Raw genomic sequence first — 56,013 nt, 5'->3', positions numbered from 1 at the left:
CTTGGCCGCGATGCGGGATTTCTCCCAGCCGAGCAGGGTCGGCACGGTGGCGATGTTCTCCGCGACGGTGCGGTGCGGGAAAAGGCCGTGGCCCTGGATGGCATAGCCGATGCGGCGGCGCAGCTCGTAGCCGGGGATGGAGCGATTGTCGGCGCCGTCGATCAGGATCGTTCCGGAGGTCGGTTCGACCAGACGGTTGATCATGCGCATCAGCGTCGTCTTGCCGGAACCGGACGTGCCGACGATGACGGTGATCGTGTGCGGCGCGATCGTCATCGAGACGCTGTCCACGACCGCCGTCTCGCCATAGCGCTTGGTGATGCTGTCGATCTCGATCATGCGGCCCTGCCGGGTTTGCGGTTGGAAAGTTCGGTTGCGGCATCGAGCACGATCGCCGCGGCGAAGGCGAGGGCCACGGTCGGCACCGCGCCGAGCAGCACGAGGTCCATCGCCGTCTGGCCGATGCCCTGGAAGACGAAGACGCCGAAACCACCCCCGCCGATCAGCGCCGCGATGGTCGCAAGGCCGATATTCTGCACCAGCACGATACGGATGCCGGTAAGGATGACGGGGAAGGCAAGCGGCAGCTCGACGCGGAAGAGGCGCTGGCCATCCGTCATGCCGATGCCGCGGGCGGCATCATTCGCATCGCGCGGCACGCCGGCAAGGCCGACCACCGTGTTGGCGACGACCGGCAGCAGCGAATAAAGGAAGAGCGCGATGAAGGCCGGCGCCGCGCCGATGCCGCGAATACCGAGCGCCGCGGCCCCCGGCACATGGACGGCGATCCAGCCGAGCGGGGCGATCAGCAGGCCGAAGAGCGCGATCGAGGGGATCGTCTGGATGATGTTCAGCACGTTGAGCACGCCGGCGCGCAGCGCCTCCACCCGGTGGCAGAGGATGCCGAGCGGCAGGCCGACGAGCGTGGCGGCGACAAGCGAGCCGAGCGCCAGGACGACATGGCGGCCCGCTTCCAGCCAGAAGCTGTCGGCCCGGCTGCCATATTCCTTGAGGATCGACAGCCCGTCCCAGGCGCCGGACACCAGAAGCCCGGCGGCAGCCGCGGCGACGGCGGCAAGCAGCGCGACCCGGGCGAGCGGAGAAAGCCGGAGACGCGCCAGCGCATCGGCCGTCAGCAGCGCGAAGGCAAAGCTCAGCAGCCAGAAGCCGGAGGCCGGCGAGACGCGAGCATAGGTGTTTTCCGGCGGCGTGAGGTGACCGGCGGAAAGGCCGACGAGGATGGCGAGCGCCAGCAAGGCGGCAAGCCCCAGCAGCAGCCGGAAGACCGTCGGCGTCTTCAATACGACGACAACGATGGCGATGACGGCAAAGCCGAGCAGCGCCGCACCGAGCCCGGCGGGAAGCGCCTCCAGGATGCCCCGCGCCTCGCCGGGCACGATGCGGTTGGCCCGAAAATTGGCGAAAGGCGCCAGAAAGGCGCCATAGGCCAGCAATGCGGCGATCACCACGCCGAGCTTGTCGATCCGGAACGTCATGAACGCCTTTCGAGGAGAGGTCCTCCGCCCGCAGGGGCGGAGGACAACCGCACCTTACTTGATGAAGCCGTTCTTCTTCAGGAAGTCCTCGGCAACGGCCTTGGCCGGCTCGCCGCCGACCTGGACGCGACCGTTGAGATCCTGCAGCGTCACGAGATCGAGTTTTTCGAAAACTGGCTTCAGAATCTCCTCGATCTGCGGATTAGCCTTCAGCACCGCCTCGCGGATGATCGGCGCCGGCTGGTAGACCGGCTGCACGCCCTTGTCATCTTCCAGAACCACGAGGCCCGACGGCGCAATGCCGCCATCCGTGCCATAGACCATGGCGGCATTCGCACCGTTCGTCTGGTTGGCGGCCGCCGCGATCGTCGCGGCCGTATCGCCGCCGGAAAGCGTGATGAGCTGTTCCGGCTTCAAGGTGAAGTTGTAGGTCGTCTGGAAGGCCGGCAGCGCCGCGGCCGAGTTCACGAATTCGGAGGAAGCGGCAAGCACCACCTGGCCGCCATCAGCGACATATTTGCCGAAATCGCTCAGGGTCACCAGCTTGTTCGGCTCGGCGACGTCCTTGCGCAGCGCGATCGCCCAGGTGTTGTTGGCAGGGGACGGCGTCAGCCAGACGAGCTTGTTGGCGTCGAAATCGAGCGTCTTGGCCAGTTCATAGGCCTTGGCCGCGTCCTTCCAGGCGGGGTCCTCGGCCTTTTCGAAGAAGAAGGCGGCATTGCCGGTGTATTCCGGATAGATGTCGATCTCGCCGGCGATGATCGCCTGGCGCACGACCGGCGTCGCGCCGAGCTGCACGCGGTCCGTCGTCTCGATGCCGTTGGCATTCAGCACCGAGAGGATGATGTTGCCGAGCACGCCGCCCTCGGTATCGATCTTAGAGGAGACCACGACCTGGGCCTGGGCAGCACCGGCCGCAAGCCCGAGGGCCAGAGCTGCTCCGAGGAATTTGACAACTGGACGCATGAGATAACCCTTTCGTTCTGTGCGGGAAGCCATGGCGGCATTTTCACCACGTTTGGGAAAGCCAGTCCCGGCAAAGCATTTCATATATGGCAGTCAATCGCAAAAAATAGACTGCGCCGCACCGACAGGGCATGCCGTTTGTTGCAGCGCTCAAAGCGCTTTCAAGATTGCGCGAAGCGGCAGCCTTTTGCAACAGAAACGCGTTGCAATTGCCGGTCGCATCCGACACTCTCGCCTTGGCCCGCCTCATTTTCCGATACCGCATTTCATCCTTGCCGGGAAACCATCCCGGGCCGATGTCCGGCGCAGATCTGTGAGGGACAATGAGCATTTACATTCTCGCAGTGCTGATCGGCATCGTGGCGGGGCTGCGCGCGATGACGGCACCGGCCGCCGTCAGCATCGGGGCGGCGCTCGGCTGGCTCCCCGTCTCCGGCACCTGGGCCGCCTTCCTGGCCTATCGCTTCACGCCCTATGTCTTCGGCGCCCTCGCCCTCGTCGAGTTCGTCACCGACCAGCTGCCGGGCACGCCGAGCCGCAAGGTGCCGCAGCAGTTCGGCGCGCGCATCGTCAGCGGCGGGTTCTGCGGCGCAGTTCTCGGCACCGTCGGAGGGTCGATGATCGGCGGGCTCGTCGCCGGCGTCATCGGCGCGGTCATCGGCACGCTCGGCGGCTATGAAGCCCGCAAACGCCTCGTCGCGGCCATCGGCGGCAAGGATCTGCCCATTGCGCTGCTGGAAGACGCCGTCGCCGTGCTGCTCGGCCTCTTCGTCGTCTCGTCGGTCGTGCCATGAAGCGGTTCGACGCCATCATCATCGGCGCAGGCCAGGCCGGCCCGTCGCTTGCCGGCCGGCTGACCGCCGCGGGAAAGACGGTCGCGCTCATCGAGCGCAAGCATGTGGGGGGCACCTGCGTCAACACGGGCTGCATGCCGACCAAGGCCATGGTCGCCAGCGCCTATGCCGCTCATCTCGCCCGCCGCGGCGCCGATTACGGCGTGGTGACGGGCGATGTCTCCATCGATTTCGCCAAGGTGATGGCCCGCAAGGACAAGGTGCGCTTCGATGCACGCGAGGGTAACGAGGACTGGCTGGCGGGCATGAATGGCCTCACCTTCATCCGCGGCCATGCGCGCTTCGAAAGCCCGACGGAAATCCGCGTCGGCGAGGAACGGCTGTCGGCCGGGCAGATCTTCCTCAATGTCGGTAGCCGGGCTGTCGTGCCCGATTTCCCGGGCGTCGGGGACGTGCCGCATCTCGACAATGTCTCGATGATGGAGCTGACCGAGGTGCCGAAGCACCTTATCATCGTCGGCGGCAGCTATATCGGGTTGGAATTCGCCCAGATGTTCCGCCGATTCGGCGCCGAGGTGACGGTCGTCGAGAAGGGGCCGCGGCTGATCGCCCGCGAGGACGAGGACGTCAGCGCCGCCGTGCGCGACATCCTCGAACGCGAGGGCATTACCATCCGCACGGGGGCGGAGTGCATCCGCTTCTTCAAGACCGGAGACGGCGTCGGGGTGGGCGTCGACTGCACGGCGGGCGCGCCCGAAATCCCGGGCTCCCATATCCTCCTCGCCACCGGCAGGCGGCCGAACACCGACGACCTCGGCCTCGACAAGGCGGGCGTGGCGACGGACAGGCGCGGCTACATCACCGTCGACGAGCGGCTGGAAACCAGCGTGCCCGGCATCTTCGCCATGGGCGACTGCAACGGCCGCGGCGCCTTCACCCACACGGCCTACAACGATTTCGAGATCGTCGCCGCGAACCTCCTCGACAATGAACCGCGCAAGGTGAGCGACCGCATCCAGACCTATGCGCTCTACATCGACCCGCCGCTCGGCCGCGCCGGCGTGAGCGAGACGGAAGCGCGCAAGACCGGCCGCAAGCTGCTGGTCGGCACAAGACCGATGAGCCGCGTCGGCCGCGCCAAGGAAAAGGGCGAGACCCTCGGCTTCATGAAGGTGATCGCCGATGCGCAGACGAAGAAAATCCTCGGCGCCTCCATTCTCGGCACCGGCGGCGACGAGGCGGTGCAGGGCATTCTCGATGTGATGTATGCGGGCAAGCCCTATACGACCATCACGCATGCGGTGCACATCCACCCGACCGTCTCGGAGTTGATCCCGACGGTTTTCGGGGACATGCAGCCGGCGGAGTGAACGCGGCCGGAGGGCGCCAGACGCAGCCCCTCATCCCGCTGCCGCGACCTTCTCCCCGCAAGCGGGGAGAAAGGGCAAGAAGCAAAGTTTTCCTCCCTCAATAACGCCGCTATCCTGGGAAACCGGCGCAACACCCCCTTCGCCCCGCTTGCGGGGAGAAGGTGCCGGCAGGCGGATGAGGGGCATCGCCTGCCGGCACCGGTCCTTACTTCTTGCGCAAAGTCAGCGCCGGGTTATGGGCGAAGAAGTTGTGCGGCATGATGTGCACGGTCTTCCACTCGGTCGACATGACCGGCCAGTCCTCCATGCGCGGAATGTGGTGGAAGCCGGCGGAGAACCAGGTGACGATGTCCTTGCCCATCAGGTTCTGGTCCTTCTTGACCCATTCGGCGAGCGTATCCGAGCCGTCGCTCTGCATGGCGAACTTGCCGCCGGCATAGCGCTGTTCCGGATCGTAGACCGTGTTCCAGACCGAATATTCGATATAGGCGTTGCGCTTCATCGGCGGGTCGTTCGCATAATCGTAGGGACCGTAGGCGACGCTGCCGTGATGGATCATCCAGCCGGGCTCGTGGCCGAGATAGCCTTCGCGCGACGGGTTGGAAATGTGGAAATAGCGCGGCTGCATGGCCGAGAGCTTGTAGCGCGCCTCCATTTCGGTCTTCGGCATGTTGTGCTCGACCGTCCACATCGACTTGCGCGGGCTCGACGCATCGAGCTTGGCCGGCACGATGTCCATGGTCGAGAAATGGTTCGCCGGCTGGTCGACGTCGAAATCGATGCGGAAGTTGAAATAGTGGTCGTGGTTGGCGGCGACGAGGTTCGGCGCGATCAGCGTACCGTAGGCCGTGTCCGCCTTCGCCGTCGCATCCTTCATCGAGGCCGAGGCGACGCCCTTCACCGCATCGAGGCCGGTCGCGCCGACATAGATGTTGATCTGGCCGTTCTGCTGCAGGCGATAGTCGATGAGATAGTCATAGTTGCCGACCTCGGAGGCCGTGCGCACCACGAGTTCCGTCGCCGGGCGGCCTTCCGCCGGCACCGGGGTTTCCGGCGTCTGGGCGAAGACCTCGAAATGACGCCAGGCCGGATCGCCGATATTGCGCTCGAAGACGCAGATCGCATCCGGGATGACGAGCGGGGCGCCCTTGTCGTCGGCGATCGTCGCCGGCAGGAAGGTGGCGTGCGACGGGCAGTCGATGCCGGCGCGCAGCGGGCTCAGGAAAAGGCCGAAGCCATATTCCCCGCTGTCCATGTAGGTGCGCCAGTACCAGCCCTCCGTCGGGTCCATATAGGGCACGAAGACCTCGGAAAGATGCGCCTGGTAGATGACCGAGCGCCAGGTACCGTCATCGTTGACATCGAGATTGGAGACGACGAGGCCCGGGCGCTTGTCGACGCGGAAGTTGAAGCGCCAGATGTCCCATTCGACATGGCTGCCGTCGATCCTGTAGTTCGGTCCGCCGTCCTGAACGAGCGTGACGGGCTTCATTTCCGGACGCAGCGGCAGACGCGCGGCGACCTCCTCCTCCGTATAGCCCCAGCTATCCTTCGGCGCCTGCTCCACGACACCGGTATCGATGACGCGCTGCACCTCCTTCTTGCCGATATCGTAGATGGCGAAGAGGCCCTCGATCGGCTTGGCATAGAAGTTGGACCCCTCCGGCACCTGGTAGCACGGCACCTTCATCAGGCGGGAGTTCCGGTATTCCTCCGTGAAGAAGTTGCCGCCCGTCAGCGGCAGGCAGAAGGCCTGTTCCGGCTTGAGCCCGCGCTTTTCAAGCCCCGCGATCATGTCCGAGTGGCCAAGCGCGCCTTCCAGCGCGTTCATGAATTCGGTGAACAGCACCATCGGCTGGCCGGCCGTCTTGCCGTTGCTCTCGACCGTACCCCTGGAGATGTTGACGACCGCCTCGTTGAAGCCGTCGGCACTGGTGAAATAGACCGTCGCCTTGCGGTCGAGGCTGTCGCCCTCCTTCCAGGCGAGCACCTCGGCCTTGGCCGGCTCCTTCAGCTCGATCAGCGGATAGAGCGTGTCGTCGTCCGCCACCTTCTGCTCGCGCAGGATCTGGTTGATCTTCTGGTATTCCTCGGCCGTCAGCCCATCGAGCGGATGGGCGGCGGCCGCGCCGGCAGCAAGGCCGAGCGCAAGTGCCGTCGTGGCCAGATGTTTCGTCAGTCTCATGATCGTTCCCTCTTTTCGTTTGCTTGTGTCAGGCAAAGACCACCTGGATGTCGGTGTATTCGGCGAGCCCCTCTTCGGCGAACTCGACGCCGATGCCCGAGGCCTTCACGCCGCCGAAGGGCACGTTCGGCTGGATGGCGCCGTGCTTGTTGATCCAGACGGAGCCGCAGGCGAGACGACCGGCCACCGCCTTCGCGGCCGCGATGTCTGACGACCAGACCGAGCCGCCGAGTCCGTTCGGGCTGTCATTGGCCAGCCGGATCGCCTCTTCGACGTCGGAGTAGCGGATGATCGGCAAAGCCGGCCCGAACTGCTCCTCGTCGACCAGCGCATCGCCGTTGCGAAGGCCGGCGATGATGGTCGGCGGGAAGAACAGGCCCTCGCCCGGTTCTCCGCCGAGCAGCACCTTGCCCCGCCCCTTCGCATCCGTCACGAGCTGCGAGACCTTGTCGAACTGCATGCGGTTCTGGATGGGGCCGAGGATGCTCGCCTCCTCCATGCCGTCGCCGACCTCGATGCCCCGCGCATAGGCGACCAGCGCCGCGCAGACCGCGTCGTGGATGCTATCGTGCACATAGAGCCGCTTCATCGCCGCGCAGGTCTGGCCGTTGTTGATGAAGGCACCCCAGAAGAGGCCTTCGGCGATCGCCGCCGGATCCGCGTCGGGCAGGACGATGCCGGCGTCGTTGCCGCCGAGTTCCAGCGTCAGGCGCTTCATCGTGTCGGCGGCGGACCGCATGACCCTCTGGCCGGTGGCGCAGGAGCCGGTGAAGACGATCTTGCTTATATCCGGATGCGCCGACATGGCGGCGCCGAGATTGAAGGCCCTGTCGTCGCCGGTCACCACATTGACGACGCCCGGCGGCAGCACCTCGTTCATGATCTCGACCAGCCGCAGGGTGGAAAGCGGCGTATGGGGCGAGGGCTTGACGACGACCGTGTTGCCTGTGCGCAACGCCGGCAGGATATGCCAGACGGCGATCATGACCGGGAAATTCCACGGGGTGATGGAGCCGACGACGCCGAGCGGCTTGCGGGTGAGCTCCACCCGGCCCTGCTCGTTGTCCTGCAGCACCCGCGCCGGCAGCGAAAGCCCGGTCGTATAGCCCGCCCAGGCGACGGCGCCGCCGACCTCCCAGCGCGAGCCGAGGCCGTTCAGTGGCTTGCCCTGTTCGAGCGTGATGATCTCGGCAAGCTCGCCGGCATGTTCCTCGATCTTGGCCGTCACCGCAGCGCAGGCCGCCTGCAGGGCAGCATCCTCCTGCGCCGACCAGGAGGCGAACGCCGCCTTGGCGACCGAGACCGCCGCATCCAGCTCCGCCCCGCCCATGTTCGGCGCGCGGCCGACCTCCTTGCCCGTCGCCGGGTTGAGAACGGCGAAGTCCGCGCCGACGTGCGCCGGTTTGCCACCGATGGTAGCCTTGAATTCCGTCATGTCCGCCTCCTCCATGAACGTCCCGCCTCCTCCGGCGGGGACATATGGTGGCAGAGATTAGAGGGACATGGCGCGCCGGACTTGGACGGCACCGTCCCGTCTTTTGGATAAAAGCGTCAATGGCAGCGGGCGACCGCGCCCGGCGTCATGCCGTATTTCTTGCGGAACTCGCGATAGAAGTAGGAAAGGTCGTTGAAGCCGCAATCGAAGGCGACGGCCGTGACGCCTTCCGCCGCCTGCTCCCCCTTGCGGGCGGAAAGCCGTGCATGGGCAAGCTCCAGCCGGCGGTTGAGCAACCGATGACCGGGCGTCTCGCCAAGCGGCCGGAAATGCCGCTGCAGCATGCGCTCCGAGACGTTGAGGCGGACAGCCAGTTCGCGCGGCCCGAAGCCCGGGTCCGCGCGGTGGCGATCGATCATCGCGAGCGCCCGCGACAGCAGCGTCTCGGCGGGCGCGGCAACGCCCGTCACGCGGGTCGAGTGCAGGTAGGCGCCGAGAAGGCAGAGGAAGGCTTCGCCGAGCTGCGCCTGCGCGCCCTCCTCCAGCAGCATTTTCGCGATGACCGCGCGCATGGCGAGCAAGAGAGGGTCGTCGCGCGAGATCGAAAGCCCGCCCGTGCACGGCGTGCCGAAGCGGTGGAGCATCTCGTCGCGTGGGATGTGCAGCGACACCTGGTTCGAACGCTCGCCGCGATAGAGGAAGGTGGAGGGCCTGACGGAATCGACGAGGAACATGTCGCCGGGCGAAAGCTCCGCGACCTGCTCGCCCTGCTCGACGCGACAGTGGCCGGCATCCTGCACCAGCAGGAAGAAATATTCGCCGGGATCCTGTCGGATGGAGCGGGTGTTGCGCGCGACCTCCGAGGCATCGAGCGCGACGATGGCCGTATCGAAGGGACCGACGCGCCGCGTCGTGACATCGCCATTGACGACGCCTGTCCGCCCCGTCGGCTCCAGGTCGAAGGAGCCGCAGACCCTCCTGATCTCCGCCTCGAGAATTTCTACCGGCACCGGCTTGTGTCCCGGCGTCATCAGCGACTGCATCGTGCCCTCCCCGGCTCTAGCAGAAAGCCTGTTCTCCCAAAACTATCTCACCACAGTCCGCAACGCTTGCCTATCGCCGGAAGCCTTTCCCATCTGCGAAACACGCAATCTTTTCGCCCTTCCGCAAGGTAGTCCTGCCCGAATTGCCTTACCCGGCAAGCACCGAAAAGCCGCCGGCTTCCGCCGCCCGGCGCAGGCCGTCGCTCGGCGGCTCGGCAAGGCCTTCCCCGGCCAGGCGATCCAGCACCGCCACCACTTCGGAAAGGCCGCGCGCTTCGGCATGGTGCATCGGCCCGCCGCGCCAGCGCGGGAAGCCGTAGCCATGGATCTTCACGAGATCGATATCGGCGGCGCGGAGCGCCACGCGCTCTTCGAGGATGCGCGTCGCCTCGTTGACCATGGGCAGGAGGATGGCGTCGACGATGCCTGCCTCGTCCCATGTCCGCTGCGCCCGGCCCTCCGCCGCCTCGGCGATGATCGCGGCCACGGTTTCGGAGGGTTTCGGCGCACGGTCGCCCGGCTGATAGTCGTACCAGCCGCCGCCGGTCTTCTGGCCGTAGCGCTCAAGGGCGCAGAGCCGGTCGGCAACGGGCGCGAAAGGCGTCTCGCCCCGCTCGCGCGCCGCCTTGCGCTGAAAGGCAGCGATGTCGAGGCCGCCGAGATCCTGTGCCTCGAAAGGCCCCATCGGCAGGCCGAAGGCACGCATGGCGGCATCGACCGCTGCGGGCGTCGCGCCCGACAGCAAAAGCCGCTCGGCCTGCGCCCGCGTCACCTTCAGGATGCGGTTGCCGATGAAGCCGTCGCAGATGCCGGCGCGCACCGGGATCTTGCCGAGCAGGCGGGCGAGCGCGAAACCGGTCGCCAGCACCTCCGGCGCGGTCGCCTCCGTCGGCACGATCTCCAGGAGCTTCATGATCTGCGCCGGGCTGAAGAAATGCAGGCCGAGGAAACGTTCCGGATGACTGACGCCTTCGCTCATCGCGTCGGGATCGAGATAGGACGTGTTGGTGGCCAGAACCGCATCCGGCCGGCAGACCGCCGAGAGCCTTTCGAAGACGGCGCGCTTGACAGCAAGATCCTCGAAGACCGCCTCGATGACGAGGTCCGTATCGGCCAGCAGGCCGTAATCGTCGCCGCCGATGACGCCGGCCACGCGCTCGTCCGCCACGGCCTGCGGGATGCGGCCGCGCTTCACCGAGCCTTCATAGATGCCCCGCACATTGGCAAGCCCGCGCTCGACGGCCGCCGCGTCGCGCTCGATGAGGACGACCGGCAGGCCGGCATCGCGCAGTGCCGCGGCAATGCCCGCGCCCATCGTGCCGCCGCCGATGACGGCGGCCGAGCGGATGGCGCGCGGCGTGATGCCGGCAAGCTCCGGCGGGCGCGGCGCGGCGCGCTCGGCAAAGAAGACATGGCGCAGCGCCGCCGCCTGCTCCGAGCCGCGCAGTTCGAGGAAGGTTTCCCGCTCGAAGGCCATGGCGCTGGCGAAATCCGTCTCGCTCGCCTTCCGCACCGAGGCAAGCGCCCGGAGCGGTGCGGCTTCCCGCTTCGCCCTGGCCGCCACGGCCTTTTCGGCACCTTCCCAGAAACCCGTCTCGACGGGGGCCACGGCGCGGCTGGAGATCGGCTGCGGCCGGGCCTTGCCGGCAATGTCGTTCGCAAAGGCAATCGCGCCGGCCCGCAGGTTGCCGTCGATAATGGCATCGATCAGGCCGAGCCCTTCCGCCTTCTTCGCACCGACCGGGCTGCCGCTCGTCACGAGGTCGACGGCAGCGGCCGCGCCGATCAGCCGCGGCAGGCGAACCGTGCCGCCCGCGCCGGGGATGATACCGAGCTTGACTTCCGGCAGGCCGAGGCTGGCGCTGGGAACCGCCACGCGCCAGGCGCAGCCGAGCACCACTTCGAGCCCGCCGCCGAGCGCGCTGCCATGGATCGCCGCGACCCACGGCTTCTTCGCACCTTCGATGGCCGCCACCACGTCCGGCAGATGCGGCGGCTGCGGCGGCTTGCCGAATTCGCTGACATCCGCCCCAGCGATGAAGGTGCGGCCGGCGCAGATCAGGACCACGGCCTTCACCGCCGCGTCCGCATCGAGCGTGGCGACGGCCTCGACGAGGGCCTGGCGCAGCGCCTGCGATAGCGCGTTGACGGGCGGGTTGTCGACGGTGACGACGGCGATGGCGTTTTCGCGGGCGATGGTGACGGTCATGGTCTCATATTCCCAGATAAGCGGCGCGGATGCGTTCGTCGGCGATGAGTTCGGCAGCGGGCCCGGACATGGTGATGCGGCCCGTCTCCATGACATAACCGCGATCGGCGACCGAGAGCGCGCCGAACGCGTTCTGCTCGACGAGCAGCACGGTGACGCCGAGTGCCTTCAGGCTCTTCACCACGTCGAAGATCTGCGCCACGAGGATGGGGGCAAGGCCCATGCTCGGCTCGTCGAGCAGCAGGCAGGAAGGGCGGCCCATCAGCGCGCGGGCGATCGCCAGCATCTGCTGCTGGCCGCCGGAAAGGCCGCCGGCCGCAAGGTTGCGCTTCTCCTTGAGGATCGGGAACATGGCAAAGGCGTCGTCCCGGTCCCGTTCCACCTTGTCGTCGGAAAAGAGATAGGCGCCGAGGCGCAGGTTCTCCTCCACCGTCAGGTTGGTGAAGATCTGTCGCCCCTCAGGCGACTGGGCGAGCCCGCGCCGCACGCGGGCATGCGCCGGCACCGTGGTCAGCGCCTCGCCGCGAAAGACGATGGACCCGGCCGAGACCGGCTGGATGCCGGAAAGGCATTTGAGCAGCGTGGTCTTGCCCGCGCCGTTCGCGCCGACCACCGTGACGATCTCGCCGGAGGCGACGTCGAGGTCGATGCCGTGCAGCACCTCGATGCGGCCGTAGCGCGAACGCAGTCCTTCAACCGTCAGCATTTTGCGCCTCCGCCGCCTGGGCACCCAGATAGGCCTCGATAACGCGCGGATCGCGCGCGATCGAAGCCGGCTCGCCCTCGGCGATCTTCTCGCCATGGTCGAGCACCACGATATGGTTGGAAATGCGCATGACCATCTTCATGTCGTGCTCCACCAGCAGGATCGACACACCTTCGGCCGCGACCTTGGCGATCAGGTGGTCGATCTCCTCCGTCTCGACGGCATTGCAGCCGGCGGCCGGCTCGTCGAGCAGCAGCACGCGCGGTTTCAGCGCCAATGCGCGGGCGATCTCCAGCCGCTTCAAGGCACCATAGGAGAGCGAGCCCGCCTCCTGCTCGGCGGCCCTGCCGAGGCCGACGCGGTCGAGCAACGCACGCGCGCTCTCTTCGGACGCCCTGCTGCGGCGGCGCGCGGCGGGCAGCGAAAAGAGATCGGCGAACACCGAGCCACGCTCATGCAGGTGATGACCGGCGACGGCGTTTTCCAGCACGCTCATCGACTGGAAGATCTGCAGGTTCTGGAAGGTCCGCGACAGGCCGCGCCGGGCGAGCTGATGCGGCGGCATGCGCGTGACGTCCTCTCCATCGAGTGCGACACGCCCGCGCGCAGGGGCGTAGACGCCCGAGATCATGTTGAACAGCGTCGTCTTGCCGGCGCCGTTCGGGCCGATGACGGAGACAATCTCGCCGGGTTTCAAGGAGAAGCCGACATCGTTGACGGCACGGACACCGCCGAAATCGATCCCCAAGCCTTCGATCTGAAGCAGGCTCATTCTGCCCTCCCCCGGATGCGGCGCGCGATGGAGGGCAGGAGGCCCTCGCGCATGAAGATCATGACCAGCATCATGACGAGACCGAGCATGAGCTGTTCGTATTCCTGGAAGACCGTCAGCACCTGCGGCAGCGTGGTGAGGATCGCCGCGCCGAGGATGGCGCCGAGCATCGACCCCGCCCCGCCGAGCACCGCCATGGTGACCATCTCGATCGAATGCATGAAGCCCGCGACATCAGGCGTGATGAACTTGTTCTGCAGCGCCAGCAGCGAACCCGACACCGAGGCATAGACCGCCGACAGGACGAAGGCGACGAGCTTGTAATGGGCCACATCGACGCCGACCGTGCGGGCGGCGACCTCTGACCCGTGCAGCGCCCTGAGCGCCCGGCCGGTCGGGCTGTGGTAGAGGTTGAGCGCCAGCCAAGCGCCGATGACCAAGACGAGACCGGAGAAGGCGTACCAGAATTCGGTGTTGGAAAGATCGATGCCGATAGCCTTCAGGACGGCGCGAAGACCAAGTTCCGGCACCGCCATGCCGTCCGGCCCGCCGGTGAGCTGCGCCTCGTTGGAGAGCACCATCGAGACGAGAATGCCGAAGCCGAGGCTGGCGACGGCGAGGTAGTAGCCCTTGAGCCGCAGGATCGGCCGGCCGACGAGAAAGGCGATGGCCGCGGAAAGCGCCGCGCCCAGCACCGCCGCGAGCGCGGGATGCAGGCCGAGATGGACCGGCGCCAGCGCACAGGCATAGGCGCCGATGCCGGCAAAGCCCGCATGGCCGAGGCTGATCTGGCCGGCATAGCCGATGAGGATGACGAGACCCGTCACCGCAAGCCCGTTGACGAAGATCAGCGAGCCGACGCGAAAATAGTAGGAGGACGGGAAGAAGACCGGCGCGATCGCGATGACCGCGGCGAGGATGAGGAGCGTGGTTGCCTTGCTGGAGAGCCGCATGATCACACCCGATCCGTGGACTTGCGGCCGAAAAGGCCCTGCGGCATGGCGAAGAGCACCGCGAGGATGACGACGAAGGCGGCCGCGTCCTTGTATTGCGAGCTGATATAGCCGGCCGTCATCGCCTCCAGGATGCCGAGCAACAGGCCGCCGACGAGCGCGCCCTTGGGATTGCCCATGCCGCCGAGCATGGCGGCGGCGAAACCCTTCAGCGCCAGCGCCAGCCCGACATCGTAGCTCGTCAGCGTGATCGGCGTCACCAGCACACCGGCAAGCGCGCCGATGGCGGCGGACATGGCGAAGGACAGCGTCATCACATAGTTGGTGTTGATCCCGACGAGCTGGGCCGCGATGCGGTTGTTCGCCGTCGCCAGCACGGCGCGGCCGATCAGCGTGCGCGTGAAGAACAGCCAGAGACAGAAGAAGATCGCGAGCGCACCGGCAATCACCCAGAGGCTCTGCGGCAGGATGGTCGCGCCGCCGATGAGGATCGGCTGGTCACCCGAAAAGGCCGGGAAACGGTGGATCTGCTTGTCGAAGACGAGCTGCGTCGCGCCGCGGATGAAGATCGAGGCGCCGATGGTGATGATGATCAGCGAGACGACGGGCGCGCCTCGCGCCGGCTCGATCGCCAGCTTGTTGAGCGCGACGCCGATACCCGCTGTCGCGATGATGGCGATGAGCGCGGCAAGCGGCAGCGGCAGGCCCGCGGCATGCGCGAAGAAGGTGATCATGCCGCCGAGCATGACGAACTCGCCCTGGGCGAAGTTCACGACGTCGGAAGCGTTGTAGATGATCGTGAAGCCGAGCGCGACCAGCGCATAGACCGCGCCGACCGTGATCCCGGAGAGTAGGAATTGCAGGAGTTCGGGCATGAATGCCTCCGCTTCGCGCGCGACGGTTTCCGCCGACCCGCCGCCTCATGGCGCGGGCCGGCGGGCTCGATTACTCGACGATCTTCCAGCCGCCCTTTTCGATCTGAAGCATGCGGAAGGCCGACAGGTCGAGGCCGAGATGGTCCTCCGCCGTCATGGTCACCGTGCCGGTCGTGCCGACCAGGCCGGACGTGCCTTCGATCGCGTCGCGGATCGCCGACGGCTCGGTGCTGCCCGCCCGCGTGATCGCGTCGACGAGGATGCGCAGCGCGTCATGGGCGTAGCCGCCGAAGGTCGAGACCGGCTTGCCGGTCGCCTTCTCGTAGGCGTCCTTGTAGGCGACGACGACGGCGCGCTGCGGATCGCTTTCCGGCAGGAGGCCCGCGACGAGCAGTGCCGTGCCCGGCAGGCGCACGCCTTCGGCGGCTTCCGCGCCGGCAAGCTCGATGAAGCCATCCGAGGCGACACCATGCGACTGGTAGAGCGGCAGGCCGACGGTGAGCTGGGCATAGTTGCGCGTGACGATCGCCGGACCCTGGCCGAAACCGGGGTTCAGCACGGCCTGCACGCCGTCCTTGCCCTTGATGTTGGTCAGCTGCGGCGTCATGTCGGCATCGGTCGGGCCATAGGTCTCGTCGGCCAGCACCTCGATGCCGTATTCGCCGATGATCTCCAGGCACTGCTTGCGCATGGAGGCGCCGAAACCGTCTGAACCGGAGATCAGGCCGATCTTGCTGATGCCGGCCTTCTTCATGTCCTCGAAGATCTTCGCGCAGGCCATGCGGTCCGTGTGCGGGGTCTTGAAGGTGAAGGGGCGGACGGGATCGATGATCTCGATGGCGCCGGCAAGCGAGATGAACGGGATTTCCGCATCCTCGAAGACCGGGATGATGGCCATGGAGGTGCCCGTCGTCGTGCCGCCGATCACGGCGACGACCTCGTCGTCCTCCACCAGGCGGGTGGCGAAGGTGCGCGCCTTGTTCGGGTCGCCGCCATCGTCATAGACGATCAGGTCGATCTTCTCGCCATTGACGCCGCCGGCCGCATTGATCTCCTCGACCAGCATCTTCAGCGTCTTGGCTTCCGGATCGCCGAGGAAGGAGGCGGGGCCGGTTTCCGAAAGGGTCGCGCCGATCTTGATATCGGCAAGGGCCGGCGCGGCAAAGCCGAGGACGAGCGCCAGCGTGCCGGCAAGCGCGGTGGTGGTGAGCGAAAATTTCATGTCGGTTTCTCCTCCCAACAAAGACAAAAGATTGAAGCGTAGACTCCTCACGCCGCCGCGGGGCGGCGCCACATCACCACGCGGAACCGGTTCGCGACGAAGGCCGCATCCGTCAGGCTGGCATTGCCCGCCGGGTTGGCACCGGTGACGTGGAAATCGCTGAAGGCGGCGCTCTGGTTCACATAGATGCCGCCAGTCAGGTTGACAGAAAGATTGACGCCCGCCACGGCGAAACGATCGGCGGCCGCAAGGATCTGCGCCTCGTCCGTCGCGTAGAGGGCAGCCGTGATGGCACCCTTGCGCTCGGCGAGCGCCGCAGCACGGTCGACGCCGTCCGCTGCGTCATCGACCGCGACGACGAGGGCGATGGGACCGAAGCGTTCCTCCGCATAGGCATCCGTATCCGCCGCACCGACGGCGAGGATCAGCGGCGTCGCGGTGCGGGCACCGTCGAGACCTTCGACGGGCGCGGAATCGCGCACGATGCGCCCGAGCGGCCGCGATGTGGCAATGCGGGCGAGCGTCGCCGGATTGGCGATGGCCCCGCAGATGCCGGCCGCACGCACCGGATCGGCAAGCAGGCTATCGACGGCAGCGGCGATGCCGGCCGCGACCGCGTCGAAGGACTTGTGGCCCTCATTCGTCTCAATGCCGCCACGCGGCACGAAAATATCCTGCGGCGCCGTGCACATCTGGCCGGAATAGAGCGAGAGCGAGAAGGCGATGTTGCCGCACATGCCGGCAAAATCATCCGTCGCGCCGATGACGATCGAGTTGACGCCGGCCTCTTCGGTGTAGACATCGGCGTTGCCGGCGTTTTCACGCACCCAGGCGCCGAAGGTGTTGGAGCCGGTATAGTCGACGATGGCGACGGCGGGGTGCTGCACGAGATCCCTCGTGATCTCGGCGCCGGGCGCATCGGCGGCGAGCAGCACGATATCGGCCGCAAACCCTTGCTCCACCAGCACCTGGCGCGCGATTTCGACGGTGATGGCAAGCGGCAGGATCGCCGCCGGATGCGGCTTGACGATGACGGTGTTGCCGGTCGCGAGGCTGGCGAAGAGGCCGGGATAGCTGTTCCAGGTCGGGAAGGTGTTGCAGCCGATGACGAGGGAAACGCCGCGCGGCACGATGCGCCAGTGCTTTTCCATGACGATCGGCTCGCCCTTGCCCTGCGGCTTGGTCCAGGTCGCCTGCGCCGGTATGCGGGTCATCTCGGCATAGGCATAGGCGACGGCCTCGAGGCCGCGATCCTGCGCATGCGGGCCACCGGCCTGGAAGGCCATGGCGAAGGCCTGGCCCGTCGTGTGCATGACGGCGTTCGCCATCTCGAAGCTGCGGGCATTGAGGCGGGCGAGGATTTCGAGACAGATGCCGGCGTGCGTCTCCGGCGAGGCGGCGGCCCACTGCGGGGCGGCCGCGCGCGAGGCCATGACCAGCATGTCCGCGGAGGCGGCAGGATAGGTGATGCCGAGGGCCGGTCCGTAAGGCGAGACTTCCGCACCGACGCGCCCCTCGGCCGGATGATCGGCAAGATCGAATTCGGCATCGAGCCGTGCCCTGTAGGCGGCAAGGCCATCGTCCTTCGCCGTCTCGCCGTATATCTTGCCGCTCGGCACTTCGGGATAGACGGTCCAGAAATCGCGCTTGGCGGCCGCTTCGATCGCGGCGGTCAGCGTCGGGCGATGGCGCTCGAAAAGTCCGGTCATCTCTGGCTCCTCCCAGTCAGTGCTTTTATAATTGACTGACCGGTCGGTTTATGCAAGAGTTTTTTTTACGGTCGCCGCTGGGAAGGGCGACAGGGAGGAACCATGACCACTTCCGACACCATTCTGTCGGCGCTTGCCGATGGCGTTCTGAGCCTCACGCTGAACCGCCCGGACAAGCTCAACGCCTTCAACGACGAGATGCACCTTGCGCTGCGCGCCGGCTTCGAGCGCGCCCATGCGGACGAGGCGGTGCGCGCCGTGCTGCTGACCGGCGCCGGCCGCGGTTTCTGCGCCGGCCAGGATCTCGGCGACCGCGACCCGAAGAAGGGCGTGCCGGACCTCGGCCATACGATCGAGACCTACTACAACCCCCTGCTGCGCCTCATCCGCAGCCTGGAAAAACCCGTCATCTGTGCCGTCAACGGCGTCGCCGCCGGCGCGGGCGCCAACATCGCCTTTGCCTGCGACATCACGCTCGCCGCCCGCTCCGCCCGCTTCATCCAGGCCTTCGCCAGGATCGGCCTCGTGCCGGATTCCGGCGGCACCTGGAGCCTGCCGCGCCTGATCGGCGAAGCCCGCGCCAAGGCGCTGGCGCTCACCGCAGAGCCGCTCGGCGCGGAAACCGCCGCCGACTGGGGCCTCATCTGGCGCGCCGTCGACGACGACACGCTGATGGAAGAGGCGACCGCGCTCGCCGTGCGCCTCGCCGCCGGCCCGACCAGGGGTCTCGGCATGACGAAACGCGCCATCCAGGCCGCCGCCACCAATTCGCTCGACGAGCAGCTCGACCTCGAACGCGACCTGCAGCGCGAGGCCGGCCGCAGCGCCGATTACGCCGAGGGCGTTTCCGCCTTCCTTGAAAAGCGCAAGCCGGAGTTTTCGGGCAAATGAGCGCCGCCGGGCTCTCTCCACAAGCGCTCGCCGAAGCCTGCGCCAAGGCGATGTGGGACGACGACAACGCCACCCGCCATCTCGGCATGGAGCTCGTCTCCATCGCCCCCGGCGAGGCGGTCATCGCCATGACCATCGCCGAGATCATGACCAACGGCCACGGCACCTGCCACGGCGGCTACATCTTCACGCTGGCGGATTCGGCCTTCGCCTTCGCCTGCAACACCTACAACCAGCGCACCGTCGCCCAGCACTGTTCGGTGACCTTCATCGCACCGGCCTTCCGGGGCGACCGGCTGACCGCGACGGCGCAGGAGGTGTCGCGCCGCGGCCGCGGCGGCATCTACGACATCCGCATCACCAACCAGGAGGGCGAGCATGTCGCGGAGTTCCGCGGCCACTCGCGAACAGTCAAGGGCACCCATCTGCCGGAGTGAGGCAGAGGGCACATCATCCCGCATTCTCGGAGGAGATTTTCATGGAAGACCTGTCCCCCCGCCCCGGAGATCTCGAAGCGATCGAGACGGCCTCCCGCGACGAGATTTCCTCGCTGCAGCTCGATCGCATGAAATGGTCGCTGACCCACGCCTACGAGAATTCGCCCTTCTACCGCCAGCGCTTCGACGAGGCCGGCGTGCACCCTTCCGACCTCAAGACGCTCTCCGATCTCGCAAAATTCCCCTTCACCACCAAGAAGGACCTGCGCGACACCTATCCCTTCGGCATGTTCGCCGTGCCGCGTGAAAAGCTCACGCGCATCCACGCCTCTTCGGGCACGACCGGCAAGCCCACCGTGGTCGGCTATACCCAGAAGGACATCGACACCTGGGCGACCGTCGTCGCCCGCTCGATCCGCGCCGCGGGCGGCCGGGCCGGCGACATCGTGCATGTCGCCTATGGCTACGGCCTCTTCACCGGCGGCCTCGGCGCCCATTATGGCGCCGAAAAGCTCGGCTGCACCGTCGTGCCGATCTCCGGCGGCATGACGGAGCGCCAGGTGACCCTGATGCAGGATTTCAAGCCGCGCATCATCATGGTCACGCCCTCCTACATGCTCTCCATCCTCGACGAGTTCCGCCGCCAGGGCGTCGACCCGCGGGAAAGCTCGCTCGCCGTCGGCATCTTCGGCGCCGAGCCCTGGACGAACGCCATGCGCGAGGAGATCGAGCAGTCCTTCGACATGCACGCCGTCGACATCTACGGCCTGTCGGAGGTGATGGGCCCGGGCGTCGCCAATGAATGCGTCGAGACCAAGGACGGCCTGCACATCTGGGAGGACCATTTCTACCCGGAGATCATCGATCCGGTCACCGGTGCGGTGCTGCCGGACGGCGAGATCGGCGAACTGGTCTTCACGACGCTCACCAAGGAAGGCCTGCCGATCATCCGCTACCGCACGCGCGACCTGACGCGGCTCCTGCCCGGCACCGCCCGCTCCATGCGCCGCATGGAGAAGATCACCGGCCGCTCCGACGACATGATGATCCTGCGCGGCGTCAACGTCTTCCCGACGCAGATCGAGGAACAGATCCTGAAATGTCGCGGCCTCGCGCCGCATTTCCAGATCGAGCTGACCCGCTCGGGCCGCATGGACAACATGACCGTGCATGTCGAATGCACGCTGGAGGCGGCCGACGAGGGGGCCCGCGCGGGATCGGCAAAGGAGCTCGCCCACCACATCAAGAGCGTGGTCGGCGTCTCCACGAAGATCACCGTGCACGAGCCGGGCGGCGTTGCCCGCTCGGAAGGCAAGGCGAAACGGGTGGTCGACAACCGCCCGAAGGAATGAAGCCCCGGACAGGACAGTTCCAGCAGGAGTGCGGGAAACGGTTTTGCGTCCGGAGTTGTGTAGAAACAAAGAGATAGGATATCTTCCCCGTTAGAAGACGGATGAAGAGGCCCTATTCCGGCACCGGGTTGACTGTGTATAGGGAGGGCGGCCACCCTCCCGGAAGCAGCCGGGCAAAGCAAAGCAGGATAAGATGGCACGCACGCGCGCAGTTGATTTCGAGGAAAAACAGCGCGGCATTCTCTCGAGTGCCGCCGCGGTCTTTGCCGAGATGGGCATGGAGAAGGCCTCCATGTCGATGATCGCCTCGCACAGCAATGTCTCCAAGGCGCTGCTCTATCACTACTATCCGAGCAAGGACGCGCTGATCTTCGATATCGTGCGCACCCACCTCACCGAACTCGAAAGCGCGATAGAGGCCGCCGACCGCCCTGACCTTGCCCCGCAGGAGCGGCTGCGCCTCCTGGTCAAAGCCGTCCTGGCGAACTACGAGGGCCGGGACAACGAGCACAAGGTGCAGCTCAATGGCACCAGCGCGCTCTCGCAGGAACAGCTTTCCGAATTGCAGGCGATCGAGCGGCAGATCGTCAAGCGCTTCTCCGGCGTCATCCGCGACATCAATCCGGACCTCAACAAGGACCGCCCGCTGCTGATGCCCGTCACCATGTCGCTCTTCGGCATGATGAACTGGGTCTATATGTGGTTCCGCCCGAACGGGCCGGTGACGCGCGACGAATATGCGGACATCGCGACGACGCTGATCCTCGAAGGCGTCAAGGCTGTCACCTGAGGCTTACGCATCACACCTCCCCAAAACCTCCTACCTCTCTTTCGTCATCCTCGGGTCAAGCTTGAGGATGACGTGGTAGGGAGGCAGCGCGCCACAAGAGCAACGCCACCCGCGCTATCCCCCATCCCTCTCCACATCCTTGCCCGTCGCTGCGACCGATTCCAGCCGCTCGGCAAATTCCCGCCGCAGCGTCCGGCGGAGCTCGGCCGCCTTGTAGCGCCGGATGTCGACCGCATCCCTCGGCTCCAGTTCCGGCACGCGCACCGGCCGGCCGGCATCATCGACGGCGACCATCGTGAAGTAGCAGGAATTGGTATGCCGCCGGTGGCCGGAGCGGATGTTCTCCGCCTCGACGCGGATGCCGACCTCCATGGAAGTGCGGCCCGTATGGTTGATCGAGGCGCGGAAGGTGACGAGTTCGCCGACATGAATCGGCTCCTTGAACATCACCTGGTCGACCGAGAGCGTCACCGCATATTGCTGCGAATAGCGCGAGGCGCAGGAGAAGGCCACTCGATCGAGCAGGTTGAGCAGTGCGCCCCCATGAACCTTCCCGGAAAAATTCGCCATATCCGGCGTCATCAGAACGGTCATTTCCAGGCGACACGGGTCCTGCGCGATCGGCATGCTGCGGTCACTCCCTCGTTTTGGCCACCATCGTCAGGACATCGTACTGCGCGACTGCGGCACCCAGCTGGTTCGTCACCTGGCAATCCCAGCGTACCTCGCCGTGCTCGGCATTGGCGCGCGGATTGATCTCCTTGCAGGTGAGCTGCACCTGTAGCGTATCACCCGGATTGACCGGTGTCAGGAAGCGCAGGTTGTCGACGCCGTAATTGGCAAGAACCGGACCCGGCGCCGGATCGACGAAAAGGCCGGCGGCGAAGGAGACGATGAGATAGCCATGCGCCACGCGCCCGTCGAAGAACGGGTTCGCCTTGGCCGCCTCCTCGTCCATATGAGCGTAGAAGGTATCACCGGTGAAATGGGCGAAATGCTCGATATCGTCGAGCGTCACCGTGCGCGTTGCCGTGATGAGCTGGTCGCCGATCTTCAGTTCCGCCAGCGACTTGCGGAACGGGTGCTCGCCGGCCGCCCGCGCCTCCGCGCCCGGCAGCCAACGGCCGGTGACGGCGGAGAGCATGGTCGGCGCGCCCTGGATGGCGGTGCGCTGCATGTAATGTTTTACACCGCGCATGCCGCCCAGTTCCTCGCCGCCGCCAGCGCGGCCGGGGCCGCCATGCACGAGGCCCGGCAGCGGCGAACCGTGGCCGGTGGAGGATTTGGCGCTGACGCGGTTACCGATCATCACGCGGCCATGGAAGGGTGCAAGGCCGAGCACGACCTCTTCGGCGAAGGCCGGATCGTTGGTGAAGACCGAGGCGACGAGGCTGCCCTTGCCGCGCCGGGCGAGATCGACCGCCTCTTCCGCCGTGTCATAGGGCATGACGGTACTGACCGGGCCGAAGGCCTCGACATCGTGCACGGCGCGGGCCGAGCCCGGCCTGTCGCAATAGAGCAGCACCGGATTGAGGAAGGCGCCGGCCACGGCATCGCCGGACTGAACGCTCGGATTGTCCGGATTACCGGCGACGATTTCGGCATCGGCGGAGAGATCGCGGATGCGCGCGCGCACCTCCTCGCGCTGGTCGAGGCTGGCGAGCGGGCCCATGCGCACGGCTTCGTTTGCGGGGTTGCCGATCGCCGTCTTGCCGAGGCGCGCGCCGAGGCTTTCGATCAGCGCCTCGCTATAGGCGCGCGGCGCGATGACGCGGCGGATCGCCGTGCATTTCTGGCCGGCCTTCACCGTCATCTCGCGGGCGACTTCCTTGACGAAGAGGTCGAACTCCTCCGTGCCTGGCGCCGCGTCGAGGCCGAGCACGGCGGCGTTGAGGCTGTCGGCCTCCATGGTGAAGCGCACCGAGTTTTCGATGATCGCCTTGTGCGTCTTGAGGCGCCGGCCGGTGGCGGCCGAACCGGTGAAGGTCACGGCGTCCTGCCCTTCGACGTGATCGAGCAGGTCGCCGACAGAGCCGCAGACGAGCTGCAACGCACCCTCCGGCAGAATACCGGTCTCGATGATGCGGCGGACCATCAGCTCGGTGAGATAGGCCGTCTGGCTCGCTGGCTTCACGATGGCCGGAACACCGGCCAGCAATGTTGGCGCGAGCTTTTCCAGCATGCCCCAGCAGGGGAAGTTGAAGGCGTTGATATGCACCGCAACGCCCTGCAACGGGCTCAGGATATGCTGCGCGGCAAAGGTATTGTCCTTGGAGAGCGGTTCCACGTCGCCATCCAGCAGGACGCGGGTGTTCGGCAATTCGCGCCGGCCCTTGGAAGCATAGGAGAGCAGCGTGCCGATGCCGCCCTCGATATCGACCCAGCTATCGGCGCGGGTCGCGCCGGTGGCGGTGGAAAGCGCGTAGAACTCTTCCTTCCGTTCCATCAGCGCCTGGCCGAGCGCCTTCAGCATGGCGGCGCGTTCGTGGAAGGACATGCGGCGCAGGGCCGGGCCGCCCTTTTCGCGGCCGTGGGCGAGGATCGCCTTGAAATCGATGCCGGAGGAATCGATGAAGGCGACCGGTTCGCCCGTCGAGGCGTCGAGCAGGGGCACGCCCTCCTTCGCGCCGGCGACCCACGCGCCGCCGACATAGCTTTCAAGCCGGCGCGGCCGGTTTGCCATGACGTTCATCTTATTGTCCTTCCTGTATTTTTACGCAATTCCGGACGGAAGCCTAGTTCAATCCAAGCGCGGAAAGCTGCGCATCGACCTCCGCCTGCCAATCGGCAAGCAGGGTCTCGTTGGGCGTATGCCTGAGGCCGAAACGCGACAGCGTCTCGAAGCGGGCCGAGCCGGAATGGCCGAAGCTGGCGGCGACACGCGGATACCAGTAGGCGACGGAAGCCTTCGCTTTCGCGCGCCCCTCTTCGTCGGCGGCGATGCGGGCGAGGCCGGCGAGGCCGAGTTCGGCATGGCGCGTCTCGCGCGGCAGGATGGCGCGGAAAACCTCGGCGAGCGGCTGGTAGGAGACACGCGACAATTCCTTGAGCTGCACGACGCTCGCCCGGCCCATCAGCACGTTCATGACGACGGCATCCACCCAGCCTTGCAGCGGGTAATGGAAGACGGAAAGGCGCATGTCGCCGCCCTGCCGCGCCGCGCCGATATCGGCCTCGCGGGAAAGCCGCTCGGCCCAGGGATGGTGCACGGCGTAGCGTCCGCCATCCGCGCCGAAGGTCTCCATGACCCGCAGGACCTTGCCGGCATGGTCGGCCTTTTCCAGCACGATGCGGGCGGCGGAGATGCGCTCCTGGATGCCCGGCGCATCGTTGATCGTATCGGCGAAACCGGCGGAGCCGGCCAGCTCGCTGTCGACGAAACTCGCCATCAGGCGCAGGAGCTCGCCGCGATAGCGCGGCGGCACATTGGCGGGCGAGGAGAGCACGCCGCCTTGTGCCAGATAATCCTCGATCGGCATCGTATCGGACATGAAAATTCCCCTTACTGGTCGTAGCTGACGACGATGCGGTCGGTGAGCGGGTAGCACTGGCAGGTCAGCACATAGCCCTGGCGCACCTCGTAATCCTCGAGCGCGTGGTTGACCTCCATCTCGGCCTCGCCCTCCAGGATTTTCGCGCGGCAGGTGGAACAGACGCCGGCCTTGCAGGCATAGGGTGCGTCCATGGCGTTTTCGAGCGCGGCGTCGAGCAGGCTCTGGCCCTGCTTCGGGAACTTGAAGCTGCGCGTCGCGCCGTCGAGCGTGACGGTCGCCTCGCACATCGCGCCCTGATCCGCGCCGGCGACGGCCTCCACCTTGCGCCGGGCCCGGCCGGGCTGCGAGGAGGCGAACAGCTCGAACTTGATCTGGTCGTCGCGAAGGCCGTGTTCGCGGAGCGCTGCGGCAATGGCCAGCATCATCGGCTCCGGACCGCAGATGAAGGCGGTGGCGATGGATTTGATGTCGATCCAGCTCTTGAACAGCGCCGCGCACTTCTCGCCGTCGATGCGGCCGGTGAAGAGGTCGATGTCCTGTGCCTCGCTTTCGAGGACATGCAGAACGGAGAACCGGCCGAGATAGAGGTTCTTCAGGTCCTCCAGCTCCTCGCGGAACATGATCGAGCTGATCTGCCGGTTGGCGTAGACCAGCGTGAAGCGGGCGCGGGGCTCGCGCGACAAGACCGTCTTGATGATCGAGAGCACCGGCGTGATGCCGCTGCCGCCGGCAAAACCGAGATAATGCTTTGCGACCTCCGGCTCCAGCGCGGTGAAGAACGCGCCCATCGGGGGCATCGCCTCCAGCGTGTCGCCGGGCTTCAGGTTCTCGTTGACCCAGGTGGAGAAGCAGCCGCCGTCGACGCGCTTGATGCCGACCTTCAGGACCCCCTCGTCCTTGCCGGCGCAGATCGAATAGGAACGGCGCAACTCCTCGTCCTCGAACTTGCGGCGGAAGGTCAGGTACTGGCCCTGTGTAAAGTCGAAGACGGCGCGGTCCTCGTCGGAGGGCGCAAGCGTCACCACGACCGCATCGCGCGTCTCGCGGCGAATGTCGGTCACGGTCAGGGGATGAAAACGTGCCATGTGGGCCCTCTCCCTATGGGTCAGATGCACTTGAAATAGTCGAACGGTTCCAGACAGTCGGTGCAGCGGTAGCTCGCCTTGCAGGGCGTCGAGCCGAACTGGCTGATCTTTTCCGTGTTCGCCGAGCCGCAGCGCGGACAGGCGATCGTCAGGTTCGAACGGCCGGAGAGCCGGTCGATGCGTTTCATCAGCACGCCATCGGCGGCCGTGCCGTCGATCGGTGGAGCGATGCCGTAGTCGCGCAGCTTTTCCCGGCCTTCGGCACTGATCCAGTCCGTCGTCCAGGCGGGCGAGAGCCGGCATTCGAGCTTCACCTTGTCGAGGCCCTTTCCGGCGAGCGCAGCCTCGATATCGAGGTTGATCACCGTGGTGGCGGGACAGCCGGAATAGGTCGGCGTGACAGTCACCACCAGCGTGTCGTCCCGCCACTCGACATCGCGGATGATGCCGAGGTCAGTCAGCGAAATGACCGGGATTTCCGGGTCCGGCACTTCGGACAGCCAGTGCCAGACCTCATCGACCGAGGGACGAAGCGCCGGGTCCATCGCCGCCTCCTACCAGGTCGCGCCCGGATAGGCGCGCTGCAGGAACTGCATCTCCGACAGGATGAAGCCGAGATGCTCGGTGTGCACGCCGCGCCGGCCGCCCTTGTGCATGTAGCCATCGGCTGGTTTCTTCAGCGTGCCTTCGGCCAGCGTCTCCGCGACGATCTCGTCCCAGCCCGCCTTGAGGCTTTCGGGCGCCGGGACGATGCCGGCCTCGACCAGTTCGGCGTCGAGCGCATCGCTCATGAACATCTCGCCGGTGAAGGGCCAGAGTTCGCCCAGCGCTTCCTGCATGCGGCGATGGCTTTCGGCCGTGCCGTCGCCGAGGCGGATGACGAGGTCGCGGCTGCGGTCGAGGTGGTAGGAGACTTCCTTGAAGGCCTTTTCCGCGATCTCGGCAATGCGCGTGTCGGAAGACCCCTTCAGGGCCTTCAAGAGCAGATAGTGCCAGGCGTCGAACAGGAATTGCCGCATCAGCGTCTTGCCGAAATCGCCGTTCGGGCGCTCGACGAGCAGGATGTTGCGGAATTCGTAGCCGTCGCGCAGATAGGCGAGATCATCGGCGGAGCGGCCCTTGCCTTCCACCTCGCCGGCAAGGCCGAGCCAGAGCTGGGTCTGGCCGATCAGGTCGAGCGCGGTGTTGGCGAGCGCGATATCCTCTTCCAGCGCGGGCGAGTGCCCGCACCATTCGGAGACGCGATGGCCGAGGATCAGCGTGTTGTCGCCGACGCGCAGCAGGAATTCGAGAAGCGCGGCCTGACGGGCCGCCGGGTCGAGCGCCGCGGTCGCCATCACATATGCCCCACTTCATCCGGAATATCGAAGAAGGTCGGGTGCCGGTAGACCTTGGAGTTCGACGGATCGAACAGCGGGCCTTTTTCCGAGGGTGCGCTGGCGGTGATCTCGGAGGATTTCACCACCCAGATGCTGACGCCCTCGTTGCGGCGCGTATAGACGTCGCGGGCATTGTTGATCGCCATTTCGGCGTCGGGCGCATGCAGGCTGCCGACATGGCGATGGTTGAGGCCGTGCTGGCCCCGGATGAAAACTTCCCAAAGCGGCCATTCGCTGGACATCATGCTCTCTCCCTTACTCGGCGGCGATCTTGGCGCTAGCGCGACGGTCGGCGACCTTTTCGGCATGCGCCGTCAGGCCGTCGCGGAACCAGGCGCCGTCATCCCAGGCTTTTTTGCGGGCGTTGAGGCGTTCCGCATTGCAGGGGCCGTTGCCGGCGATCACGTTGAAGAATTCTTCCCAATCCGGTTCGCCGAAATCGTAGCCGCCCTTCTCCTCGTTCCACTTGAGATCCGGATCCGGCACGGTGAGGCCGAGATACTTTGCCTGCGGCACCGTCTGGTCGACGAATTTCTGGCGCAGCTCGTCGTTGGAGTTCTGCTTGATCTTCCAGGCCATCGACTGGGCCGAATGCACGGAAGCGTCGTCCGAGGGACCGAACATCATCAGCGACGGCCACCACCAGCGGTTCAGCGCATCCTGCACCATGGCCTTCTGGGCCGGCGTGCCCTTCACCATCTTCATCAGCACGTCGTAACCCTGACGCTGGTGAAAGCTCTCTTCCTTGCAGATGCGCACCATGGCCCGCGCATAGGGACCGTAGGAACAGCGCTGCAGCGGCACCTGGTTCATGATCGCCGCACCATCGACCAACCAGCCGATCGCGCCGATGTCCGCCCAGGTCAGCGTCGGATAGTTGAAGATCGAGGAATATTTCGCCTTGCCGGAATGGAGCTGCGCATACATCTCGTCACGGCTGATGCCGAGCGTTTCGGCGGCACAGTAGAGGTAGAGGCCGTGGCCGGCCTCGTCCTGCACCTTGGCAAGCAGGATCGCCTTGCGCTCCAGGGTCGGGGCGCGGGTGATCCAGTTGCCTTCGGGCAGCTGGCCGACGATTTCCGAATGGGCGTGCTGGCTGATCTGGCGCACCAGCGTCTTGCGATAGCCTTCCGGCATCCATTCCTTCGGCTCGATCTTCTGGCCGGCGTCGATGCGCTCCTGGAAGGCGCGCTCCACGGGGTCCATCTCGTCGAGGGAGCGGACGCGGGCGGCATCGGTCTTCACCATCTGGGCATACATGGTCTTTCCTCCTGCTTTACGCGTCAGACGCGTTCGAGAATGATGGCGATGCCCTGGCCGACGCCGATGCACATGGTACAGAGTGCATAACGTCCGCCCTGGCGGTGGAGCTGGTAGGTCGCGGTGGTGACGAGCCGCGCGCCGCTCATGCCGAGCGGATGGCCGAGCGCGATGGCGCCGCCGTTCGGGTTCACATGCGGGGCGTCGTCCGGCAGGCCGAGATCGCGCAGAACCGCGAGCGCCTGCGAGGCGAAGGCCTCGTTGAGCTCGATGACATCCATTTGGCCGAGCGAAAGACCGGCGCGCTCCAGCACCCGGCGCGTGGCCGGCGCAGGGCCGAAGCCCATGATGCGCGGCTCAAGGCCCGCCGCCGCCATGGCGACGACGCGCGCTTTCGGAGTCAATCCTTGCGCCTTGATGGTGGCTTCATTGGCGATAAGCAAGGCGGCCGCGCCGTCATTGACGCCGGAGGCATTGCCGGCGGTGACCGAGAGGTCCGGGCTGTTGACGCCCTTCAGCTTGGCAAGTTGCTCGGCCGTCGTGCCGGGACGCGGATGCTCGTCGGTATCGACGACCAGCGGATCGCCCTTCTTCTGCGGCACATGGACGGGCACGATCTCGTCGGCGAAGATGCCGGCCTCGTGCGCGGCGGCCCAGCGGGCCTGGCTGCGCGCCGCGAAAGCGTCCTGATCCGCGCGGCTGACGGTGAAATCGGCGGCAACGTTGTCGGCTGTCTGCGGCATGGAATCGACGCCGAAGGCCTTCTTCATCTTCGGGTTGACGAAGCGCCAGCCGATCGTCGTGTCATAGACCGCATTCGACCGGGAGAAGGCGCTTTCGGCCTTGGGCATGACGAAGGGCGCGCGGCTCATGCTCTCGACGCCGCCGGCGATGACGAAATCGCAGTCACCGGCGCGGATGGCGCGCGCCGCCATGCCGACGGCGTCCATGCCGGAACCACAGAGGCGGTTGACGGTGGTGGCGGGAACGGAAACGGGAAGGCCGGACAACAGCACGGCCATGCGGCCGACATTGCGGTTGTCCTCGCCGGCCTGGTTGGCGCAGCCGTAGATGAGATCGTCCACCTTCGACCAGTCGACATCGGGATTGCGCGCCATCAGCCCGGAGAGCGGCACCGCCGCCAGATCATCGGCACGAACCGACGACAACAACCCGCCATAACGGCCGATCGGCGTACGGACGGCATCGCAGATAAAGGCTTCGGACACGCGGTTTCCTCCCTGATATCCAAGGGTCGATCCGTTCCTCCAGAAACATTGACCGACCGATCGGTTATCTATTTAGCACTCGATACGTCACAAATCAATGCTGATTTCTCCAAATTATGTGATGTTTCGTTCCAGCAACTGGTATCATAGCACAAACCACGCATTTCCCTATGAAAAGTCGCGCCGGATCGACTCGCGCAGCAGCGAAAGACGGCGGAGCGTCGCCTCGCTCGCTTCAGGCAAGGCGCCGGCCGCCGTGACGAAATGGCGGGCGACATGCAGGTCCGCCTCGGGCGAGAGGCGGAGATAGAGGTCGGCAAAGAGCATCCGGGCCGCCTCCCCCGGCCAGTCCGCCGGCAGGGCCGCCTGCGGCAGGCGCGGATCACGCAGCACGACGAGGCGGAACTGGTGCACGAGCACCAGCCGGGCAACGAGGCTTTCCGCCGCACCGAGCCGCATCCCGCCCGCAAGCAGGTCGGCAAGGCGCCCGAAGCGCCTGAGGAAGCCATGATAGGCTTCGGCATGCAGCGCGAGGTTCCAATGGTCGGACGCAAAGGCGCCGAGGTCCCGCTCGCCGCTCACCACCTCGCCGCGGAAGACGACGGCCGGCTGCTTGAGATGCGGCAAAGGCCGCGCGCCGACGGCAAGGCGCGGGCCGAGCCGGGCATGACCCGCCCGCTCGAGAACCTGCATCGCCTCGTCCGGTGCCGTCCCCGTCAGCTGCACGAAATGCCAGTCCGCGGCCTCCGGCGGGCCGAACAGCAAGCGGGCGGCGGCCGCAAATTCGCTCCGGGCGGGCGCGGCGAGGCGATAGAAGCTGCGCCGCCCCTCCCGCTCGCCGGACAATTGCCCGGCGGCGACGAGGCGCGAGACGGCGGTGCGCACCAGCGTCTCGCTGATGCCGACGGCGGCGCAGGTCTCGATCAGGTTGCCGGTCCACACGACGCCGCCCCGCGGCTCCACGACGTCGCCGTAGATGGTGACGATGAAACCGGCCGCCTTCAGCGGGCTGTCCTCGACGATGGCCCGCAGCAGCGCGCCGAACACGCTTTCCGTCCTGTCCTTGTCCGCCGGCAACCCCGCCCCCTGACCTGTTCCGCTCCAGCCGTGCCGAGGACTAGCCCAGAATCGGCCATGACGGAAAGCCCTACCCGGCCCCACAGAGAAAGGCACGGCCTCGTCAGCAAATATTAAGTTGCATCTGCCATGGTTCGCCGATCGCCGGATGCCGGGCAGAACCTCACCCGGTGAAACCAGGATGCGCGGAGACACACGGAACGCGATGAACGACCGGAATGCGCAGCTCTCCCTTCAGGGGCTAGGATATTATATCCCCGCCATCGTGGTCGCGCTTGCCGTGCTCATCGCCATTTTTCTCGCCGATGCCCAGAAACAGCGGCTGGAGGAGGAATACCTGCGTTCCTTCACGACGGAGCAGCTCGGCCTGCTGCGCTCGCGCCTCGAAGGCAACATCCATGGCGACATCAACCTCGTGCAGGGCCTCGTCGCGGCGCTTTCGACCGAACCCGACATGCCGCCGAGCCGCTTTGCCGATCTTGCGGGCCGCATTTTCCGCAAGGACACGCGGCTGCGCAATCTCGCCATCGCGCCGGATTTCATCGTCTCGCTCATCTATCCGGTCAAGGGAAACGAGCGCAGCATCGGCCTCGACTATCGCAAGAACGAGCCCCAGCGCGCCGCCGCCATGCAGGTGAAGGCGCTCGACCGGCTGATCGTCACCGGCCCGGTCGATCTCGTGCAGGGCGGCCGCGGCGTGATTGCGCGCTACCCGATCCACGCCGGGCGGAACAATGCCTTCATCGGCATCGCCTCCGCCGTGATCGACCTCGACAAGCTCCTGGAGAGCAGCGGCTTCGGTGAAGAGCTCAAGGTCGCCGTCTCGCTTTCCAGCCGGCCGCATGTCGGCGGCGAAGCGAGGACCTTCTTCACGACGGCCGCGGCCGTCGATGCCGATCCGGTGGTGATGACCATCGATATCGGCCATGAGGTCTGGACCATGTCGGCCGCACCGCTGGAAGGCTGGCGCCAGCCCTCTGCCGATCTCGCCTTCTTTCGCGCCGGGCTTGCGCTCCTCGCCGTCATCATCATCGCACCCATGTTCTGGGTCGGCTACCTCATGAAGGATCGCCACCGGCATATTCTTGCGCTGCAGGACCGGGAGGACCAGCTCGAAACCGTCTCGCAGCGCCTGCAGCTCGCACTCGACGCCTCGCGCGTGGGCGTTTGGGAATATGATCCCGAAACGTCGACCCTCACCTGGGATGCCCGTATGCGCGCGCTCTACAACGTGCCGCCAGGCCAGCCGATTTGCCGCTACGAGGACTGGCGCGCCGCGCTCCACCCCGACGACCTGAAGGAGGCCGAGCGCGTCTTCACCAACGCCATCGAAACTGAAAAGCCCTATCTCACCGGGTTTCGCGTGCTGACCGCCGACGGTGATATCCGCCACATCCGCGCCCACGGCATGACCTACCGCGCGTCCTCCGGCGCAAAGCGCATCGTCGGCGCCAATTGGGACGTGACGGAGGACAATCGCCTGCAGGCCGAACTGCTCGAGGCCAAGCTGACGGCCGAGGCACAGAACAGGGCGCTGGAGGATGCCCATCTCGTGCTGGAGCACAATTCGCTGCACGACGCCCTCACCCGCCTTCCCAACCGGCGCTTCCTCGACCAGCAGCTCGCGCTGGCCGGCATGGGCGAGGATGCGCGCCCCCTCACCCTGCTGCATATCGATCTCGACCGTTTCAAGGACATCAACGACACACTCGGCCATGCCGCGGGCGACGAGGTGCTGAAACAGGCCGCGGGCGTGCTGCGCGCCCATATTCCGGCGGAGGACTTCATCGCCCGCATCGGCGGCGACGAATTCGTGCTGCTGTCACGCCGCGACCCGGCAAAGGCCGATTTCAGCGCCCTTTCGGCCCGCCTCATCGAGGCTATCAGCGAGCCGATGGCGATCGAGGGCCACGACTGTCGCATCGGCGCGAGCATCGGCATCGCGACGCGCAACGATGCGGAAGAATCCGCCGAACAGCTGCTCGTCAATGCCGACATCGCGCTCTACGAGGCCAAGCGCCGCGGCCGCAACCGCGTGGAAGCCTTCAACGACGAGCTGCGCCTGCGCACCGTGGAGGTCAAGCGGCTCGGCGACGACATCCTGCGCGGTCTCGAACGCGGCGAATTCCACCCGTTCTTCCAGCCTCAGTTCGATGCCGAGACGCTGGAGATCGTTGGCGTCGAGGCGTTGGCGCGCTGGCAGCACCCGACGCGCGGCATCATTACGCCGGACGTCTTCCTGCCGGTTGCCGAAAGCCTCAACGTCGTCGCCCAGATCGACGAGGCCATCCTCGACCAGGCGCTGTTCCAGTCCATGCGCTGGGAGGGACAGGGGCTCGGCATTGCCCGCGTCTCCGTCAATGTCTCCTGCCAGCGCCTGCGCGACGACGACCTCCTCGGAAAGCTGCGCGCCATGAACATCCGTCCCGGCTCGCTGACCTTCGAACTCCTGGAATCGATTTCCTTCGACACGGCCGACGACGGGTTGAAACAGGCGATCGACGATATCAAGACCCTCGGCATCGATATCGAGATCGACGATTTCGGCACCGGCCATGCGTCCATCGTCAGCCTCCTGGAACTGTCGCCCAAGCGGCTGAAGATCGATCGCCGGCTGGTGCTGCCCCTGCTCGAATCCACCGCGCAGCAGAGCCTCGTCCGCTCGATCATCGACATCGGCAAGGTGCGCGGCATCGAAACGGTCGCGGAAGGCGTCGAGACGCTGGCGCATGCCGAGCTGCTGCGCAGCCTCGGCTGCCATGTCCTGCAGGGCTATGCCTTCGCCCGGCCGATGGCAGCGGACGATTTCCTCGCCTTCGCCAAGGCGCGGGGCTGGATGCCGGCGGTAAAGACCGGGCTCACGACGGCAAGAGCGAGTTGAGCGCATCCGCGACGGCCCGGCCATCATGCTGGCCGCGCTGCCAGGGGTCCTCGAAGTCGCCGATCACCCGCTCGATGCCGAGCCGCGCACCCACATCTTCCAGCGCGCCGTTGCCGAGATAAGCGAAAGGGCCGACGGTCTTTTCGAAGGGCAGCAGCTGGTGGTTCGCCAGGACATGGGTGAAGGGTCGCGCATCCGCCCCCTCCTGCCCCCGCCAGAGCGCCGCGGCGATCTCCAGCATGCGCGCCACGTCCAGCCCGCGGGTCTCCCGGCATTGCAGCATGTTGCCGATGAAGATGCGGCGGGCATGCACATTGCGCGCAATGGCCGGCACGATGCCATCAACGAGAAGATGCGGCAGGACGCTGGTGAAGAAGCTGCCCGGGCCGAAGACAATGGCATCGGCGCTTTTCAGACTTTCGAGCACCGCCTCATTGGCCTGCACGGGCGCGCCGTTCCGGCCGGAAAGGGCGATGTCGCGGATGCCGATGCCGCTGGCCGTATCATCGAGCGCCGTCATCCTGTGCTGCCCTTCGATCCGGGTTCCGTCGTTCAGCACGGCGGAAAGTTCGACGCCGTCGGCCGCCGTTGACGGCCAGACATGGCCGGTGATGTCGCAGAGCTTGCGGAAAACGAAGATGGCGGTGTTGATGTCGCTGTTGTGGGCGAGATGCGCACCCGTCAGGATGAAATTGCCGATGCTGCCGTTGCGGAAATCGAAATCCGCGCCGATCGCCGCGCGAAAGGTGCGCAGGTAGTTGAGAATCGCACCGCGCAGACCCGGCTCCATGCGCTCCAAGAGCGGATGGCGGCCTTCGGCATAGAGGGCGAATTCCGCGCGGGCGTCATCCTCCGTCCCGCTGGTCATGCGCGCATTGCAGACCTTGACGACATCGCCCACCTGGCCTTCGCCATGGGCCATGGTCATCAGCGCCTGGCGGATATCGCCGACGGCGAGCACGCCGAGGCTTTCGCGGATGGTCTTGGAGCTGCCCCCGCTGTCCCAGGCCGGCACGATGCGCGTCAGCCGCGCCGGCCTGGAGAGCAGCGCCAGATTGGTCGTGCGGCACGCGGTGCCGCCCGAAAAGAGCACGATGTGCGGCAAGCGGCCTTCGGCCATCCGGTCTCCTCTTGTCTGCGCTTCGGATTACGGCCCGATATTATAGGCCGCGCCGATGAGGGTCTTGGTATAATCCTCCCGCGGCGCGCTGAAAATGGCGTCCGTGGGTCCCTCCTCGACAATCTTGCCGTCCTTCATCACCACCACATAGTCGCTCATGGCGCGCACCACCGAAAGATCATGGCTGATGAAGACATAGGACAGGCCGTAGCGGGACTGGAGATCGCGCAGGAGCTCGATCACCTGGCCCTGCACGGAACGGTCGAGTGCCGAGGTCGGCTCGTCGAGAATGACGGCCTGGGGTTTGAGGATCATCGCCCGCGCAATCGCGATGCGCTGCCGCTGGCCACCGGAAAACTCGTGCGGATAGCGGTTGCGCGCCGCCGGATCGAGCCCGACCTCCTTCAGCGCCGCGATCGCCCGCTTGTCGCGATCGGCCCGCGATAGTTGCGGCTCGTGCACGTAGAGACCCTCGGTGATGATCTCGCCGACCGTCTGGCGCGGCGAGAGCGATCCGTAGGGATCCTGGAAGACGAGCTGCATGCTGCGCCGCAGCGGCCGCATGCCGGTGCGGTCGAGGCCGGAGATATCCGTCCTGCCGAAACGATAGGCGCCCTTGCTGGCGATCAGCCTGAGCAGCGCCCGCCCGAGCGTCGACTTGCCCGAGCCGGATTCGCCCACCACGCCGATCGTCTGGCCTTCGCGCAGGCTGATGCTGACATTGTCGACGGCGCGGAACGTGCTGGCGCGCTGCTTCAGGAAGCCGCCGTCGATCTTGTAGTCGACGACGACATTGCGGCCCTCCAGGATGATCGGCGCGTCATCCGGCGGCGCGGCCTTGCGGCCATGCGGCTCGGCCTCGATCAGCATGCGGGTGTAGTCAGCTTGGGGGTTCTCGAAGATGCCGGCCGTCCCGCCCTGCTCGACGATCTCGCCGCGCCGCATGACGACGACCCGCTCGGCGAAATGCCGGACGATGCCGAGATCGTGCGTGATGAGCACGATCGCCATGTCGAAGCGTTTCTGCAGGTCGCGCAGGAGCTTGAGGATCTGCGCCTGGATCGTCACGTCGAGCGCCGTCGTCGGTTCGTCGGCGATCAGGATGTCCGGCTCGTTGGCGAGCGCCATGGCGATCATCACGCGCTGGCGCTGGCCGCCGGACATCTCGTGCGGATAGCTGTCGATACGGCGCTCAGGCTCCGGAATGCCGACGAGTTTCAGGAGCTCCAGCACACGCGGCCGGGCCTCCTTCCGCGTGCCGCCGCGGTGGTGCACGATCACCTCGGCGATCTGCTTGCCGACGGGATAGAGCGGATCGAGCGAGGTCATCGGCTCCTGGAAGATCATGGTGATCTTCGCGCCGCGAATCTCGTTGAGCGCCTTCGGCGGAAGGCCGACCATCTCCTGCCCGCGATATTTCGCGGAGCCCGAAACCCGTCCGTTCGCGGCCAGCAGGCCCATGATGCCCATCATGGTCTGGCTCTTGCCGGAGCCGGATTCGCCGACCACCGCCAGGGTCTCGCCGGGGCGGACATCGAGGCTGATGCCCTTGACGGCATCGACATCGCCGTCCGGCGTCGTGAAGGAGACCTTCAGGTCGCGCACGGCGAGGATCGGCTCCATGGTCTTCTGTGTCTCTGCCATGTCAGCGATCCTTCGGGTCGAATGCGTCACGCAGGCCATCACCGACGAAGTTCAGCGAGAAGAGCGTGACGACGAAGAAGATGGCGGGGAAGACGAGCAGCCAGGGCGCCGACTGGATGTTGTTCGCGCCTTCGGCGATCAGCGAGCCCCAGCTCGTCAGCGGCGCCTGCACGCCGAGGCCGAGGAAGGAAAGGAAGCTTTCGAGCAGGATCACCTTGGGCACGATCACCGTGACGAAGATGACGACCGGGCCGATCGTGTTGGGGATGACGTGCCGGCGGATGATCTGCCAGTCGGTCAGCCCCAGAGCCTCCGCCGCGCCGATGAACTCCCGGCGTTTCAAGGAAAGCGTCTGGCCGCGCACGATGCGGGCCATGTCGAGCCATTCCACCGCGCCGATGACGATGAAGATCAGCACGAAGCTGCGCCCGAAGAAGACGACGAGCACGACGACGAGGAAGACGAAGGGCAGCGAATAGAGGATCTCGACGAAACGCATCATCACATTGTCGACGCGCCCGCCCATGTAACCCGAAATCGCGCCGTAGACGACGCCGATGCCGAGCGAGACGAGGCTGGCGAGGAGACCGACGGCGATGGATATCTGCCCGCCGAGCATGACGCGCGCCATGAGGTCGCGCCCGTTGGTATCGGTGCCGAACAGGAAATATTCCCGGTCGACGACGCCCGAAAGCGTCAGCTTGCGGCCCTCGTCCTCGGTCGAGAGGACTTCCGTCTTGTCGAACTCGTTGGCGCGGTCGAAATAGCGCGTCGTGCGCGGATCGATCGGATTCTCGGCGGTGACGACCGCGGTGAAGGTCTCGCCCTCGACGGAGAAGGACTGAAGCTCGACGCGGGCGCGTGCCGCGACACCCTTCATCGCTTCCTCCAGCGTGTCCTCGCCCGGCCGCGGCTCGAGGCTCGGCGGGATGGTGACATAGGAAGAGAAGACCTGATCGTAGCTGTGGCTGATGAAGAAGGGACCGAAGAACGAGAAGCAGGCGATCAGCACCAGCATCACGGAGCCGGCCATGGCCGGGCGATTGCGACGGAAGCGCATGACGGCGAGCTGGAAGAGGCTGCGCCCCTTCACCTCGCTCTCGGGCACGGGGGAAACGACGGCGTCAGTCATGGCGAACCCTCGGATCGAGCAGGCCATAGAGAATGTCGACCAGCAGATTGAAGACGATGACGAAGATGGCGATCAGGACGACCGTGCCCATGACGAGCGTATAGTCACGGTTGATCGCCCCGAGCACGAAGTAGCGCCCGACGCCGGGAATGGTGAAGATGGTCTCGACAACCGCCGAGCCGGTCAGGAGAGCGGCCGCGCAGGGCGCGAGATAGGAGACGATCGGCAGCATGGCGCCGCGCATGGCATGCACCACGACCACCGATTTCGCCGGCAGGCCATAGGCCCGCGCGGTGCGGATATGGTCGGTGCGCAGGGCCTCGATCATCGAGCCGCGGGTGAGCCGCGCGAAGACCGCGAGCTGCGGCAAAGCGAGCGCGATCATCGGCAGGATGAGGAAGCGCAGCGACCCGTCGCCCCAGCCGCCGGCCGGCAACCAGGCGAGCATGATGGCGAAGATCAGCGTCAGCACCGGCCCGACGACGAAGTTCGGCACCGTGACGCCGATCGTCGCCACCGACATGACGGCGAAATCGAGCGCGCTGTTCTGGCGCAACGCCGCGATCGTGCCGACGATGACGCCGCCGACGAGCGCGAGCAACAATGCGTAGAAGCCGAGCTCGACCGAATAGGGCAGTCCCTTGCCGATCAGCTCGGCGACGGAATTGTCCTTGTAGATGTAGCTCGGTCCGAAATCGCCGGTGACGGCGTTGCCCATATAGGTGAGGTACTGTCGCCAGAGCGGCTGATCGAGCTGGTAGGCCCGCATCAGGTTTTCCATCGTGGCGGGCGGCAGGGGACGTTCGAGGTTGAACGGGCCGCCGGGCGCAAAGCGCATGAGAAAGAACGAAATGGTGACGACGATGAATAGCGTCGGCACGGCGCTTGCGAGGCGCCGCAGAACGAAGGCAAGCATGGCCAGGTCTCCCCAGATACGAAAGCGCGCGGCCTCTCAGGAGGCCGCGCACTGACGCCGGATCATTCCGAAACGCTGAGGAAGCGGCTCAGGTGCTGGTTGGCGGCATTGTCCTGCCAACCCTGAACCTTGCTGGAGACGAGCCACAGATCGGCCTGTGTCAGGAGCGGGGCGATCGGCTGTTCCTTCATAAGAAGGGCTTCCGCCTCGTGCAGCACCTTGGCGCGCGTTGCCGGGTCCCGCTCCTCGTACGACTGCTTCATGAGCGCGTCATACTCGACATTGTTGAACTTGCCGTAGTTGAAGGTCTTGTTGGTGCTGACGCTGAGCGCCAGGAAGTTCTCCGCATCCGCGTAGTCGGCGACCCAGCCGGCACGCGCCACGTTGAACGCGCCGCCTTCCTGCAGGTAGGCGTAGTGCGAGGAGACGTCGAGGTTCACCATCGAGACGTCCGCGCCGAAGGTGTTCTTCCACATGTCGGCAACGGCCGTCGCCACGCGCTCGTGGTTCGGGTTGGTGTTGTAGCGGATCTCGATCTTCAGCGGCTTGCCGCCCTCGCCGTAGCCGGCCTCCTTCATCAGCTTGAGCGCCTCGTCCTCGCGGTCGAGCTGCGAAAGCGCGCCGAAATCGGCGGTCGCCGGCTCATAGCCTTCCATGCCCGGGGGCACCATGGAATAGGCCGGAAGCTGCGAGCCCGAATAGATTTCCTTGGCCAGGAAGTCGCGGTCGACAGCCATGGAGAGCGCGCGGCGCACGTTGACGTCGCTGTAGGGCTCCTGTCGGGTGTCGAAGGCGTAGTAGTAGGTCGCCAGCGTCGGCGAGACATGGACCTGCTCGCCATAGCTCGCCTTCAGCCGCTCGATCTGGTCGGCGGAGAAGTTGTAGACGAGGTCCATTTCCTTCGCCTCGAAGCGCCGGACCGAAGCGGCCTGGTCGTCGATCGGGTAGAAGATCACCTTGTCAAGCTTGACGTTCGCGGCATCCCAATAGTTCTCGTTCTTCTCGACGACCAGGTTGTCGTTCGGGACATGGCTGACCAGCTTGAAGGCGCCGTTCGACACCATCGTGCCGGGCTTGACGAAGTCGGCGCCGTTCTTCTCGACGCTGGCCTTGGAGACCGGAAGCGCCGTCTGGTGCGCAAGCAGCTCGAGGAAGAAGGGCGTCGGCCGCTCCAGCGTCACTTCCAGCGTCGTGGCGTCGACGGCCTTGAGGCCGAGCTGGTCGAGGCCGAGCTCACCCTTGTTGACCTTTTCCGCATTCTTGATCGGATAGAGGATATTGGCATAGCCCGCCGCGGTCTTCGGGTCTTCCACGCGGGTGAAGGAGAAGACGAAGTCTTCCGCCGTCACCGGGGAACCGTCCGACCACCTCGCGTTCTCGCGCAGCTTGAACGTATAGACCGTGCCGTCGTCGGAGACGGTCCAGCTTTCCGCGGCGCCGGGAACGATCTTGCCGGACGCGTCATAGATCGTCAGGCCCTCGTAGAGATCCTTGAGGATGAACTCCTCGATGTTGATGGAAGTGTGCGCCTGGTCGAGGGTCTGCGGTTCGCCGGCATTGCCGCGGTGAAGCACCGCTTCTGCAAGAGCTGGACCGGCGCCCAGCAGGATTGCGCCCGCAAGAAGAGCCGCACGAAAGCCAATGAGTCTGTTTGCCATTTTGTTTTCCTTCCCCGGTTGTTATTTTGGGTGCCACATCAATTGTCCCTGTTTTCCCGCTTGGCAAGCCCCTAAAAACACGAAATGCACAAAGGCCGCAGCCCGCGCAGAGGGCCGGATTTTTAAAGCGAAACGCGCCCTTCTCCGCCTGAAGGCAGCGGAAAATGAGAAAAATATTCGCATTTGCCGTTTTTATTCGCAGTTTTCTGCCCATCGTTTTGCACCGATTTCTGCGATCTATCGCTCCATCGAACACTTGAGCCAGAAACGGAGTTCCAAGATGAACTGGTTGAAGACCCTCGCCGCCGCTGCGGCGCTCCAGGCCGCCATTCTCGCCCCGGCCCATGCGGGGGAAAACCTCGCGGCCGTGCAGGCCGCCGGCGCGCTGAAGATCGGCACCGAAGGCACCTATGCGCCCTTCACCTACCACGACACCGACGGCAAGCTGGTCGGCTTCGACGTCGAGATCGGCGAGGCCATCGCCAAGAAGCTTGGCGTCAAGGCCGAGTTCCTGGAAGGCAAGTGGGACGGCCTCATCGCCGGCCTCGACGCCAACCGCTACGACGCCGTGATCAACCAGGTCGGCATCACCGAGGCGCGCAAGCAGAAATACGACTTCTCCGAGCCCTACATCGCCTCCAAGGCCGTGCTGATCGTGCGTGCCGACGACGACAGCATCAAGGGATTCGCCGACCTCAAGGGCAAGAAATCCGCCCAGTCGCTGACCTCCAATTTCGGCAAGATCGCTGAAGGCGCCGGCGCCGAGCTCGTCGGCACCGATGGCTTCGACCAGTCGATCCAGCTCGTCCTGACCGGCCGCGCCGACGCGACGATCAACGACAGCCTGTCCTTCCTCGACTTCAAGAAGCACAAGCCCGACGCCAATGTGAAGATCGCCGCCGAACAGGAAAACGCCGACTATTCCGGCGTGATCATCCGCAAGGGCGAACCGGAACTGCTGGACGCGATCAACAAGGCGCTTGCCGACATCAAGGCCGACGGCACGTACCAGGCGATCTCGGACAAGTATTTCGGCCAGGACGTCTCGAAGTAAATCCTGCCGGGAGACCGCTTCGCGACGGCCCGCTCCTCGACTATAGATAAAACCACGACCTGGCCGGGGATCACCCCGGCCAGCCGCATTTCCGGAGGTTTTTCCCGTGCCGCCGTGGCTTCAACTGATGCTGGATTCGCTTGTCCCCCTGCTGTGGGCCGCGCTCGTCTTCACCATTCCGCTCACCTTGCTCTCCTTCGTGCTCGGGCTGACGCTCGGCCTCGTCACGGCCATCGCGCGGCTGTTCGGGCCGCGCCCGCTCGTCGCCGTCGCCCGCTTCTATGTCTGGGTGATCCGCGGCACGCCGCTTCTGGTGCAGCTCTTCGTCATCTTCTACGGCCTGCCGAGCGCCGGTATCCTACTCGATGCCTTCCCGGCCGCCCTCATCGGCTTCACGCTGAATGTCGGGGCCTATACGTCGGAGATCATCCGCGCCGTCATCGCCTCCGTGCCGCGCGGCCAGTGGGAAGCGGCCTATTCGATCGGCATGAGCTGGTCGCAGGCCATGCGCCGCACCATCCTGCCGCAGGCGACGCGCGTCGCCGTGCCGCCGCTGTCGAACACCTTCATCTCGCTGGTGAAGGACACCTCGCTCGCCGCCGCCGTCACCGTGCCGGAACTCTTCCAGACGGCGCAGCGCATCGTCGCCACGACCTACGAGCCGCTGATCCTCTACATCGAGGCGGCGCTGATCTATCTCGCGCTCAGTTCCGTGCTGTCGGCCCTGCAGGTTCGGCTGGAAAGGCGCTTCGCCCGCTATGGCGGCTTCCTGGAGGCCCATACATGATCGAACTCAGCCACATCGAAAAACGCTTCGGCGACAACCATGTGCTGCGCGACATCAGCCTCGCCCTGCCGGAGGGCACGGTGACGGCGCTGGTCGGCCCTTCGGGTGGCGGCAAGAGCACGCTGCTGCGCTGCATCAACCTGCTCGAGACGCCGACCTCGGGCTCCATCAAGCTCGGCAGCGAGACGATCGATTTCGCCCCCGGCCGAAAGGTGGGCTGGGACGCCGTGCAGAAACTGCGCCGCCAGACCGGCATGGTCTTCCAGAACTTCCAGCTCTTTCCGCACCAGACCGCCATCGCAAACGTGATGGAAGGCCTCGTCACCGTCCTGAAATGGCCGGCCGACAAGGCGCGCGCCCGCGCGATGGAACTTCTCGAGAAGGTCGGCATGGCGCACAAGGCCGACGCCTGGCCGGCGACCTTGTCGGGCGGCCAGCAGCAGCGCGTCGCCATCGCCCGCGCGCTCGCCCCTTCGCCGCGCGTCCTGCTTTGCGACGAGCCGACCTCCGCGCTCGACCCCGAGCTTGCGGAAGAGGTGGTCGAAGTGCTGAGCCGGCTTGCGCGCGAGGGCACGACGATGGTCATGGCGACGCACGACCTGCGCCTCGCCTCGCGCGTTGCCGACACGGTCGTCTTCCTCGATGGCGGCGTCGTCGTCGAGGAGGGGCCGCCGCGCGCCATCTTCTCCACGCCGGAGCGCGAGCGCACGAAAAAGTTCATCGCCTCCCTCAGCGCGCCGCAAAGCTACGATATCTGAAGTGCACGCTACCTCACGTTACGGTAGCAAGGAAATCCGGTTCGCGGCAGTTGCATCGGACAGGCGATTCAAGCAGAGTGACGGAATATGCGTATCTCGCCATGCCCCGGCATGTCTTTCAGGGGAGAAAGTCTCATGATCAAGAAAACACCAAATCCGATCGACGTCTTCGTCGGTTCCCGCGTCCGCCTGCGCAGGCTGATGGTGGGCATGAGTCAGGAAGCGCTTGCCGACCGGCTCGGCGTCACCTTCCAGCAGGTGCAGAAGTACGAGAAAGGCACCAACCGCATCAGCGCCAGCCGCCTCCAGGCGATCTCCGACGTGTTCCGCGTTCCGCCGAGCTTCTTCTTCCAGGACGAAGACAGCGCCGTGCCGACCTCCGGCGTCATGCACGAGACGGGCGACGTCTCCACCTTCGTCTCCTCCAAGGAAGGCCTCGACCTCAACCGCGCCTTCCTGAAGATCGAGGATGCGGGCGTGCGCAAGTCGATCATCGCGCTGGCAACCGCACTTTCCAAGGCAAGCGCCACCACCGAGGCGGGCGAACGCGCGGACAACGCACCGGAACTGCGGATCTGACCCCACATGCCGGCGCGGCTGCAGACGCTCGGTCATCTGCGCCTGCTCGATGAGGGCGGTAACGATATCGTCTTTCCCGAAAAGGCGCTTCTGATCCTTTGTTATCTCCTGGCGCGCGGCGTGAGCAGCATGCCGCGGGCGGATGCCGCAAATCTCTTCTGGGATGATGCCAACAGCGCCGCCGCCTTCGCCAACCTGCGGCAGACCGTTTCACGGACCCAGAAACGCCAGCGGGAACTGGACCGGACCTACCTCACCTTCACGGACACCACGATCGCGCTCGGGCCGGAAGCCATCGAAAGCGATATCGACAAGGTGCGCGACGGTGCGGGGCTTTCCGTGCTCGCCGGCCTCCTGACCGACGATTTCCTCAAATATGTCAGGCCCGGCAACCACGCGCTTTCAAGCTGGATCGTGCTGCAGCGGGCCGCGCACATGGCCCTTCTGCGTAGCGCCCTGCTCGACGGGAATGCGCCGGACGGCGCCGGTACGCGCCAAGCCCGCGCCGCCGCCGCGCTGCGCCTGCTCGAAAGCAATCCGGACGACGAGGAGGTGCGTGCCGTGCTGACGGGCCGGACGGCGGTGCCCGCCAGTCTCATGACCCTCCAGCCGCCCGCCCGCGTGCTGACGCCGCAGGAGGCGGACATAGCGCTCCCCCGGCAGAACCCGCCGCGTGTCGTGTTGCTGCCGCCGGTCACCACGCTCGCCGCCCGTACAGCCGCCCGCTTCAGCGAAGCGCTGATCGAGGACGTGACGATCGGGCTCTGTGCGTTGCGCTCCATTTCGATCATCGCCCCGCACACCGCGGCGCAAATCTCGCTCCAGGCCGACAGGGCCGACACCTACGAGCGCCACAAGATCAGCTACATCCTGGAAACGCGGCTGCGCGACGAGGGCGACCATCACACGCTCTTCGCCCAGCTCATCTTCTTCGGCAGCGACGAGGTGATCTGGGCCGAGCGCTTCCCGCTCTCCGCCGAGGGCCTTGCCCGATCGCGACAGATGATCTCGCACCAGATCGCCGGGGCGATCGCCACCGAGATCGAGCGCAACGAACTGGTGCGCGGCGACTACGAGCGTGACGCGGCCGCCTATCGCAGTTTCCTTGTCGGCCAGGTCCAGCTGAAGAACCTCGACCTGCGAGACATCCGCCGCGCCCGCAAGAGCTTTCGAGAGGCCCTGCAGGCCAATGGCGCCTTCGCCCCGGCGATCGGGGGCCTTGCCCGCAGCTACTTCCTCGAATGGCTGGTGACGGCGCGTGGCGACGAGGACCTGCTGCGCCAGGCCGAGCGCCACGCCGAAGAAACCATCCGCGCCGACGAGCGCCTGCCCTCCGGCTACCGCGAGCTTGGCGTCGTCAAGCTTTATGCCCGCCAGTTCGACGAGAGCGTCGCTTATCTCGACCGCGCCGAGGCACTCAGCCCGCACTACGCCAATGTCATCGCGAGTTATGCCGATACGCTTGTGCAGGCCTCCCGGCCGGATGTCGGCCTCAAGAAGATCGAGCAGGCGATCGACCTCAATCCGCTGCCGCCCGACGAATACTTCTGGACCGCCGCCGGCGCCAGCTATTCGCTCGGCCTCTACCAGCAGGCACTCGACTATATCGCCCGCATGAAGGACCGCACTCCGGCCGACCGCCTCGCCGCGGCAAGCTGGAGCATGCTCGGCGACATGAAGAAGGCGCGGCAATTCATCCGCCGCACCTATGACGTCCACCCGAATTTCGATCTCGACTCCTGGATGGCGATCGTGCCCTTCAAGGAAGAGTGGCAGCGCAGGCACTATTACGACGGATTGAAGAAAGCCGGCTTCTAGCGACCGGCACAAAGAGAGAGGAAGTGGACATGGCAAGACTGGTTGTTCTGGGCATTCAGGGGGACGACGGCCTCTGGGTCGCCGATCTCGATGCCGGCACGGTGACGCAGATCGCCGCCCCCACGACGGGGGCGCTGAAGGCGGCCGATGATCTGCGCAAGGCCGGCGCATCGGTGATCAAGGGTGTCAACCTCGCCGCGCTCGCAACTTCGGCAGATGCCGTGTCCGGCGGCTTCATGGATGCGTCCGGCGGTTTCATGGACCCCTCCGGCGGCTTCATGGACAAGTGAGCCTCGGCCCGGCTCACAGCGTGACCGCCTATTCGGACCGCATCTGCAGTCCCGATGAGACGTGGAGCCGGATCGAGGCCTTGCTGCCCCGGTTCGGCATCACGCGGCTGTCCCGCCTGACCGGGCTCGACAACGTCGGCATCCCGGTCTGGAACGCCGTCAGCCCCAATGCCCGTTCGATCGTCATCAACCAGGGCAAGGGCATCACCGATATCGACGCGAAGGTCTCCGCTGCCATGGAGGCGCTGGAGCGCTCGATCGCCGGTGAGCCCCTGGTGCCGGTGCGGCGGGCCACACGGCGCGATTTCGCGGCGGCCGGCGAAGCCTGCCTGCCGCTCGACATCTTCGTTGCGAGCGGACAGGCCTTCCTTGCCGAAGACGAACCCTTCAACTGGCTCGCCGGGCGCAACATCGTGACGGGAGAGACCATCTGGGTTCCGCGCGAAGCCGTCTGCCTCGACAGGACCGATGCGGCACCACGCTTCTGGCAATCCTCCGACGGCCTTGCCTCCGGCAATTCGGAGAGCGAGGCGATCCTACACGGCCTCCTGGAGCGCATCGAGCGCGACGCCGACCGACTGTGGCGCCTGCTGCCACGCCAGAAGCGCCAGGCGACCGCCGTCGATCCCGCCGGCTTCGCCGATCCGCTCATAGAGGCGCTGGCCGGCCGTTTCCGCACGGCCGGGCTCGATCTGCGCCTCTTCGACATCACCAGCGACCTTGCCATCCCCACCTACGCCGCCGTGCTCGGCGATTCCGGCCTTGCCGCAAGGAAGCGGCCGCTCTTCCACGATGCGACCATCGGCTACGGCACTCATCCCGTGGCCGCGCGCGCCGTGATCCGCGCGCTCACCGAAGTCGCGCAATCGCGCCTCACCTATATCAGCGGCGCGCGCGACGATCTCTTCGCCGAAACCTTCACCCGGCCGCTGGCGCCGGAAACCCTCGCCCTCTTCGAGGCCTGGCCGGGCGCGGCGAAAACCTATCCCGCACCCGTGGGTGACGCCGCCGCGCTGCTCGCCCATTGCGTGGAACGGCTCGGTGCATCTGGCATCACGCCCATCGTCGCCGTGCCGCTCGGGGATGCCTCGCTGCCGGTTCGCGTCGTCAAGATGGTCGTGCCCGCGCTTGAAAACCCGGAAGGCGCGCGCCGGCATGCCGTCGGTCCCCGCGCTCTCTCCCACATGCTGTTCGGAACCACATGAAGATCCTCTTTGCCGGCCCGAGCCTGCCCGATGCCGCCGCTCTTTCTGGCGACGCCGTCGAGGTCCGCCCACCGGCGGCCCACGGCGACGTCTTGGGCGCCGTGCGCGCGGGCGCCACAGCCATCGGTATCGTCGACGGCAATTTCGAGCACGTGGCACCCGTCTGGCACAAGGAAATCCTTCATGCGCTGGACCAGGGCGTCGCCGTCCTCGGCGCCGCCAGCATGGGTGCGCTGCGCGCTGCCGAGTGCGATACGTTCGGCATGGTCGGCATCGGCCGCATCTATGAGGACTATGCCAGCGGCCGACGCGTCGACGACGCCGATGTCACCATGCTCCACGGTCCCGCCGAACTCGGCTATCCCGCCCTCTCGCTTCCACTCGTCAATGTCGAGGCGACGCTCGATCGGCTGGAGGCGGAAGAAACCCTTGAAAAGTATGACATATCAACACTTCGGACCGCTGCAAGGAGGCTCTTCTACAAGGAGCGGACCTGGTCCTCGGTCATAAAATCAGCCGGCGCGGCGGCAAACCGGAAGGGACTTCTGCAACTTCTCCACGCAGCCGCCGTGGACCAGAAGCGCGCGGATGCCCTCGCCCTGCTGCACGTCCTTGCCGGTTTTGATGCAAAAACTCCCGTAAAACGAGGAAACTGGACGTTTCGGGCGACATCCCTGTGGCGTTCCGTTGCCGATCAACCCATAGCCTGAGAAAACGTGCAGTTTCCCATTCCGCGTGTGTCACGCTGGAGTCACGCGCATAGCCCCGGAGTCACGCCTATACTTCGCCGCAGGGGCTGAAAGTGAGCGTTGCTCAGGGGGGCACAGGACATGAAAATCGAAAGCGTTGAAACAGAAGACCGGGGCGCGGAACTGATGGCGCTGGCGCGGCTCGTCGCGTTCGCACTGGAATCCGCCAAGTCGCTGGATGCCGAGATCGCCGAGTTCTGCCTGGACAAGGCGCTGCGCGCGGTGCTGGAACAGATCGACGAACCGTCGCGCATGACGCTGACATCGAGCGACATCATGCTGATGAACCGGTCGGCGCTCTGCTGACCGGGTGGATGGGCCGGCTTGCCGGCCGGAGGATAGCCGCCGTCCTCCTCCGCGGCGCTGATCGTGCGGACGGCCCGAACCTGCGGGCCGCCGCCGATCTTCCTAAAATTCTCCGATTGCGAAACGAAAACACACGGTTGCGCTGATCGCGGAACTCTGAAAGGTTCTCTTCTCGAAAAACGCCCCGAAAACGGGCCGACGGACAGAGGGAGAACAGCATGCGGAAGTTTCTGGCGGGCGGCGTGGCCGCTCTCGCGCTCATGACGGCGGGCATCGCCCAGGCGGAACCGGTGAAGATCGGCGTCATCACAACGCTGTCGGGCGGCGGCGCGGGCCTCGGTGTCGACATGCGCGACGCCTTCCAGCTGGCGATCAAGCAGTCCGGCAACAGCGAGATCGAGCTCGTCGTGGAAGACGACGCCCAGAAGCCGGAACTTGCCGTGCAGATCGCCGAGAAGATGATCCAGAGCGACAAGGTCGATCTGATGACGGGCATCATCTGGTCGAACCTCGCCATGGCCGTGGTGCCGAACGCCGTTGCGCAGGACGTCATCTATCTCTCGCCCAATGCCGGCCCCTCGGCGCTCGCCGGCGCGAACTGCCATCCGAACTATTTCAACGTTGCCTACCAGAACGACAACTTCCACGAGGCGATGGGCGAATACGACAACAAGGACTACAAGAAGACCTTCATCCTCGCCCCGAACTATCCGGCCGGCAAGGACGCGCTGACCGGCTTCAAGCGCTACTACAAGGGCGAGCTCGCCGGCGAGGTCTATACCCAGGTCGGCCAGACGGACTATGCCGCCGAGATCGCGGAGATCCGCGCGTCCGGTGCCGATTCCGTCTATTTCTTCCTGCCCGGCGGCATGGGCATCGCCTTCATGAAGCAATATGCCCAGTCGGGCGTCGCCATCCCCGTCACCGGCCCCGGCTTCTCCTTCAGCCAGGACGTGCTGCCGGCGATCGGCGATGCCGCGCTGGGCGTCAAGAATTCCGGCACCTGGGCGAAGGACCTCGACAACCCCGCCAACAAGGCCTTCGTCGAGGCCTTCCAGAAGGAATACAATCGCCTGCCGTCGATCTATGCCGCGCAGAGCTGGGACACCGCCAACCTCATCCTCTCGGCCATCGGCAAGGCGAGCGTGAAGGACAAGGATGCCTTCCGCGCCGCGCTGAAGGAGGCGGATTTCGCTTCCGTGCGCGGAAAATTCAAGTTCAACACGAACAACCATCCGATCCAGGACATCTACGTGACCGAGGTCGTGAAGGAAGGCGACGTCCTGACCAACAAGATCATCGCCACCGCCTTCACCGATCACGGCGACGCCTACGCCGACAAGTGCTCGATGTAATCCGCGACCGGACATCCGCCCCCCCCCCCCCGGGCGGATGTCCCCGCATGACCTTCCGGACCGGCCATCTTGTCCCTCGCCCTCCTGATCGAACAGTTTTTGAACGGGCTCCAGCTCGGCGTGATGCTGTTCCTCATCGCCGCCGGGCTGACGCTGATCTTCGGCGTGATGGGGCTGATCAACCTTGCCCATGGCTCGCTCTACATGGTCGGCGCCTTCGCCTGCGCGACGGTCGCGGCCGCGACCGGCTCCTTCTGGCTCGGCCTCGTCGCAAGCCTTGCCGCGGCGGCAGCCGCAGGGGCATTGATGGAGGTCGCCATTATCCGCAGGCTTTATGCCCGCGACCATCTCGACCAGGTGCTCGCCACCTTCGCGCTGATCCTCATCTTCTCCGAGGGTACGCGCTGGCTCTTCGGCTCCTTTCCGCTCTATCTCGATATTCCGCCCCTGCTGCAGGGCGCCGTGGCGCTGCCCGGCGGCGGGCAATATCCGCTCTATCGCCTCGCCATCATCGGTGTCGGCGTCATCGTCGCCATCGGCCTTTACCTTTTGATCGGCCGCACCCGCCTCGGCATGCGCATCCGCGCCGGCGAATCCGACCGCGAGATGATCGCCGCGCTCGGCATCGACATCCGCTCGCTCTATACGATCGTCTTCGCCTTCGGGGCGGCGCTGGCCGGCCTTGCCGGCGCGCTGGTCGGCGCGCTGCAATCGGTGCAGGTCGGCATGGGCGAGCCGGCGCTGATCCTCGCCTTCGTCGTCATCGTGATCGGAGGCATTGGCTCGATCAAGGGTGCGCTGATCGGCGCGATCCTCGTCGGCCTCGTCGATACGATGGGCCGTTTCCTGCTGCCCAAGGCGCTCGCGCTGATGATGCCGGCCACGCAGGCCGGTCCCGTCGGCGCCGCGCTCGCCTCCATGCTCATCTATATCGTGATGGCGCTGATCCTCGCCTTCCGGCCGAGCGGCCTTTTCTCGGCGAGGACATGACCATGGGAGCCCGCGAAACGACGGTCAACGTCCTCCTCGTCCTCCTGCTGCCGGCCGTCGCGCTCACCGCGCTCTTCATCGGCGAGGCCTTCTACATCACGCTTGCCACCCGCATCGCGATCCTGGCGCTGGCGGCGGTCGGGCTCAACATCGCGCTCGGGCTCGGCGGCCTCGTCTCCTTCGGCCATGCCGCCTTCTTCGGCCTTGGCGGCTATGTGGCCGGCGTGCTGGCTACCCATGCCTTCAACATGGAGCCCGTCGCCTTCGGCCTGCCGGGCACGACCGCCATGCCGGCCATCTGGCTCGTCGCGATCCTCCTTTGCGGCCTCGTCGCACTGCCGATCGGCCTCGTCAGCCTTCGGACATCCGGCGTCTACTTCATCATGATCACGCTCGCCTTCGCGCAGATGATCTATTATTTCGCGATCTCCTGGCCGGCCTATGGCGGAGAGGACGGCCTGTCGCTCTCCATGCGCAACGGCTTTCCCGGCCTCAACACGGCAAAGCCCTTCCCCTATTTCGTCGTGGTCTTCGTGCTGCTGCTCGCAGGCCTTCTCCTCTTCCACCGCCTGCGGGCCTCCCGCTTCGGCGCGGCGCTGGAGGCCGCGCGGCAGAACCCGGCAAGGCTCGCCGCCATCGGCATCTCGCCCTTCGCGATCCGTCTCGTCGCCTTCGTGCTCTCGGCCATGATCACCGGCCTTGCCGGTGCGCTGTTTGCCGATCTCAACCGCTTCGTCAGCCCTTCCATGCTGTCCTGGCACATGTCCGGCGAATTGATCGTGCTGATCATCCTCGGCGGCAAGAACCGCCTGTTCGGCCCGTTGGCCGGCGCGGCGCTGTACGTTCTCTTCGAATATGCGTTGGGTGGCCTGACGGAGCGCTGGCAGCTCTTCCTCGGCCTCGTCCTGCTCGCCGTCGTCTTCTTCGCGCGCGGTGGGCTGATCGGCCTTCTTGCCGGGAGGCCACGCCATGGTTGAACCGGTCCTCGACGTCAAAGGCCTCGAAAAATCCTTCGGCGCGCTGAAGGCGACGAACGGGGCGAGCCTCGATCTCAGGCCCGGGGAGATCCACGCGCTGATCGGCCCGAACGGCGCGGGCAAGAGCACGCTAATCAACCAGATTTCCGGCGCGCTCGCGCCCGATGCCGGCAGCATCCGCTTCCTCGGCACCGACATCACCATGCTCGACACGGCGCGGCGCGCCCGCATGGGCCTTGCCCGCACCTTCCAGATATCCTCGCTCGCCCAGGAGTTTTCCGCGCTGCGCAACGTCATGCTCGCCGTGCAGGCGCGGCAGGGAACGAGCCTGCGCTTCTTCCGCCCCGTTGCGAGCGACGTCTCGCTCACCGAACCGGCGATGCGGATGCTGTCGCGCGTCGGCCTGGCCGACCGGGCGAACGTGCCCGCCGCGGCGCTGTCCCACGGCGAACGCCGGCAGCTCGAGATCGCCGTTGCGCTTGCGATGGAGCCGAAAGCCTTCCTGCTCGACGAGCCGATGGCCGGCATGGGGCCGGAAGGCTCCAAGGCGCTGACCGGCTTTCTCGACGGGTTGCGTCGGGAAGCGCCGATCCTGCTGGTGGAGCACGACATGGACGCCGTCTTCGCGCTTGCCGACCGCGTGTCCGTGCTGGTCTACGGCCGCATCATCGCGACAGGCAGCGTCAGCGAGATCCGCAACGACCCCGAGGTGCGCCGGGCCTATCTGGGGGAGCCCGCATGAGCCTGCTCGTGCTTGAGGAGATCGAAACCTTCTACGGCGCTTCGCAAGCCCTGTTCGGCGTATCGCTGGCCGTGGGCGAGGGGGAGGTCGTGGCGCTGATGGGCCGCAACGGCATGGGCAAGACGACGACGATCCGCTCGATCCTCGGCCTGACGCCCGCCCGTGCCGGCCGCATCGCCTTCGGCGGCAAAGCCGTGACTTCCCTCCTGCCGCATCGCATCGCCCGGCTCGGCATCGGCCTGGTGCCTGAGGGGCGCCGATGCTTCGCCAACCTGACGGTTGAGGAGAACCTCCTCGCCTCCGCCCGGCGCGGCGCCTGGACGCTGGCGAAGGTCGTCGATCTCTTTCCCCGGCTCGGCGAGCGGCTGGGCCAATATGCCGATACGCTGTCCGGCGGCGAGCAGCAGATGCTGGCGATCGGCCGCGCCCTGATGACCAATCCGAAGCTCCTCATCCTCGACGAGGCGACCGAGGGACTGGCGCCGGTAATCCGGCAGGATATCTGGGCGGCGATCCGGCGGCTGAAGGCGGAAGGCGAGTCGATCCTCGTCGTCGACAAGACGCTCTCGGAACTCTTGCCGCTCACCGATCGCTGCTGCGTGCTGGAAAAGGGCCGCACCGTGTTTTCCGGCCCGCCGCAGGCCTTTACCCGCGACCTGCAGGACCGCTATCTCGGCGTCTGAAAACGGAGGACGGCATGCTCGGCTACAGGATCACCGATTGGGACGACGCCTACGAGAACGGCGGCAATATTCCGGGCGGCACGCGCTGGCCCGCCGCCTGGGTGGAACCGGCGCAGCAGATGCGCACGGCGCTTGCCGCCGAAGGCCGGGCAAGACTCGACCTTGCCTATGGCGAGGGCGAGCGCAACCGCCTCGACATCTTCCTGCCCGAGGGCGCGCCACGCGGCCTCGTCGTCTACGTGCACGGCGGCTTCTGGCTGCGGCTCGACAAAAGCTTCTGGTCGCATCTCGCTACGAGCTCCCTCGCCCATGGCCATGCCGTCGCCATGCCCTCCTACACGCTCTGCCCGGCCATCCGTATCGGCGGCATCGTGCGGGAGATCGCGGCGGCGATCGAAACGGCGGCGGGGCTGGTCGCCGGCGAGCTCCGCCTGATCGGCCATTCGGCGGGCGGCCAGCTCGTCAGCCGCATGGTGTCGGAGCCCTCGCCGCTTTCCGCCGAAACGCTCGCCCGCATCCGCCACGTCCTCTCGCTCTCCGGCCTGCACGACCTGCGCCCGCTCATGCATACCGCCATGAACGAACGGCTGCACATCGACGAGGCGGAGGCCACCGCGGAGAGCCCGGCCCTGCTGCGCCCCGTCGAGGGCACGCGGCTCACCTGCTGGGCAGGTGCCATGGAGCGGGCGGAGTTCCTGCGCCAGAACGTCCTGCTCGCCAACATCTGGACCGGCCTCGGCGCCACGACGGCGACCGTCGTCGAGCCGAACCGGCACCATTTCGACATCGTCGACGGCCTCGCCGATCCCGAACACCCCCTCACCAGAACCTTGCTGTCGCCCTGACCAGATGAGCACGCTTGCCGCCTATGGCGGCCTTTTCCTCGCCGCGCTTGTCGCCGCCACCATCCTGCCGGCCCAGTCGGAAGCGGTGCTCGGCGGCCTGCTGGCCACCGGAACCTATTCCCCCGTGCTGCTGATCCTCGTCGCCGGCACCGGCAATGTCCTGGGGTCGGTCGTCAACTGGCTGCTCGGCCGCGGCGTCGAGCGGTTTCGCGGGTCACGATGGTTTCCGGTCAGCGACGGAAACCTCGATCGGGCCGGGCGGTGGTATCGCAGATACGGCTGGTGGAGCCTGCTCTTCAGCTGGATGCCGGTCATCGGCGACCCGCTGACGGTGGCGGCCGGTATCATGCGCGAACCCTTCCTGCGCTTCCTGGTCGTCGTTTCCATCGCCAAGTTCGGCCGCTACATCGTGCTCGCCGCCCTCGTGCTGCACTGGCTCTGAAATTTTTTCCGGAAGGAATGGAATGGGCGTCGCCCGGCTTTCGTATACTGGGGTATGAACGGAAAGACACCCGGCTTCAACGTGATCGGACAGCTCGCGGCGCTCAGGCGCTACGCGCTCTCCCTCGTGCGCAATCCGGACGAGGCCGAGGACCTGGTGCACGATGCGCTGGTCAAGGCATATGAGCGGCAATCGACCTTCCGCACCGGCGCCAGCGTGCGCAACTGGCTGATGTCGATCCTGCACAATGCGCATGTCGACCGCCTGCGCCAGCGCCGCTCGCAGGAACGCCGCCACGATGCAGCGGCGGAACTGGCGGAGGCGTCCGTCCCGGCGAACCAGGACCATTCGGTGCGCCTGACGCAGCTGCGCAACGCCTTCTTCGCCCTGCCGGAAGACCAGCGCGAGGCCCTGCACCTCGTCGCGATCGAGGAGCTTTCCTATCAGGAGGCGGCCGAAACGCTGGGCATTCCTGTCGGCACGCTGATGTCGCGCGTCGCCCGCGCCCGCCAGCGGCTGCGCGCCTTCGAACAGAGCGGCGCGGCCGCTCCCGTCACACATCTCAGGCTCGTCGGAGGCACTGGCGATGACAAGCAATGATCCCATTCTCGAAACCGATCTCAACGCCTATGTCGACGAGCAGCTCGCCGTCGGCCGGCGCATCGAGGTGGAGGCCTATCTTTCGGAACGGCCGGAGGTCGCGGCGCAGGTCATGAAGGACCTGCGCGTGCGCGACGAGCTTCGCCTGGCGCTCGCCGACCACCGCACGGTGATCCGGCAGGAAACGCGCGAGGCCGCGCGGCTTCTGGAGCGCTCGCTGTCGCGCCGCCGCATCTTCTCCGTCTTCCGCCGCGCCGCAGCCATCGCCCTGTTCGTTGCCGCCGGCTGGACGGCCCATGCCGTGCTCGGCCCCTTCGGCGCCACCGAGGTCGTGGCCTCCACGCCGCCGCCCGCCTTCGTGGAGGAGGCGGTGCGCGCGCACAAGACGACGCTGCTGCGCGACACGATGGCCTCCCAGCCGGAGACCGAGACCTTCGATCCGGCCGAGATCCGCTCGGCAACCGCGATCGTGCTGCCGGACCTGCCGAAGGGCTGGGGCGTGATCGACACGCAGGTCTTCCCCTCCGCCTACGGCCCGAGCGTCGAGCTGGTGCTGGAACCGCGCAAGGACGAGCGCCTGTCGCTGTTCGCGGTACGCCCCGGCTCGTTCGCCGTACAGCATGTCCTGCTCTTCCACGCCGACAATGCCCGAGCCGCCTACTGGCAGATCGGCGACGTCGCCTATGCGCTTGTGTCGGAAAGCCGCAAGGCCGACGACCTGGCGCAAACCGCGCGCGATCTCTCGCGCACGCTCTACTGATCAACCGCTTCCAAACCGAAGGAGACATTCGATGGACCCCGTACAACAGCGATTTGGCTACGGCGCGCAGGCGCAGTCGGCCGCCCTCTTCGACGAGGGCCTGCGTCAGCACATGCTGCGCGTCTACAACTACATGGGCGCAGGCCTCGTCATCACCGGCCTCGTCGCCTTCATCGTCGGCTCGACGCCGGCCCTCTACGTGCCGATCTTCTCCTCGCCGCTGAAGTGGGTGGTGATGCTGGCGCCGCTCGCCTTCGTCTTCTTCTTCTCGTTCAAGATCCAGACGATGTCGGCCAGCGCCGCGCAGATGACCTTCTGGGCTTTCTGCGCCGTCATGGGCCTGTCGCTCGCCTCGGTGTTCCTCGTCTTCACCGGCACGAGCATCGCCCGTACCTTCTTCATCGCCGCCACCATGTTCGGCACGACGAGCCTCTACGGCTATGTGACGAAGCGTGACCTGTCGAAGTTCGGCTCGTTCCTGATCATGGGCCTGATCGGCGTCATCATCGCCTCGATCGTCAACATCTTCCTCGGTTCGACCGCGCTGCAGTTCGCCATCTCCGTGATCGGCATCGCCGTCTTCGTCGGCCTCACCGCCTGGGACACGCAGAACATCAAGGAACAGTATGCCGAGAACATCGACCAGGAATCGCAGCAGAAAATGGCCGTGTTCGGCGCGCTTTCGCTCTACCTGAACTTCGTCAACATCTTCCAGCTCCTGCTGAATTTCACCGGCGAACGCGAGTAGTTTTCGCAAGGGATTTCAAAGAGAACGGCGGGGCAAAACCCCGCCGTTTTCTTTTGTCAGAAGCCTGCACTCCGTTCCCCCCGGCGTCATCCTCGGCTTGCCCCGAGGATCCACCCGTCCAATCCAGGGTGTGCCGTGTGACATGGCAACTGTGTTCAAGCGAAGTTAGTTTTGTCGCGCTGCATTGCATTGAGGATCGTGATGAGCTTTCTTGCGACGGCGATGATGCCGGCCTTTGCGGAGCC

The 56,013-nt window shown here is 66.0% G+C and carries 54 protein-coding genes (1 of these 54 only partly in view); 26 read left to right on the top strand and 28 right to left on the bottom strand.

The features are described 5' to 3' along the window. The 3 genes in view from MUU56_RS15360 to osmF are tightly spaced (at most 54 nt apart) and all read right to left on the bottom strand, a layout consistent with a single transcriptional unit that may run on beyond the window. Positions 1-339, bottom strand: the beginning of a protein-coding gene (locus MUU56_RS15360) for an ABC transporter ATP-binding protein (protein ID WP_244768172.1). 600 nt of this gene lie to the left of the window's left edge; the window shows 339 of its 939 coding nt (coding positions 1-339); the start codon lies at positions 337-339; its stop codon lies beyond the left edge, outside the window. Beyond that, entirely contained in the window at positions 336-1,496 is a 1,161-nt protein-coding gene (locus tag MUU56_RS15355; RefSeq protein WP_244768171.1) for an ABC transporter permease, read from the bottom strand. The genes MUU56_RS15360 and MUU56_RS15355 overlap by 4 nt, the downstream gene beginning before the upstream one ends. 54 nt (positions 1,497-1,550) lie before the next feature. Next, positions 1,551-2,462, bottom strand: a complete 912-nt coding sequence (gene osmF, locus MUU56_RS15350) for a glycine betaine ABC transporter substrate-binding protein OsmF (RefSeq protein ID WP_244768170.1) — start codon at positions 2,460-2,462, stop codon at positions 1,551-1,553. A 323-nt stretch (positions 2,463-2,785) separates the two neighbouring features. Here osmF and MUU56_RS15345 point away from each other — a divergent pair, with 323 nt between their 5' ends. Continuing rightward, positions 2,786-3,256 (top strand): DUF4126 domain-containing protein, encoded by a 471-nt coding sequence (locus MUU56_RS15345; protein ID WP_244768169.1) that lies wholly within the window; start codon positions 2,786-2,788, stop codon positions 3,254-3,256. Next, positions 3,253-4,626 (top strand): FAD-containing oxidoreductase, encoded by a 1,374-nt coding sequence (locus MUU56_RS15340; protein ID WP_244768168.1) that lies wholly within the window; start codon positions 3,253-3,255, stop codon positions 4,624-4,626. The genes MUU56_RS15345 and MUU56_RS15340 overlap by 4 nt, the downstream gene beginning before the upstream one ends. Before the next feature lie 205 nt (positions 4,627-4,831). On the opposite strand, the gene MUU56_RS15335 is transcribed toward MUU56_RS15340, so the two are convergent. The 10 genes from MUU56_RS15335 to paaN form a co-directional block, all read right to left on the bottom strand. Continuing rightward, positions 4,832-6,811 carry a copper amine oxidase gene (locus tag MUU56_RS15335; protein ID WP_244768167.1) on the bottom strand — a complete coding sequence of 660 codons (1,980 nt, stop codon included), beginning with the start codon at positions 6,809-6,811 and terminating at the stop codon, positions 4,832-4,834. A 28-nt stretch (positions 6,812-6,839) separates the two neighbouring features. After that, a complete protein-coding gene (locus tag MUU56_RS15330) occupies positions 6,840-8,246 on the bottom strand; it encodes an aldehyde dehydrogenase family protein (protein ID WP_244768166.1) in 1,407 nt (468 codons plus the stop codon). A 116-nt stretch (positions 8,247-8,362) separates the two neighbouring features. Beyond that, positions 8,363-9,289 (bottom strand): helix-turn-helix domain-containing protein, encoded by a 927-nt coding sequence (locus MUU56_RS15325; RefSeq protein ID WP_244768165.1) that lies wholly within the window; start codon positions 9,287-9,289, stop codon positions 8,363-8,365. Between the two features lie 148 nt (positions 9,290-9,437). Next, the gene (locus MUU56_RS15320; RefSeq protein ID WP_244768164.1) at positions 9,438-11,498 is read right to left on the bottom strand and encodes a 3-hydroxyacyl-CoA dehydrogenase NAD-binding domain-containing protein; all 2,061 of its coding nucleotides are present in this window, start codon (positions 11,496-11,498) and stop codon (positions 9,438-9,440) included. Positions 11,499-11,502: 4 nt separating this feature from the next. Further along, a complete protein-coding gene (locus MUU56_RS15315) occupies positions 11,503-12,204 on the bottom strand; it encodes an ABC transporter ATP-binding protein (protein ID WP_133033620.1) in 702 nt (233 codons plus the stop codon). Further along, positions 12,191-12,976, bottom strand: coding sequence for an ABC transporter ATP-binding protein (locus MUU56_RS15310; protein WP_244768163.1), 786 nt, complete (start codon positions 12,974-12,976; stop codon positions 12,191-12,193). Before MUU56_RS15310 ends, MUU56_RS15315 begins: the two co-directional genes overlap by 14 nt. Further along, a complete protein-coding gene (locus MUU56_RS15305) occupies positions 12,973-13,929 on the bottom strand; it encodes a branched-chain amino acid ABC transporter permease (protein ID WP_244768162.1) in 957 nt (318 codons plus the stop codon). Before MUU56_RS15305 ends, MUU56_RS15310 begins: the two co-directional genes overlap by 4 nt. Positions 13,930-13,931: 2 nt before the next feature. After that, a complete protein-coding gene (locus MUU56_RS15300; protein WP_244768161.1) occupies positions 13,932-14,804 on the bottom strand; it encodes a branched-chain amino acid ABC transporter permease in 873 nt (290 codons plus the stop codon). 70 nt (positions 14,805-14,874) lie between these two features. Beyond that, the gene (locus tag MUU56_RS15295) at positions 14,875-16,026 is read right to left on the bottom strand and encodes an ABC transporter substrate-binding protein (protein ID WP_244768160.1); all 1,152 of its coding nucleotides are present in this window, start codon (positions 16,024-16,026) and stop codon (positions 14,875-14,877) included. 47 nt (positions 16,027-16,073) lie between these two features. Further along, entirely contained in the window at positions 16,074-17,735 is a 1,662-nt protein-coding gene (paaN, locus tag MUU56_RS15290) for a phenylacetic acid degradation protein PaaN (RefSeq protein ID WP_244768159.1), read from the bottom strand. Between the two features lie 102 nt (positions 17,736-17,837). Between paaN and paaG the strand changes: the two genes are divergently transcribed. From paaG to MUU56_RS15270, 4 genes are all read left to right on the top strand, one after another. After that, complete coding sequence (gene paaG, locus MUU56_RS15285; RefSeq protein ID WP_244768158.1) at positions 17,838-18,626, top strand: 2-(1,2-epoxy-1,2-dihydrophenyl)acetyl-CoA isomerase PaaG; 789 nt, start codon at positions 17,838-17,840, stop codon at positions 18,624-18,626. Then, positions 18,623-19,063, top strand: a complete 441-nt coding sequence (gene paaI / locus MUU56_RS15280; RefSeq protein ID WP_244768157.1) for a hydroxyphenylacetyl-CoA thioesterase PaaI — start codon at positions 18,623-18,625, stop codon at positions 19,061-19,063. The genes paaG and paaI overlap by 4 nt, the downstream gene beginning before the upstream one ends. A 41-nt stretch (positions 19,064-19,104) precedes the next feature. After that, on the top strand, positions 19,105-20,415 hold the full coding sequence (gene paaK / locus MUU56_RS15275) for a phenylacetate--CoA ligase PaaK (protein ID WP_244768156.1): 1,311 nt from the start codon (positions 19,105-19,107) through the stop codon (positions 20,413-20,415). Between the two features lie 193 nt (positions 20,416-20,608). Beyond that, positions 20,609-21,205, top strand: a complete 597-nt coding sequence (locus MUU56_RS15270) for a TetR/AcrR family transcriptional regulator (protein ID WP_064331296.1) — start codon at positions 20,609-20,611, stop codon at positions 21,203-21,205. A gap of 114 nt (positions 21,206-21,319) precedes the next feature. Here MUU56_RS15270 and MUU56_RS15265 read toward each other — a convergent pair whose 3' ends face one another. The 10 genes from MUU56_RS15265 to paaX form a co-directional block, all read right to left on the bottom strand. Then, positions 21,320-21,832 carry an acyl-CoA thioesterase gene (locus MUU56_RS15265; protein ID WP_244768155.1) on the bottom strand — a complete coding sequence of 171 codons (513 nt, stop codon included), beginning with the start codon at positions 21,830-21,832 and terminating at the stop codon, positions 21,320-21,322. Between the two features lie 7 nt (positions 21,833-21,839). Next, on the bottom strand, positions 21,840-23,897 hold the full coding sequence (paaZ, locus tag MUU56_RS15260) for a phenylacetic acid degradation bifunctional protein PaaZ (protein WP_244768154.1): 2,058 nt from the start codon (positions 23,895-23,897) through the stop codon (positions 21,840-21,842). A gap of 43 nt (positions 23,898-23,940) precedes the next feature. After that, positions 23,941-24,696 (bottom strand): Phenylacetic acid catabolic protein, encoded by a 756-nt coding sequence (locus MUU56_RS15255; protein ID WP_244768153.1) that lies wholly within the window; start codon positions 24,694-24,696, stop codon positions 23,941-23,943. 11 nt (positions 24,697-24,707) lie between these two features. After that, on the bottom strand, positions 24,708-25,784 hold the full coding sequence (gene paaE, locus MUU56_RS15250; RefSeq protein WP_244768152.1) for a 1,2-phenylacetyl-CoA epoxidase subunit PaaE: 1,077 nt from the start codon (positions 25,782-25,784) through the stop codon (positions 24,708-24,710). A gap of 20 nt (positions 25,785-25,804) precedes the next feature. Further along, a complete protein-coding gene (gene paaD, locus MUU56_RS15245; protein WP_244768151.1) occupies positions 25,805-26,329 on the bottom strand; it encodes a 1,2-phenylacetyl-CoA epoxidase subunit PaaD in 525 nt (174 codons plus the stop codon). A gap of 9 nt (positions 26,330-26,338) precedes the next feature. Beyond that, positions 26,339-27,121 carry a 1,2-phenylacetyl-CoA epoxidase subunit PaaC gene (gene paaC / locus MUU56_RS15240; RefSeq protein ID WP_244768150.1) on the bottom strand — a complete coding sequence of 261 codons (783 nt, stop codon included), beginning with the start codon at positions 27,119-27,121 and terminating at the stop codon, positions 26,339-26,341. Continuing rightward, on the bottom strand, positions 27,121-27,405 hold the full coding sequence (gene paaB / locus MUU56_RS15235) for a 1,2-phenylacetyl-CoA epoxidase subunit PaaB (protein WP_023516149.1): 285 nt from the start codon (positions 27,403-27,405) through the stop codon (positions 27,121-27,123). Before paaB ends, paaC begins: the two co-directional genes overlap by 1 nt. Before the next feature lie 13 nt (positions 27,406-27,418). Then, positions 27,419-28,423 (bottom strand): 1,2-phenylacetyl-CoA epoxidase subunit PaaA, encoded by a 1,005-nt coding sequence (paaA, locus tag MUU56_RS15230; protein WP_244768149.1) that lies wholly within the window; start codon positions 28,421-28,423, stop codon positions 27,419-27,421. Between the two features lie 23 nt (positions 28,424-28,446). Further along, positions 28,447-29,652: a 3-oxoadipyl-CoA thiolase gene (gene pcaF / locus MUU56_RS15225; protein ID WP_244768148.1), complete on the bottom strand. Its 1,206-nt coding sequence runs from the start codon at positions 29,650-29,652 to the stop codon at positions 28,447-28,449. Positions 29,653-29,820: 168 nt separating this feature from the next. After that, positions 29,821-30,729, bottom strand: coding sequence for a phenylacetic acid degradation operon negative regulatory protein PaaX (paaX, locus tag MUU56_RS15220; protein ID WP_244768147.1), 909 nt, complete (start codon positions 30,727-30,729; stop codon positions 29,821-29,823). 205 nt (positions 30,730-30,934) lie between these two features. Between paaX and MUU56_RS15215 the strand changes: the two genes are divergently transcribed. Beyond that, complete coding sequence (locus MUU56_RS15215; RefSeq protein WP_244768146.1) at positions 30,935-33,610, top strand: bifunctional diguanylate cyclase/phosphodiesterase; 2,676 nt, start codon at positions 30,935-30,937, stop codon at positions 33,608-33,610. On the opposite strand, the gene MUU56_RS15210 is transcribed toward MUU56_RS15215, so the two are convergent. The 5 genes from MUU56_RS15210 to MUU56_RS15190 form a co-directional block, all read right to left on the bottom strand. Then, complete coding sequence (locus MUU56_RS15210) at positions 33,588-34,730, bottom strand: gluconeogenesis factor YvcK family protein (protein WP_244768145.1); 1,143 nt, start codon at positions 34,728-34,730, stop codon at positions 33,588-33,590. The two genes, MUU56_RS15215 and MUU56_RS15210, sit on opposite strands and share 23 nt — an antisense overlap. 27 nt (positions 34,731-34,757) lie before the next feature. Further along, positions 34,758-36,374: an ABC transporter ATP-binding protein gene (locus MUU56_RS15205; RefSeq protein WP_244768144.1), complete on the bottom strand. Its 1,617-nt coding sequence runs from the start codon at positions 36,372-36,374 to the stop codon at positions 34,758-34,760. A gap of 1 nt (position 36,375) precedes the next feature. Next, complete coding sequence (locus tag MUU56_RS15200) at positions 36,376-37,506, bottom strand: ABC transporter permease (protein ID WP_244768143.1); 1,131 nt, start codon at positions 37,504-37,506, stop codon at positions 36,376-36,378. Next, positions 37,499-38,422 (bottom strand): oligopeptide ABC transporter permease OppB, encoded by a 924-nt coding sequence (gene oppB, locus MUU56_RS15195; RefSeq protein WP_244768142.1) that lies wholly within the window; start codon positions 38,420-38,422, stop codon positions 37,499-37,501. Before oppB ends, MUU56_RS15200 begins: the two co-directional genes overlap by 8 nt. A 62-nt stretch (positions 38,423-38,484) precedes the next feature. After that, on the bottom strand, positions 38,485-40,080 hold the full coding sequence (locus tag MUU56_RS15190) for a peptide ABC transporter substrate-binding protein (RefSeq protein ID WP_244768141.1): 1,596 nt from the start codon (positions 40,078-40,080) through the stop codon (positions 38,485-38,487). Between the two features lie 280 nt (positions 40,081-40,360). Here MUU56_RS15190 and MUU56_RS15185 point away from each other — a divergent pair, with 280 nt between their 5' ends. The 19 genes from MUU56_RS15185 (at position 40,361) to MUU56_RS15095 (ending at position 55,768) form a co-directional block, all read left to right on the top strand. Further along, positions 40,361-41,134 (top strand): amino acid ABC transporter substrate-binding protein, encoded by a 774-nt coding sequence (locus MUU56_RS15185; protein ID WP_244768140.1) that lies wholly within the window; start codon positions 40,361-40,363, stop codon positions 41,132-41,134. Positions 41,135-41,240: 106 nt separating this feature from the next. Continuing rightward, positions 41,241-41,921 (top strand): amino acid ABC transporter permease, encoded by a 681-nt coding sequence (locus tag MUU56_RS15180; RefSeq protein WP_244768139.1) that lies wholly within the window; start codon positions 41,241-41,243, stop codon positions 41,919-41,921. Next, the gene (locus tag MUU56_RS15175; RefSeq protein ID WP_244768138.1) at positions 41,918-42,679 is read left to right on the top strand and encodes an amino acid ABC transporter ATP-binding protein; all 762 of its coding nucleotides are present in this window, start codon (positions 41,918-41,920) and stop codon (positions 42,677-42,679) included. The genes MUU56_RS15180 and MUU56_RS15175 overlap by 4 nt, the downstream gene beginning before the upstream one ends. 135 nt (positions 42,680-42,814) lie before the next feature. Further along, entirely contained in the window at positions 42,815-43,258 is a 444-nt protein-coding gene (locus MUU56_RS15170; RefSeq protein WP_244768137.1) for a helix-turn-helix domain-containing protein, read from the top strand. Positions 43,259-43,264: 6 nt separating this feature from the next. Further along, complete coding sequence (locus MUU56_RS15165) at positions 43,265-45,076, top strand: AfsR/SARP family transcriptional regulator (protein WP_244768136.1); 1,812 nt, start codon at positions 43,265-43,267, stop codon at positions 45,074-45,076. 29 nt (positions 45,077-45,105) lie between these two features. Continuing rightward, entirely contained in the window at positions 45,106-45,366 is a 261-nt protein-coding gene (locus MUU56_RS15160) for a hypothetical protein (protein WP_244768135.1), read from the top strand. Positions 45,367-45,386: 20 nt separating this feature from the next. Beyond that, positions 45,387-46,571 (top strand): YcaO-like family protein, encoded by a 1,185-nt coding sequence (locus MUU56_RS15155; protein WP_244768134.1) that lies wholly within the window; start codon positions 45,387-45,389, stop codon positions 46,569-46,571. Next, the gene (locus MUU56_RS15150; RefSeq protein WP_244768133.1) at positions 46,568-47,281 is read left to right on the top strand and encodes a TfuA-like protein; all 714 of its coding nucleotides are present in this window, start codon (positions 46,568-46,570) and stop codon (positions 47,279-47,281) included. Before MUU56_RS15155 ends, MUU56_RS15150 begins: the two co-directional genes overlap by 4 nt. A 120-nt stretch (positions 47,282-47,401) precedes the next feature. After that, complete coding sequence (locus MUU56_RS15145; RefSeq protein ID WP_244768132.1) at positions 47,402-47,626, top strand: hypothetical protein; 225 nt, start codon at positions 47,402-47,404, stop codon at positions 47,624-47,626. A gap of 218 nt (positions 47,627-47,844) precedes the next feature. Further along, the gene (locus MUU56_RS15140; RefSeq protein WP_133033643.1) at positions 47,845-48,981 is read left to right on the top strand and encodes an ABC transporter substrate-binding protein; all 1,137 of its coding nucleotides are present in this window, start codon (positions 47,845-47,847) and stop codon (positions 48,979-48,981) included. Positions 48,982-49,050: 69 nt separating this feature from the next. Beyond that, positions 49,051-49,971: a branched-chain amino acid ABC transporter permease gene (locus MUU56_RS15135; RefSeq protein ID WP_244768131.1), complete on the top strand. Its 921-nt coding sequence runs from the start codon at positions 49,051-49,053 to the stop codon at positions 49,969-49,971. Positions 49,972-49,973: 2 nt separating this feature from the next. Next, positions 49,974-50,948 (top strand): branched-chain amino acid ABC transporter permease, encoded by a 975-nt coding sequence (locus MUU56_RS15130; protein ID WP_244768130.1) that lies wholly within the window; start codon positions 49,974-49,976, stop codon positions 50,946-50,948. Next, a complete protein-coding gene (locus tag MUU56_RS15125) occupies positions 50,941-51,690 on the top strand; it encodes an ABC transporter ATP-binding protein (RefSeq protein ID WP_244768129.1) in 750 nt (249 codons plus the stop codon). The genes MUU56_RS15130 and MUU56_RS15125 overlap by 8 nt, the downstream gene beginning before the upstream one ends. Next, a complete protein-coding gene (locus MUU56_RS15120; protein ID WP_244768128.1) occupies positions 51,687-52,373 on the top strand; it encodes an ABC transporter ATP-binding protein in 687 nt (228 codons plus the stop codon). The genes MUU56_RS15125 and MUU56_RS15120 overlap by 4 nt, the downstream gene beginning before the upstream one ends. Before the next feature lie 14 nt (positions 52,374-52,387). Continuing rightward, the gene (locus MUU56_RS15115; RefSeq protein WP_244768127.1) at positions 52,388-53,218 is read left to right on the top strand and encodes an alpha/beta hydrolase; all 831 of its coding nucleotides are present in this window, start codon (positions 52,388-52,390) and stop codon (positions 53,216-53,218) included. Positions 53,219-53,222: 4 nt separating this feature from the next. Then, positions 53,223-53,660, top strand: a complete 438-nt coding sequence (locus MUU56_RS15110; protein WP_244768126.1) for a YqaA family protein — start codon at positions 53,223-53,225, stop codon at positions 53,658-53,660. A gap of 54 nt (positions 53,661-53,714) precedes the next feature. Beyond that, complete coding sequence (locus MUU56_RS15105; RefSeq protein WP_244768125.1) at positions 53,715-54,260, top strand: sigma-70 family RNA polymerase sigma factor; 546 nt, start codon at positions 53,715-53,717, stop codon at positions 54,258-54,260. Beyond that, positions 54,247-55,020 (top strand): anti-sigma factor family protein, encoded by a 774-nt coding sequence (locus MUU56_RS15100; protein ID WP_244768124.1) that lies wholly within the window; start codon positions 54,247-54,249, stop codon positions 55,018-55,020. The genes MUU56_RS15105 and MUU56_RS15100 overlap by 14 nt, the downstream gene beginning before the upstream one ends. Positions 55,021-55,051: 31 nt before the next feature. Then, a complete protein-coding gene (locus tag MUU56_RS15095) occupies positions 55,052-55,768 on the top strand; it encodes a Bax inhibitor-1/YccA family protein (protein WP_064331329.1) in 717 nt (238 codons plus the stop codon). Positions 55,769-56,013 lie beyond the last annotated feature (245 nt).

Source organism: Shinella yambaruensis (assembly GCF_022899355.1).
In the GTDB taxonomy this organism is placed as follows: Bacteria; Pseudomonadota; Alphaproteobacteria; order Rhizobiales; family Rhizobiaceae; genus Shinella; species Shinella yambaruensis.
This window is presented reverse-complemented; position numbering and strand designations above follow the sequence as displayed.

Excerpts from the sequence above, each read along its gene's own strand:
- MUU56_RS15355 (WP_244768171.1), bottom strand. The coding sequence starts at position 1,496 with ATGACGTTCCGGATCGACAAGCTCGGCGTGGTGATCGCCGCATTGCTG.
- osmF (WP_244768170.1), bottom strand. The coding sequence starts at position 2,462 with ATGCGTCCAGTTGTCAAATTCCTCGGAGCAGCTCTGGCCCTCGGGCTT.
- MUU56_RS15345 (WP_244768169.1), top strand. The coding sequence starts at position 2,786 with ATGAGCATTTACATTCTCGCAGTGCTGATCGGCATCGTGGCGGGGCTG.
- MUU56_RS15340 (WP_244768168.1), top strand. The coding sequence starts at position 3,253 with ATGAAGCGGTTCGACGCCATCATCATCGGCGCAGGCCAGGCCGGCCCG.
- MUU56_RS15335 (WP_244768167.1), bottom strand. The coding sequence starts at position 6,811 with ATGAGACTGACGAAACATCTGGCCACGACGGCACTTGCGCTCGGCCTT.
- MUU56_RS15330 (WP_244768166.1), bottom strand. The coding sequence starts at position 8,246 with ATGACGGAATTCAAGGCTACCATCGGTGGCAAACCGGCGCACGTCGGC.
- MUU56_RS15325 (WP_244768165.1), bottom strand. The coding sequence starts at position 9,289 with ATGCAGTCGCTGATGACGCCGGGACACAAGCCGGTGCCGGTAGAAATT.
- MUU56_RS15320 (WP_244768164.1), bottom strand. The coding sequence starts at position 11,498 with ATGACCGTCACCATCGCCCGCGAAAACGCCATCGCCGTCGTCACCGTC.
- MUU56_RS15315 (WP_133033620.1), bottom strand. The coding sequence starts at position 12,204 with ATGCTGACGGTTGAAGGACTGCGTTCGCGCTACGGCCGCATCGAGGTG.
- MUU56_RS15310 (WP_244768163.1), bottom strand. The coding sequence starts at position 12,976 with ATGAGCCTGCTTCAGATCGAAGGCTTGGGGATCGATTTCGGCGGTGTC.
- MUU56_RS15305 (WP_244768162.1), bottom strand. The coding sequence starts at position 13,929 with ATGCGGCTCTCCAGCAAGGCAACCACGCTCCTCATCCTCGCCGCGGTC.
- MUU56_RS15300 (WP_244768161.1), bottom strand. The coding sequence starts at position 14,804 with ATGCCCGAACTCCTGCAATTCCTACTCTCCGGGATCACGGTCGGCGCG.
- MUU56_RS15295 (WP_244768160.1), bottom strand. The coding sequence starts at position 16,026 with ATGAAATTTTCGCTCACCACCACCGCGCTTGCCGGCACGCTGGCGCTC.
- paaN (WP_244768159.1), bottom strand. The coding sequence starts at position 17,735 with ATGACCGGACTTTTCGAGCGCCATCGCCCGACGCTGACCGCCGCGATC.
- paaG (WP_244768158.1), top strand. The coding sequence starts at position 17,838 with ATGACCACTTCCGACACCATTCTGTCGGCGCTTGCCGATGGCGTTCTG.
- paaI (WP_244768157.1), top strand. The coding sequence starts at position 18,623 with ATGAGCGCCGCCGGGCTCTCTCCACAAGCGCTCGCCGAAGCCTGCGCC.
- paaK (WP_244768156.1), top strand. The coding sequence starts at position 19,105 with ATGGAAGACCTGTCCCCCCGCCCCGGAGATCTCGAAGCGATCGAGACG.
- MUU56_RS15270 (WP_064331296.1), top strand. The coding sequence starts at position 20,609 with ATGGCACGCACGCGCGCAGTTGATTTCGAGGAAAAACAGCGCGGCATT.
- MUU56_RS15265 (WP_244768155.1), bottom strand. The coding sequence starts at position 21,832 with ATGCCGATCGCGCAGGACCCGTGTCGCCTGGAAATGACCGTTCTGATG.
- paaZ (WP_244768154.1), bottom strand. The coding sequence starts at position 23,897 with ATGAACGTCATGGCAAACCGGCCGCGCCGGCTTGAAAGCTATGTCGGC.
- MUU56_RS15255 (WP_244768153.1), bottom strand. The coding sequence starts at position 24,696 with ATGTCCGATACGATGCCGATCGAGGATTATCTGGCACAAGGCGGCGTG.
- paaE (WP_244768152.1), bottom strand. The coding sequence starts at position 25,784 with ATGGCACGTTTTCATCCCCTGACCGTGACCGACATTCGCCGCGAGACG.
- paaD (WP_244768151.1), bottom strand. The coding sequence starts at position 26,329 with ATGGACCCGGCGCTTCGTCCCTCGGTCGATGAGGTCTGGCACTGGCTG.
- paaC (WP_244768150.1), bottom strand. The coding sequence starts at position 27,121 with ATGGCGACCGCGGCGCTCGACCCGGCGGCCCGTCAGGCCGCGCTTCTC.
- paaB (WP_023516149.1), bottom strand. The coding sequence starts at position 27,405 with ATGTCCAGCGAATGGCCGCTTTGGGAAGTTTTCATCCGGGGCCAGCAC.
- paaA (WP_244768149.1), bottom strand. The coding sequence starts at position 28,423 with ATGTATGCCCAGATGGTGAAGACCGATGCCGCCCGCGTCCGCTCCCTC.
- MUU56_RS15215 (WP_244768146.1), top strand. The coding sequence starts at position 30,935 with ATGAACGACCGGAATGCGCAGCTCTCCCTTCAGGGGCTAGGATATTAT.
- MUU56_RS15210 (WP_244768145.1), bottom strand. The coding sequence starts at position 34,730 with ATGGCCGAAGGCCGCTTGCCGCACATCGTGCTCTTTTCGGGCGGCACC.
- MUU56_RS15205 (WP_244768144.1), bottom strand. The coding sequence starts at position 36,374 with ATGGCAGAGACACAGAAGACCATGGAGCCGATCCTCGCCGTGCGCGAC.
- MUU56_RS15200 (WP_244768143.1), bottom strand. The coding sequence starts at position 37,506 with ATGACTGACGCCGTCGTTTCCCCCGTGCCCGAGAGCGAGGTGAAGGGG.
- oppB (WP_244768142.1), bottom strand. The coding sequence starts at position 38,422 with ATGCTTGCCTTCGTTCTGCGGCGCCTCGCAAGCGCCGTGCCGACGCTA.
- MUU56_RS15190 (WP_244768141.1), bottom strand. The coding sequence starts at position 40,080 with ATGGCAAACAGACTCATTGGCTTTCGTGCGGCTCTTCTTGCGGGCGCA.
- MUU56_RS15185 (WP_244768140.1), top strand. The coding sequence starts at position 40,361 with ATGAACTGGTTGAAGACCCTCGCCGCCGCTGCGGCGCTCCAGGCCGCC.
- MUU56_RS15175 (WP_244768138.1), top strand. The coding sequence starts at position 41,918 with ATGATCGAACTCAGCCACATCGAAAAACGCTTCGGCGACAACCATGTG.
- MUU56_RS15170 (WP_244768137.1), top strand. The coding sequence starts at position 42,815 with ATGATCAAGAAAACACCAAATCCGATCGACGTCTTCGTCGGTTCCCGC.
- MUU56_RS15165 (WP_244768136.1), top strand. The coding sequence starts at position 43,265 with ATGCCGGCGCGGCTGCAGACGCTCGGTCATCTGCGCCTGCTCGATGAG.
- MUU56_RS15160 (WP_244768135.1), top strand. The coding sequence starts at position 45,106 with ATGGCAAGACTGGTTGTTCTGGGCATTCAGGGGGACGACGGCCTCTGG.
- MUU56_RS15150 (WP_244768133.1), top strand. The coding sequence starts at position 46,568 with ATGAAGATCCTCTTTGCCGGCCCGAGCCTGCCCGATGCCGCCGCTCTT.
- MUU56_RS15145 (WP_244768132.1), top strand. The coding sequence starts at position 47,402 with ATGAAAATCGAAAGCGTTGAAACAGAAGACCGGGGCGCGGAACTGATG.
- MUU56_RS15140 (WP_133033643.1), top strand. The coding sequence starts at position 47,845 with ATGCGGAAGTTTCTGGCGGGCGGCGTGGCCGCTCTCGCGCTCATGACG.
- MUU56_RS15130 (WP_244768130.1), top strand. The coding sequence starts at position 49,974 with ATGGGAGCCCGCGAAACGACGGTCAACGTCCTCCTCGTCCTCCTGCTG.
- MUU56_RS15125 (WP_244768129.1), top strand. The coding sequence starts at position 50,941 with ATGGTTGAACCGGTCCTCGACGTCAAAGGCCTCGAAAAATCCTTCGGC.
- MUU56_RS15120 (WP_244768128.1), top strand. The coding sequence starts at position 51,687 with ATGAGCCTGCTCGTGCTTGAGGAGATCGAAACCTTCTACGGCGCTTCG.
- MUU56_RS15115 (WP_244768127.1), top strand. The coding sequence starts at position 52,388 with ATGCTCGGCTACAGGATCACCGATTGGGACGACGCCTACGAGAACGGC.
- MUU56_RS15110 (WP_244768126.1), top strand. The coding sequence starts at position 53,223 with ATGAGCACGCTTGCCGCCTATGGCGGCCTTTTCCTCGCCGCGCTTGTC.
- MUU56_RS15105 (WP_244768125.1), top strand. The coding sequence starts at position 53,715 with ATGAACGGAAAGACACCCGGCTTCAACGTGATCGGACAGCTCGCGGCG.
- MUU56_RS15100 (WP_244768124.1), top strand. The coding sequence starts at position 54,247 with ATGACAAGCAATGATCCCATTCTCGAAACCGATCTCAACGCCTATGTC.
- MUU56_RS15095 (WP_064331329.1), top strand. The coding sequence starts at position 55,052 with ATGGACCCCGTACAACAGCGATTTGGCTACGGCGCGCAGGCGCAGTCG.